This window comes from Enterococcus diestrammenae, from assembly GCF_049384045.1.
Classification (GTDB): Bacteria; Bacillota; Bacilli; order Lactobacillales; family Enterococcaceae; genus Enterococcus_C; species Enterococcus_C diestrammenae.
Genome location: NZ_JBMRGR010000003.1, coordinates 173015 through 221194 on the forward strand (window position 1 = coordinate 173015; position 48180 = coordinate 221194).

At 45.0% G+C, this 48180-nt stretch carries 37 protein-coding genes (1 of these 37 running past the window's edge); 11 read left to right on the plus strand and 26 right to left on the minus strand.

Translation table 11 applies throughout. The features are described 5' to 3' along the window. The 3 genes from ACO03U_RS03790 to ACO03U_RS03800 all read right to left on the minus strand — a co-directional run. Positions 1 to 232 carry the 5' portion of a polyphosphate kinase 2 family protein gene (locus ACO03U_RS03790; protein WP_204685393.1) on the minus strand. The gene continues 647 nt to the left of window position 1, outside the view, so the window shows 232 of its 879 coding nt (coding positions 1-232); it begins with the start codon at positions 230 to 232; its stop codon lies off the left edge, out of view. A gap of 195 nt (positions 233 to 427) precedes the next feature. Next, entirely contained in the window at positions 428 to 2149 is a 1722-nt protein-coding gene (yfcC, locus tag ACO03U_RS03795) for a putative basic amino acid antiporter YfcC (RefSeq protein WP_161870782.1), read from the minus strand. 308 nt (positions 2150 to 2457) lie between these two features. Continuing rightward, on the minus strand, positions 2458 to 3345 hold the full coding sequence (locus ACO03U_RS03800; protein WP_161870781.1) for an ROK family protein: 888 nt from the start codon (positions 3343 to 3345) through the stop codon (positions 2458 to 2460). Between the two features lie 355 nt (positions 3346 to 3700). Between ACO03U_RS03800 and ACO03U_RS03805 the strand changes: the two genes are divergently transcribed. Next, a complete protein-coding gene (locus tag ACO03U_RS03805; protein WP_161870780.1) occupies positions 3701 to 4273 on the plus strand; it encodes a hypothetical protein in 573 nt (190 codons plus the stop codon). Positions 4274 to 4508: 235 nt separating this feature from the next. Here ACO03U_RS03805 and ACO03U_RS03810 read toward each other — a convergent pair whose 3' ends face one another. The 7 genes from ACO03U_RS03810 to ACO03U_RS03840 all read right to left on the minus strand — a co-directional run bounded on the left by ACO03U_RS03810 (position 4509) and on the right by ACO03U_RS03840 (position 11552). Continuing rightward, positions 4509 to 5537 carry a 3-deoxy-7-phosphoheptulonate synthase gene (locus ACO03U_RS03810; RefSeq protein WP_161870779.1) on the minus strand — a complete coding sequence of 343 codons (1029 nt, stop codon included), beginning with the start codon at positions 5535 to 5537 and terminating at the stop codon, positions 4509 to 4511. Between the two features lie 515 nt (positions 5538 to 6052). Then, a complete protein-coding gene (locus ACO03U_RS03815) occupies positions 6053 to 7021 on the minus strand; it encodes a siderophore ABC transporter substrate-binding protein (RefSeq protein ID WP_416336788.1) in 969 nt (322 codons plus the stop codon). A 60-nt stretch (positions 7022 to 7081) separates the two neighbouring features. Next, positions 7082 to 7840: an iron ABC transporter ATP-binding protein gene (locus ACO03U_RS03820; protein WP_161870777.1), complete on the minus strand. Its 759-nt coding sequence runs from the start codon at positions 7838 to 7840 to the stop codon at positions 7082 to 7084. Between the two features lie 147 nt (positions 7841 to 7987). Then, positions 7988 to 8974, minus strand: a complete 987-nt coding sequence (locus ACO03U_RS03825) for an iron chelate uptake ABC transporter family permease subunit (RefSeq protein WP_204685391.1) — start codon at positions 8972 to 8974, stop codon at positions 7988 to 7990. After that, entirely contained in the window at positions 8971 to 9915 is a 945-nt protein-coding gene (locus tag ACO03U_RS03830; RefSeq protein WP_204685389.1) for an ABC transporter permease, read from the minus strand. The genes ACO03U_RS03825 and ACO03U_RS03830 overlap by 4 nt, the downstream gene beginning before the upstream one ends. A 187-nt stretch (positions 9916 to 10102) precedes the next feature. Beyond that, a complete protein-coding gene (locus ACO03U_RS03835; RefSeq protein ID WP_161870774.1) occupies positions 10103 to 10279 on the minus strand; it encodes a hypothetical protein in 177 nt (58 codons plus the stop codon). Between the two features lie 19 nt (positions 10280 to 10298). After that, the gene (locus ACO03U_RS03840; RefSeq protein WP_161870773.1) at positions 10299 to 11552 is read right to left on the minus strand and encodes an MFS transporter; all 1254 of its coding nucleotides are present in this window, start codon (positions 11550 to 11552) and stop codon (positions 10299 to 10301) included. A 353-nt stretch (positions 11553 to 11905) separates the two neighbouring features. On the opposite strand from ACO03U_RS03840, the gene ACO03U_RS03845 reads away from it, so the two are divergent. Continuing rightward, entirely contained in the window at positions 11906 to 12562 is a 657-nt protein-coding gene (locus ACO03U_RS03845; RefSeq protein ID WP_204685387.1) for a Crp/Fnr family transcriptional regulator, read from the plus strand. 160 nt (positions 12563 to 12722) lie between these two features. On the opposite strand, the gene ACO03U_RS03850 is transcribed toward ACO03U_RS03845, so the two are convergent. From ACO03U_RS03850 to ACO03U_RS03860, 3 genes are read right to left on the minus strand one after another with little or no spacing between them, the layout of a single operon-like run. Next, positions 12723 to 15176, minus strand: a complete 2454-nt coding sequence (locus ACO03U_RS03850) for a homocysteine S-methyltransferase family protein (RefSeq protein WP_204685385.1) — start codon at positions 15174 to 15176, stop codon at positions 12723 to 12725. After that, positions 15169 to 15885 (minus strand): methionine synthase, encoded by a 717-nt coding sequence (locus ACO03U_RS03855; RefSeq protein WP_204685382.1) that lies wholly within the window; start codon positions 15883 to 15885, stop codon positions 15169 to 15171. Before ACO03U_RS03855 ends, ACO03U_RS03850 begins: the two co-directional genes overlap by 8 nt. Beyond that, on the minus strand, positions 15882 to 16760 hold the full coding sequence (locus ACO03U_RS03860) for a methylenetetrahydrofolate reductase (RefSeq protein ID WP_204685381.1): 879 nt from the start codon (positions 16758 to 16760) through the stop codon (positions 15882 to 15884). Before ACO03U_RS03860 ends, ACO03U_RS03855 begins: the two co-directional genes overlap by 4 nt. Positions 16761 to 16959: 199 nt before the next feature. Between ACO03U_RS03860 and ACO03U_RS03865 the strand changes: the two genes are divergently transcribed. Next, positions 16960 to 17397 (plus strand): nucleoside triphosphate pyrophosphohydrolase family protein, encoded by a 438-nt coding sequence (locus tag ACO03U_RS03865; RefSeq protein WP_204685657.1) that lies wholly within the window; start codon positions 16960 to 16962, stop codon positions 17395 to 17397. Further along, positions 17387 to 17914 carry an ECF transporter S component gene (locus ACO03U_RS03870; protein WP_204685379.1) on the plus strand — a complete coding sequence of 176 codons (528 nt, stop codon included), beginning with the start codon at positions 17387 to 17389 and terminating at the stop codon, positions 17912 to 17914. The genes ACO03U_RS03865 and ACO03U_RS03870 overlap by 11 nt, the downstream gene beginning before the upstream one ends. Positions 17915 to 17965: 51 nt before the next feature. Here ACO03U_RS03870 and ACO03U_RS03875 read toward each other — a convergent pair whose 3' ends face one another. The 5 genes from ACO03U_RS03875 to ACO03U_RS03895 all read right to left on the minus strand — a co-directional run bounded on the left by ACO03U_RS03875 (position 17966) and on the right by ACO03U_RS03895 (position 30385). Then, positions 17966 to 21139: a DEAD/DEAH box helicase gene (locus tag ACO03U_RS03875; protein ID WP_204685377.1), complete on the minus strand. Its 3174-nt coding sequence runs from the start codon at positions 21137 to 21139 to the stop codon at positions 17966 to 17968. A 348-nt stretch (positions 21140 to 21487) separates the two neighbouring features. Next, positions 21488 to 24658 (minus strand): SbcC/MukB-like Walker B domain-containing protein, encoded by a 3171-nt coding sequence (locus tag ACO03U_RS03880; protein WP_204685375.1) that lies wholly within the window; start codon positions 24656 to 24658, stop codon positions 21488 to 21490. Between the two features lie 88 nt (positions 24659 to 24746). Beyond that, on the minus strand, positions 24747 to 25871 hold the full coding sequence (locus tag ACO03U_RS03885; RefSeq protein ID WP_204685373.1) for an exonuclease SbcCD subunit D: 1125 nt from the start codon (positions 25869 to 25871) through the stop codon (positions 24747 to 24749). 381 nt (positions 25872 to 26252) lie between these two features. Continuing rightward, positions 26253 to 28934, minus strand: a complete 2682-nt coding sequence (locus ACO03U_RS03890) for a calcium-translocating P-type ATPase, PMCA-type (protein ID WP_204685368.1) — start codon at positions 28932 to 28934, stop codon at positions 26253 to 26255. A gap of 1181 nt (positions 28935 to 30115) precedes the next feature. After that, on the minus strand, positions 30116 to 30385 hold the full coding sequence (locus tag ACO03U_RS03895) for a hypothetical protein (protein ID WP_204685361.1): 270 nt from the start codon (positions 30383 to 30385) through the stop codon (positions 30116 to 30118). Between the two features lie 243 nt (positions 30386 to 30628). On the opposite strand from ACO03U_RS03895, the gene ACO03U_RS03900 reads away from it, so the two are divergent. Together ACO03U_RS03900 and ACO03U_RS03905 are read left to right on the plus strand one after the other, a co-directional pair. Next, positions 30629 to 32374 (plus strand): ABC transporter ATP-binding protein, encoded by a 1746-nt coding sequence (locus ACO03U_RS03900; protein ID WP_204685359.1) that lies wholly within the window; start codon positions 30629 to 30631, stop codon positions 32372 to 32374. Beyond that, on the plus strand, positions 32367 to 34115 hold the full coding sequence (locus ACO03U_RS03905; RefSeq protein ID WP_204685357.1) for an ABC transporter ATP-binding protein: 1749 nt from the start codon (positions 32367 to 32369) through the stop codon (positions 34113 to 34115). Before ACO03U_RS03900 ends, ACO03U_RS03905 begins: the two co-directional genes overlap by 8 nt. Positions 34116 to 34444: 329 nt before the next feature. On the opposite strand, the gene ACO03U_RS03910 is transcribed toward ACO03U_RS03905, so the two are convergent. From ACO03U_RS03910 to ACO03U_RS03935, 6 genes are all read right to left on the minus strand, one after another. After that, positions 34445 to 34993 (minus strand): hypothetical protein, encoded by a 549-nt coding sequence (locus tag ACO03U_RS03910; protein WP_204685356.1) that lies wholly within the window; start codon positions 34991 to 34993, stop codon positions 34445 to 34447. A gap of 562 nt (positions 34994 to 35555) precedes the next feature. Further along, positions 35556 to 36095: a hypothetical protein gene (locus ACO03U_RS03915; RefSeq protein ID WP_204685354.1), complete on the minus strand. Its 540-nt coding sequence runs from the start codon at positions 36093 to 36095 to the stop codon at positions 35556 to 35558. An 80-nt stretch (positions 36096 to 36175) separates the two neighbouring features. Then, positions 36176 to 38359 carry a glycoside hydrolase domain-containing protein gene (locus ACO03U_RS03920; protein WP_204685352.1) on the minus strand — a complete coding sequence of 728 codons (2184 nt, stop codon included), beginning with the start codon at positions 38357 to 38359 and terminating at the stop codon, positions 36176 to 36178. Positions 38360 to 38442: 83 nt separating this feature from the next. After that, a complete protein-coding gene (locus tag ACO03U_RS03925; RefSeq protein WP_204685345.1) occupies positions 38443 to 39012 on the minus strand; it encodes a hypothetical protein in 570 nt (189 codons plus the stop codon). A gap of 199 nt (positions 39013 to 39211) precedes the next feature. Further along, positions 39212 to 39622, minus strand: a complete 411-nt coding sequence (locus tag ACO03U_RS03930; protein WP_204685343.1) for a hypothetical protein — start codon at positions 39620 to 39622, stop codon at positions 39212 to 39214. A gap of 27 nt (positions 39623 to 39649) precedes the next feature. Continuing rightward, positions 39650 to 39988 carry a hypothetical protein gene (locus ACO03U_RS03935; protein ID WP_204685341.1) on the minus strand — a complete coding sequence of 113 codons (339 nt, stop codon included), beginning with the start codon at positions 39986 to 39988 and terminating at the stop codon, positions 39650 to 39652. A 201-nt stretch (positions 39989 to 40189) separates the two neighbouring features. On the opposite strand from ACO03U_RS03935, the gene ACO03U_RS03940 reads away from it, so the two are divergent. Then, complete coding sequence (locus ACO03U_RS03940) at positions 40190 to 41026, plus strand: helix-turn-helix domain-containing protein (RefSeq protein WP_204685340.1); 837 nt, start codon at positions 40190 to 40192, stop codon at positions 41024 to 41026. A gap of 140 nt (positions 41027 to 41166) precedes the next feature. Here the strand turns inward: ACO03U_RS03940 and metG are convergent, their stop codons facing one another. Continuing rightward, positions 41167 to 43173, minus strand: coding sequence for a methionine--tRNA ligase (gene metG / locus ACO03U_RS03945; RefSeq protein ID WP_204685339.1), 2007 nt, complete (start codon positions 43171 to 43173; stop codon positions 41167 to 41169). Between the two features lie 331 nt (positions 43174 to 43504). Between metG and ACO03U_RS03950 the strand changes: the two genes are divergently transcribed. The 4 genes from ACO03U_RS03950 to ACO03U_RS03965 all read left to right on the plus strand — a co-directional run bounded on the left by ACO03U_RS03950 (position 43505) and on the right by ACO03U_RS03965 (position 47218). Continuing rightward, on the plus strand, positions 43505 to 43780 hold the full coding sequence (locus tag ACO03U_RS03950) for a hypothetical protein (RefSeq protein ID WP_204685334.1): 276 nt from the start codon (positions 43505 to 43507) through the stop codon (positions 43778 to 43780). 138 nt (positions 43781 to 43918) lie between these two features. Next, positions 43919 to 44749 carry an NUDIX hydrolase gene (locus ACO03U_RS03955; protein ID WP_161870760.1) on the plus strand — a complete coding sequence of 277 codons (831 nt, stop codon included), beginning with the start codon at positions 43919 to 43921 and terminating at the stop codon, positions 44747 to 44749. Between the two features lie 697 nt (positions 44750 to 45446). Beyond that, positions 45447 to 45995 carry an aminoglycoside N-acetyltransferase AAC(6')-Ii gene (gene aac(6') / locus ACO03U_RS03960; protein WP_161870759.1) on the plus strand — a complete coding sequence of 183 codons (549 nt, stop codon included), beginning with the start codon at positions 45447 to 45449 and terminating at the stop codon, positions 45993 to 45995. A 278-nt stretch (positions 45996 to 46273) separates the two neighbouring features. Continuing rightward, on the plus strand, positions 46274 to 47218 hold the full coding sequence (locus tag ACO03U_RS03965) for an RNA-guided endonuclease TnpB family protein (protein ID WP_204685333.1): 945 nt from the start codon (positions 46274 to 46276) through the stop codon (positions 47216 to 47218). 225 nt (positions 47219 to 47443) lie between these two features. Here ACO03U_RS03965 and ACO03U_RS03970 read toward each other — a convergent pair whose 3' ends face one another. Beyond that, entirely contained in the window at positions 47444 to 47878 is a 435-nt protein-coding gene (locus tag ACO03U_RS03970) for a GNAT family N-acetyltransferase (RefSeq protein ID WP_204685331.1), read from the minus strand. Positions 47879 to 48180 lie beyond the last annotated feature (302 nt).

A 48180-nucleotide genomic window follows, 5' to 3' on the forward strand; every position in this document is an offset into this window, starting at 1 on the left:
CGTGTTCAATCATGGAATCTTTCCCCGCCGCATCCATCGCTTGAAATAGTATCAACACACTGCGACGATCTTGGGCATAAAGCATTTCCTGGTTTTCTTTTAAGACTTTGATATCTTTGGCGATTTCTTTTTTGATATCCCCTTTAGCAATGGCTTTTTTCGGCGCGGTGGCCCACTCGTTTAGTTTGATTTTTTCCTTTCCACTGACACGAAACTGTTTTTCAGCTTTCATAAGGCTCCTCCTTGTAAGTAGTGTCGCCGACGGTTTCTGCTCATCCCCGCCGGTTTGGCTCGTTTACTTGAGTATAGCCCCTTCTCCTTTTTTTGGGAAAAGATACGTTCACTAGGCCCTTTAGCCTTGGAGAAAATAAAAACGCAGTCACCGAAACTCTGCCGGCAACCACGTTTTCTGATTGAAAGTACTTGATTATTGCAACCCGATCGCAATCGCAATAAAGATAAAGATAGAACCTAAGACGAAGAAGAATCCTTGCATCTTGATTTGGAATTTCGCCCATTTGGCCCATTCAATACGGGCAACCCCTAAGACCCCAATCAAGCTAGCAGAAACTGGTGTGAAAGCATCCACAAAACCTGCCCCCAGCTGATAAGCAAGGACTGCGATTTGACGAGAAACACCCACCAAATCTGCGAGTGGCGCCATGATTGGCATGGTCAAAGCCGCTTGACCAGAGTTTGAGGTAACCACTAAGTTGAAGAGACTTTGGAAGATATACATCACCCAAGCCCCGATCATTGCTGGTACGCCGTTTAAAAGACCACCGATACTGTGCAAAATCGTGTTCAAAGCAGATGGCATCGTCGGTTCGGATCCACCTAAGACTAGGAGAATCCCTTTGGCCATCCCCACCACGATGGCAGTCCCCGCCAATTCGGCCGCACCGGATTGGAAGGATTTCGCAATATCGTTGATGCCCATATCGTCCAATTTGAAAATCACGGCTAAAATCCCAGCAGCCAGACCCATCACGAAAAATTGAGAGGCAATTTCCGGAATATAATACCCTTTTTGAGTGACACCCCAAACGATCCAAATCAAGACAGCTAGCATTTCCAACAAAATCAGTTTGTGCCCTAAAAGGAAAGGTTTCTTTTCTTCTGCTGTTTTTTGGATATGGTGTCTGAAGTAATCATCTGATTCATAGACTTCCGATTTCAAAGGATTTTTGCGAATTCGTTCCGCATAAATACTCAAGTAAGCCGCCGACAAGCCAGTGATCACAAACCACATGATCAAACGGAACCCGGCCCCAGATAAGACCGGTACCCCGGCAATCCCTTGCGCTACTGCCACGGAAAACGGGCTCATCCAACTGGCGGCGTTCCCTACCTGACTGGCGACATACGTCACTGTCACCGCCACGATGGAGTCATACCCCAGTGCGATGACAAAAGGCACCATCACCATGGAAAAAGGAATCACTTCTTCGGCCATCCCAAACGTTGCCCCACCAAAGGAGAAGGCAAAAAACAGCAACGGAATCGCCAAACGTTCCAATCCTTTTGTCTTGGAGATAAAGGCATAAATCCCGGCATCAATGGCTCCGGTCCGCATGATGATCCCAAATGCGCCCCCGACCACCAAAATCAGTGCGGCAATCCCGACTGCTGAGCCGTATTTGTCCCCGGAAACCAGGCCTTCAAAAATAAAGTTCAAAAAGCCGAAGCCGCCAAAATCATCGGTACCCCAAACTTTGGCTGTTTTATGCAGCTTTTCCGATTTGTCATAGATTTTGTCGCCATACATGTCGTACAAGGTGTCATCGGTGAGGTTGACTTCATCTAGCTGCGCTTGATCCAGCTTTTTCTCCCCTTCATCAAGCACCGCTTCCAGCGCTTCCTGATCAACCCCCAACTCAGCTAATTCCGCTGGTTGTTGTACCAAATCGGTCAATTGATCATAGACAAATTCCTTGTCCAAATTGTAATCATAACGGAAAGTTTCTTGTTTCAAGACCGTCCGTGTTTTTGTATCCCCATTGGCATCTTGGTACTCGACATCTTCTGTCGAGAACTTCCCGGCTGGCACCAGGAAAGTCAATAGCCACGCGAAGACCACTACCACAAAGATGATCACATACGTGTGAGGAGTCTTCATTTTTGTTAAATCTCGTTTTGTTTTCGCCATCTTTTTTCCTTTCTCTGTTCCTACGGCTAGCGTAGTCAATTTAATGAGTCCTTAGCTATTATACATTCAATTTCCTTGTATGAATATACAAAAATAAGAACTTTTTTCATTATTTCAAAATCCACAACTTTCCCTTCAAAATACCCAAACAATCGAGGGTATATTGAAAAAAGGCCGCACAAAAAGGCCGCTAATTCCTCAGCTGATTGTCTTCAGCGAATTCTCGGCCTTTACGTGTTTCATTACGTTTGTCGAGGCGCCTCTCACCAGATGAAACGCCAATAAATGACTGGCACTCCTGTTAGACTTTACCCTCGTAGGTTGCGTTCTTGCATTTCTTGATAATACAATTCGAAGTTCGAAGCCGCGCCAATCAAATTGGCATCATTGTGGAATTGGCAGTTGCGGATTTCCGGCATGATTTCTTCCACTTCTTCTTCTGCTAAAGTTTTGTACAGGCGACTACCCAACTCTTCTGGCAATTCTGGCCGTGCCGAAATCCCGCCGCCAATGATAACCATGTCGGGATCAATGGAAACTTGCAAGTTATATAAGACTGCTGCAATGTTATCGTATAGCTCATTTATCACTAATTCAGCGGTTTTATCACCAGCTTCTTTTAAATCAAACAATTCTTTGCCGTTGACTTCTTTTTTGGTGATTTGGCTGTATTGTTGGGCCGCTTTGACACTGGTACCAGCTTGGCTCAAAGTCCGGTCGCCTTTGGGTTTTACCAGCCCAAACTCGCCACCGAAGAGATGCGAAGCTTTGTAAAGTTTTCGATTGATGAAAATCGCGCCACCAACACCTGTCCCGATAACAACAAAAACAGCATTCACTGCGTCTTGCCCAGCCCCCATTTGGATCTCGGCAATTCCCGCACAGTTGGCATCATTTTCAATCGTAACTGGCAAGCCCAAGTACTCCTCCAACTCATCAAAAATCGGCCGTTTATGAATGTAAGGTACCGCACTGATACCATCGATCCGGCGTTCAGGTACGTTGACTGCACCGGGAGCGCTGATGGCCACACCTTCGACCCCTACACCAAAGCGATCAACGACTTCTTTCATTTGTTCTTTCATTTCTTCAAAAGTGGTCGGGGTAGGAAACTGGCTGGTTTGGCTGAGTTGATGTTGTTCCCACAACCCATATTTTACAGCCGATCCACCAATATCAAAAATCGCTAATTTCATTTTAGCTCCTCCTTATAAAACGTTTACAGGTCTAGACCTTGTTTCTATTGTACCACTTCACCATCAAATTAAAAATCAAAAAAAGTGTGTTTTTTTCTCCTGCTAACCGGCTTCCCTCATCAGTTATACGAAGCGGGAAATTAGTTAGACTGGCAGGCTTTTCTCGTCTTTTGATACTTTTTAATTTTTCCTGATGTTAGTGTAGCCTCTCAAAAAAAGAGCTGTCCCACCGCTTTTTTGATTACGCTTTCATTCTTGTTGTGTTATCATAATTATATAATTTTTTTATCATCTGGAAATTGGTGTTCAATGGTTTTTACTTGTTGCTTTTCGACCTTTTTAAGGAGGATTTTTGATGAAATATCACGTTCAACGGTACCTTGAAACAAACTTACACGTAACGACAGCCACCTTTTATGCCCAAACCCGTTGGCAGGCAGAGGCCATCGCTCAGTGGGATCAGGCCCATTTGCCAGTAAGCGAATTGCCGATTGCCCTCTTGATGGATTTAGCGACTTACAGTCAGCCGGCTGCAGATATCCAGTCTGCCCTGGAAACCCTGCAACGTTACCAAGAAGAGTACTTACACGAAGTTGCCAAACAACGTAACTATTTTTGTCGAATCCCCAACAACAACCAACTCCTCCAAGACCTAAATGCCCATCAGTTCTTTGATGATAGTAACCGGCTGTTACAAACCATCACCCAGACATTGGACGAGTCGGTCTATGAGGACCCTTTTACCGTGGCGGCAGATTGGGATCAGCAAGACATCGCTTATGTCTCTCCCCACGAGGCTAGTCAACCGACGATTTTGTACCACTTCAAGGTCAAACTCTTTCAGCTAGCAACCGGGGAAGCCTACCCCATCTATCACTACCAAGGACCAGAAGTGAAACAGCCAGATTACCAACGCCTGATGCAATAACTACCAAAAGCAATCAGGTAACACCACGATGTCCTTGGTCTCCGTATCAAGTTCACAAAAAATGAAAACTTGTCACTCCTTTACCAAGTAAAAAGACTTCGCAATCACCCTTGCGAAGTCTTTTTGCCGATAGACGTATTTGCCTAACTGGCATCTCGAAAACAAAGTTACCCTCCCCCTCTGCCACATAGCATCCGTTGCGGGCTTCTTCATATTCCAAAATTACCTCAATCCCTTACGCCTGTTGGTAAAGCCAGCGCACCAAAGCTTCCGTCTTTTCCCAGCCTAGGCAAGGATCTGTAATCGATTGGCCGAAGACTTGTCCGTCCGGTTCTTGGCGCCCGTCTTCTAGGAAACTTTCAATCATAAAGCCTCGCACCATCTGATGCAGATCCGGGTGATAAGTCCGGTTTAGCATCGTTTCTTTGACGATTCGGACTTGTTCTTCCCATTTTTTCCCAGAATTGTCATGATTGGTATCCACCACGACGAAAGGATTTTTAAAATTCCCAGCTTTGTACATAGCCACGACGTTCAGCAAATCTTCGTAGTGGTAGTTGGGAATATTTTTACCAGTTTCATCCAATGCCCCCCGCAAGACCACGTGTGCCAAGGGATTGGAGCTGGATTCCACCTCAGCGCCATTGTAAATAAACTCTTGCTTTTGCTGAGCGGCGTAAAGAGAATTAAACATGACCGTCAGATTGCCGCTGGTGGGATTTTTCAGCCCGGTTGGTTGGTCAATACCACTGGCGACAAAGCGGTGTTGTTGGTCTTCCACCGAGCGGGCCCCCACTGCCACATAGCTCACCAAGTCTTCCACCAGTTCCAAGTTTTCTGGATAGAGCATTTCGTCGGCGGTGGTCAAGCCGGTTTCGGTGATCACCCGTTTGTGCAATTTACGAACCGCCATAATCCCCCGAATCAAATTGGAGCCTTCGTCCAGGCGTTGTTGGTGCAACAATCCTTTGTAGCCATCGCCATTGGTTCGAGGCTTGTTGGTATAAATCCGTGGCACCATAAAAATTTTGTCCGCCACTTCCTTTTGCAAGGCGGCCAAGCGCTGGACATACGCCATCACCGCTTCTTCATCATGGGCCGAACAAGGACCGATCACCAATAACAAACGCTGGTCTTCACCGGTCATGATAGCTGCCAACTCTTTGTCCCGTGCGGCTTTTTGCGCGGCTGGTTCCGGATCAAGTTTGGTAATCCCCTTGACGGTATCTGTATTGATTTTTTCACTTAATTGTTTGAAACTCATGCTTTTTCCCCCTTTTTTCCTTCTGGCTGAGATTTGCTAAACAAACCCGCCACCAGCTACGGCCCAGATAACAGCTGCCATTACCCCTCCGACTCTAAAAATAACTACAAAAAAAGCCTCATCCTCTCCCAAATAGGGAAAGGACGAAGCGAACTCTTCGTGGTACCACCTTTGTTTGTGCTGGGTCGCCCCATGCACCTCGACAGGTACGAGCCGTGAAAAATCCTGGCTATACCCCGGCCAAATAACGATGGCCTACCGTCAGGGCTTACTATTTTTCAGCCCGCTGCTCCAAGAGGAATTCCACTGGTGACCTCATGGCGCCTCTCATCAGCCGGCTGCTTTCTGTCATCGGTGCCCAGTGTACTAGTTCTTATCCTAGCATTTCTATGATTGTTTCTGTCAAGTTTACGCACTTTCACAGCGATTGTCAAGAGTTTTCTGATAATTTTTGACAGGTCCCCACGTCCTTGAAAAACGCCATCAAGATTTTTATGACGGCGTTCTTTTATTGATTAGTTTTCAAAAGCTTTCGCGACATTATCCGCCATGATGTCCACTGATTCAATCCCCGACCCGGCCAAATACCACACAGCAGGGTCCAACAAAATGACCTTATCGTTTTTGCCAGCTGTCGTTTCTTTTACCAACTTATTTTCGGCTACGTTATTTTTACTATCGTCACCACCAATGGCTTGGGTCCGATCAATCACAAAGATGACGTCGGGATTTTTTTCTAGCACATACTCATAGGAAACACTTTGTCCATGAGTCGACGCTTCAATCTGCTCATCCGCTTGGGCAAAGCCAAATGTATCATGGACGATGCTAAACCGTGAACCCGCTCCATAAGCAGAAAGGCTGCCTTCATTCACCAACAAGACGAGAGCTTTTTCTTGAGAAGCACTGGCCTGTTTTGCGATAGAATCGATCTTTGTCTGAAGGGTATCGATGGCTGTCTGAGCCACTGCTTCCTTGCCAAAAATCGCTCCGATACTTTGGATTTGGCTTTGCATCGAATGCCAAGTATCCGTATTATCGGTGGAGAGATACAGTGTCGGCGCGATTTTAGCAAGTTGCTCTTTAAAATCTTTTTGACGACCAGAAATCAAAATCAAATCCGGTTGCATGGCGTTAATTTTTTCCAGATCGGGTTCCTTGATACCCCCAGCTGACTCCACCTCTTTGTAAGCTGCCAAAAAGCTTGGCAAGTTATCTGTCGCCGCCCCAACTACGCGATCCCCCACACCTAATTGGTCCATCGTATCCAAGGCGCTGTTATCAAATACCACGACTTTTTCTGGATTTGTCGCCACTTCGACTTTGTTGCCCTCTCCATCTGTCACCGTGACTGTCGGCGGCAACTGAGTCTGACTGCTAGTCGCTGTCGTCGCCGTGTTTTTTCCCGCTCCGGTAGCTTCACCACAAGCTGTCGCCACCAGTAATAGCCCAGTCATCAAAAGCATCATCGTTATTTTTTTCATTCATTTTACTCCTTCACATGTTGTTGGGTGTCGCGCCAATGAGTTTCCTCAAAAAGCCAATTAATCAAAATACATACAAAAGGGTCGTCCTTCATAGGAAACCACTTTGACTTCCATCTCGTATAGCTCGCCTAAAACAGCCGGTGTAATCACTTCATCCACAGTCCCTTGTTTAAACAAACGACCATTTTTCAAAGCGATGATTTCATCGGCAAAACCTGCCGCAAAATTGATATCATGAATCACCAATAAAACCGTCTTGCCAAGTTTGGTTACCAACCGTCGCAAAAGATGCATCATCTGGTTGGCATGATTCATATCTAAGTTATTTAACGGTTCATCTAGCAAGATATATTCTGTATCTTGAGCCAAAATCATCGCAATATAGGCCCGTTGTAGCTGACCTCCTGACAAGGTTTGGATCTCTGCTTCCGCTAAATCGGTTAAGTGCATTTCCGCTAGGGCTTGATGAATCAACTTGTCATCTGCGGCCGTCAAGCGTCCACGACTATATGGAAAACGGCCAAATGCCACCAATTCCGCCACGGTAATCCGAGCCTGCACTTGATTGCTTTGCTTCAAAATCGCCAAACGTTGGGCCAACTCCTTCGAATCCCACGCCCGAATCTCCCCCTGGTCAATATACAACTGACCAGAAAAATCCCCTTGCAGCCGACTCATGATCGACAACAACGTGCTCTTGCCAGCACCATTGGGACCGATAAAGGCGATTAGCTCCCCTTTTGGCAACTGCAAATCAATCTCTGCCAACACCGTTTTATCCAAATACTGCTTCCCCACAGCCTGTGCTTCAATCATCTTCTCACTCCTTCCAACGCTACTTATCTTTGCCGAACTTTCTACGGCGATTCACTGGACTTCTAAAATGTGAAACGCCGTGGCCCTGAAAGTGAGAAATTTGAGCAAAAGACCTTGGTGATGGTTTCTATCACCGAGGGATTTTGACTAATTTCCGAACTTTCTACGGCGATTCACTGGACTAGAACCAGCCACCAGTTTCCCGATAAAGAACAAGCCACCGGCAAACTGGATGATGGTACTGATGGTGGCCTTCAATCCCAAAAACTGTTCCACGATAAACTGGCCACCAATTAAAAACAAAATTCCTAATAATGTACTGCCTAAAAATAACTGACGATAGCGATGGACAGGGAAAATTTGATAACTGACGGTAGCCACCACGAAGCCTAAGAAAATCGTCGGTCCCACTAAAGCCGTGGCGATTCCGGTTGCTGCTGCGATCAAAAATAGCAAGAGTCGTTGCAGAGGACGTACGGAAATACCTAAGTTTACGCCGTGATCGAAGCCTAAAAGTAAGACGTCTAGTTCCGGTCCGAAATACCATAAAACGCCACAAATAACAGCCAATAAAACACCACTAATCACCAATAACTCCACCGAAACATTGCCAAAGCTAGCGTAAAGCTTGCCTTGGAGTAAATCATATTCATTGGGATCCATCAGCACTTGCAAATAGGTACTGATGCTAGAAAAAAGACTAGCGGCCACCATCCCCACCATCAATAGGCGAAAAAAATCATTGCCGGTTTTGCCTAAGAAAAAACCGATAAAAAGCACACTCACCACGGCCATCAACAGCACATTGACTAAAAATTGGGGGACGACTGGCAGGCTCAACCCCACCGAACCACCCGCAATAAAAAACAAGACAGTCTGGACAGTCACATAGAGTTGATCCATCCCCAGAATCCCTGGCGTCAAAAAGCGATTGTGGGTCAAAGTCTGAAAGGCAACAGTCGGTCCGCTACAAGCAAGGGCCACCAAGAAAAAGGCCGCTAATTTTTTCCCACGAATAGCTAGCGCAAAAGACCAATTGCCATACGTGTTGTAAGTGAGATACAAGCCAGTAGTCACCAGGATTAAGAGTCCTAAAACCAACACTTGACGGCGGAAGCGTTGTTCTTTATTCATGCGACACGCCTCCTCATCAATAACACTAAAAACAAGATCCCTCCCAAAATCCCCATCACAACACTTACTGGAACTTCATAAGGTGCAATCACCACCCGAGCCAAAATGTCGCATAATAATAACAAGCCGCTACCGGTAACTCCCGTTAGAAACAGGGTGTTTTTCAGGTGATCCCCAAATTTTAGGGCGATTAGGTTGGGCACGACAATCCCCAAAAAAGGCACACTGCCCACCATGATTAAGACCGCAGTACTGCCTAGGGCCACCAGCGCCAATAGTAAAAATTGCAGCTGATTCACATTGAGACCAAAGTTTTGCGCTAAGTCTGCTCCCAGGCTGAGCACCATGATTTTATGTAGCATGAAAAATAACACGATAAAAATAGGAATCGTCACGTAAATCAGTTGATGATCCGCCTTCATGACCGTAGCGAAATTCCCCTGTAACCACGAAGAAATGTTTTGAACCAATTGAAATTGATAACCAAAAAAGCTAGCCGCGGCTCCCACGACATTACCAAACATCATCCCCGTCAAAGGTAAAATAAACGGATCCCGCTGCGGGAGACGTTTACTCAAGGCCAGAAATAACAGTACGCCCAAATAAGAAAAAACAAAGGCCACCCCACTACGGACCAAGATGGAAGCATTCGGGAAAAACAACATCACCAGCAAAATTCCCAAACGACTAGAATCCACCATTCCGATGGCGTTGGTGGATACGAAGGGATTTTGCATGATTTTTTGCAGGACTACGCCGCAAACGCTCATCATGCCCCCAGCCAAAACCAGGCTGACCGTTCGCGGTAGGCGCGTTTCATATAACAAAAGCCACTGTTGTGAATCCCCAGAAATGAGTCCTTGAAAAGTCAAGGTTCCGGAACCAACAAAGACTGAAATCACCGCCAATCCAAGTGTCGCTAGAACTATTCCCCGCTTCATTCGCCACCTCCTAACTGATAATGATTCTCATTATCACAGATAGAATAACCTATCTTGAAAAAGAATACAATCCTAAATTGCAGCGGTGACGCAAAAATCATTTGTTGCCTTGATGGAAGCAGGGGGGCTTTCAGGCCAACAAAAAAGCTGCCAACCTTCGTCAGCAGCCTTTCTCTTCATTTAGTTGTTACCCAATGATATTGTCATTTTGCACCGCGCGTTTTAGCTGTTGGACAGCCCCTTCTAGATGTTGTTGTTGATCATCTAGGCGGTGGGTGTTGACTTCGATGTCTTCCAATTTGTGAGTGATATCTTCTAATTTAAGCAAGGTTTTTTCCATGATTTGTATCATTTGTTGATCCATTATTTTCACCTCAGAAAAATTATTTGACAGAATCTTCGACAGAATGAACGGAATGCACGATGGTATCAGTGGTGGCCGTAACTTCTTCCACGACTTCTTCAATGACATCGCTCTTCTTGTAAAACAGGCGGTAAACAATAGCACAGGCGATTGGCAAGATGGCTGCCACCAAGTACATGCTTTGGAAGCTGAGGTGACTACGCAAGATACCGAAGATGTAAGGGCCGACCCCCAACCCCAGATCCAAACCAACAAAGTAAGTCGACAAGGCGATCCCGATTCGGTGGCTGTCACAAGTTTTCAGGCAAACCGCTTGCCCATTGGACATGAAGGTACCATAGCCCAGACCTACCAGAGCACCGGAGACTAATAATAACCAGCTGCTAGTGGTAAAGCTCAAAGCTGCTAGACCAGCTGCCAAGAAGAAATAACTTGGATACATGACATAATTTTCCCCTTTGGCATCGAAAATCCGACCAGATAAAGGACGAGTAGCGGTGATTACCAAAGCATAAACAACAAAGAAGAAGCTAGCCGCATCTACCAAATGAATGGCTTGTGCGTATGAAGATAAGAAAGATAACACGCTAGAATAAGCCAAGCCCATCCAAAAGGCGATGAAGGTGATGAACAATGCTTTTTTCTCGATGTAGCTATCCAACGTATGGGCAGCCAATGACGCGCGGTGTTCTGGAGTCAAAACAATATTTTTGACTGGGAAAACCCAGCAAGCTACTGTCGTTGCGGCGATTAAAACGATGGAGAAGATAATAATCGTATAAAAATTGGTTAAGTTTAACAAGATCATGCCGATAAATGGCCCAATCGCTGCTGCCAAACTAGTGGACAAGCCGTAATAGTTAATTCCTTCGCCGTTCTTCGATTGAGGAATGTAGGCTGTCACGATGGCATTTGTCGCTGTGGAAACTGTCCCATAGGCAAACCCGTTCAGCAACCGCACGCCGTACAAGACGCCGATTCCCGGGATAAACAGGTAGGCAATCGTAGTGGCTAAATAAAACAGTGAACCGTAACGCAATACAGCTTTTCGACCAACCAACTCTAACTTTTTACCCATCAACAAGCGGGCCAACAAAGTACCGATGATGTAAATTCCTGAGGCGAGACCGGCTTGACTCAAGGTCGCGTGAAGATTGTCCTGCGCAATCACGGCGATAATCACCATCAACAGGTAATATACCAAATAGACGATAAAATTGATCAAGGTAATACTGATAAAGCCTTTGTTAAATAATTTTTCTTCCTTTTCCATGGAACTCCTCCTAGATAGATAAGCCAATAAGTGCAACAATTGCCGAAACGAATCAGGTTTTGGCAACCAACTGATAAATCTTCCATAGTTTACTGAAAATTTTCATTATAAAAAACCAAATTTGCTAGAAGCAAAAGAAAATAGCATTTTTCATTAACATTTGTTATTGCTTTTTGAGGATAACAGGCGTTTAATAGAAACGGATTTTATTTTCAGAAAACACCGTTGTACTTTCATTAACGAATACAGGGGGTTCCCTTATCGCTAACTGAACGCACCTCATCTCTCAGCACCATCGCTTGACCTTTTATCAGCCACTAACAATTCCGCTAAACCTTGAAGGAGTGCCCCTTATGGACCATCATATTTTGCAAGAATACTTGACTGCCCATCAATTTCCCACCATCAAAAAAACCCGCAAGAAATACCTCACTTACGAGGGCTTGCAGGATAGTTATGTTTACATTTTGAAAAATGGTGTGATTAAGACCAGTGTCATCTCCAAAGATGGCCGGGAGTTCAATCTCCGTTATATCAATCAGTTGGAAATCGTCTCTTTATTGAAGGACGAATACTCCCAGTTTATCGATGCCCCTTTCAATATCCGCATCGAGTCTTCTATGGCTGAGCTGTATCGCATCGACCGGGTCCAATTTTGGCGGGATGTCAACGAAAGTCGCGAACTGCAACAGTACGTCAAAGATTATTACCGGGTGCGGCTTTTGCATAATATGAAAAAACTACAACAAATGTTAATGAACGGCAAATTTGGAGCTGTCTGTACCCAGCTGTTTGATTTGCAAGAAAAATTTGGGGTACCAGTCAAAGGTGGGATTTTGATCGACTTTATCGTCACCAACGAAGAAATCGCCCATTTTTGCGGCATCACCACCGCCTCTTCCGTCAGTCGGATGCTGCAACAACTGCGGGAAATGGAAGCCATCTGCATGCAAGACCGCAAGATTTTGATCAAGGACTTGGAAATGATCAAAGAGAATATTATTTTTTAAGTAAGAAAGCCGGGCAGACTCGCTTCCAGAGCATCCCTCGGGTGGTAGTAAGACCGGACAAAGCCACAGAAAACGACTGTCACCAGCGTTTTCTGTGGCTTTTCAATTACCTGATAAACGGGTCGTCTTTTCCACTTCCCAATTTTGTGCCACAGCTATTTTAAGTCTGTCTGAAAAACTGCTGGGCGATGGTCACTGATGCCAAGGCATCTTTGGCGTAATAATCGGCGCCGACGAATTCTCGATACTCTTCGTTTAACACGGCACCCCCCACCATAAAGGTACAATCTAAGCCCGCCTCCCGCACAGCGGCGATGGTGGCTTTCATATTTTGGACGGTGGTAGTCATCAAGGCTGACAAGCCCACCAGCTGAATCTCTTGTTCCCGAATCGTCGCCACGACTTTTTCAATCGGGACGTCTTTTCCTAGATCAACCACCTGAAAGCCATAGTTTTCCAACATCATCTTGACGATATTTTTACCGATGTCGTGGATATCTCCGGCCACGGTTGCTAGAAGAATCTTGCCTTGATTGGGGCTGGCCTCACTCTGGCTAGCCAGATGGTCTTTGAGGACTGCTTGGGCCCGTTTGACGGCTTCCGCACTTTGCATCAACTGGGGCAAAAAGAGACTGCCGGCTTCAAATTTGGCTCCCACTTCATCGAGGGCTGGGATAAATTCTTGATTGACGATTTCTAAAGGAGTGTACTGGGCTAATAAGGCCTTGGTTTTAGCCGGTGTCTCGTCTTTGCGGCCTTGGAGAATCATGGTTTTTAAGCTGTCATTGGCAGTCGGCGCTGTAGTGGCAGTTGCCGCTGGTTGCTGGCTACCAATAGAACCTGGCAGCTTGCTATCCATCACCGCCAGCTCATCTTTTTTAGCAATGAAAGTCGTCGCATCCTGATCTTGCCCGTTGATGACCCGCATCGTATGAATCGCCGCCATCATGGGTTGGCTCATAGGATTGATAATCGGCGCATCCAGTCCGGAAGCGATGGCGGCAGCCAAGAAGGTGGCATTCAATAACGGTCGATTAGGCAAACCAAAGGATACATTGCTGACGCCGGCGACAGTGCATACCCCAAGCTCTTCCTTCAACAGCCGTAACGTATCCAAAGTGACTTGCACTTGGGCTTGTTGAGCAGAGGCGGTCAGTACCAAGGGATCAATCAAGACATCTTCTTTGGGAATCCCATACCTCGCCGCTGTTTCGATGATGCGGCGGGCAATCGCTACCCGTCCCGCAGCCGTTTCCGGGATGCCTTTTTCATCTAGGGCCAACCCTAGTACCACGGCACCATATTTTTTGACGATAGGGAAAATCGCCGCCATGGTTTCCGGTTTCCCATTGACCGAGTTGATCAAGGGGCGCCCGTTGTAGACCCGGGCACCGGCTTCGATAGCTGCCACCGAGGAACTGTCGATTTGCAGCGGCACATTCACCACCCCTTGCAACTGCCCCACGGCTTGCACCATCATCGCCGCCTCGTCGATTTCCGGCAGGCCCATGTTGACGTCCAAAATTGCCGCCCCTGCATTGACTTGATCGATGGCTTCTTTCAAAATATAGCCGAAATCTTCTTGGCGAATGGCTTCTTTCAAGCGCTTTTTCCCGGTGGGATTCAGCCGTTCACCAATGACCGTCACCTGATTCAGACGTACCGTTTGCGAACCAGAAGTCACCGCTGTCACGCTAGTAGGAGTGGTCGCCACAGGCCCGCTAGCAAACTCGTTATCCAACGTCTGCCGGAGATCGGCAATAAACGCCGGTGTCGTCCCGCAACAACCGCCCACAATCCTCACGCCTTGGCGCAGCATCTCTGTTACATAGATTGTATATTCCGCTACGCTAATAGGATAAACCGTCTGGCCTGCTACCATTTCCGGCAGCCCGGCATTGGCTTGTACCACCACCGGTACTTTGGCCACCGCCAAAATTTCCGTGACTAGCGGCAACAATTCTTTCGGACCCAATGAACAGTTCAAACCTACCGCATCTGCTCCCAGTCCTTGCAAGGTCAAGGTCGCAGTAACCGGGTCCGTCCCCACAAAGGTGCGCCCGTCAGCCTGATAGGTCATGGTGATAAAGACTGGCAGGTCGCTGTTTTCCTTGATGGCCAATAAGGCGGCCTTAGTCTCCAGCAAGTCGCTCATGGTTTCCAAAATCACCAAATCTGCCCCTGCTTCGGCTGCGAGCACCACTTGCTCTTTAAAGATCTCGTAGGCTTCATCAAAAGATAACGTCCCATAAGGCGCCATTAATGCCCCAATCGGTCCCATATCATAAGCGACAAAACGGGCACCACTGGCTTTGGCTAAGTTGATGGCGGCATGGATGATTTCTGGTAATTGGGCTTGCGGTAACTTATGACGATTGGCTTGGAAGGTATTGGCGGTGACGATGTCCGCTCCGGCTTCCACGTAGGATCGATGGATTTTGGTGACAATATTCGGGTGGGTCAAATTGAAATATTCCGGCTGTAAGCCTGTGGGTAAGCCGTTTTGTTGCAGCATCGTCCCCATCGCCCCGTCAATGAGTAAAAAGCCCTGAGCCAAAGCTGCCAAAACGCCGGCTTCTTCATTGGGAGATCTGTAGGAAATTGTGTTAGTCATGATAAGCTCCTCCGATTCGAAAATGATAGGCTCGAAAATCTGCCATCTGGCAAAATTTTCCTTTGCGGCGTGGTTTGGCATCTGCCTCGTTGGCAAATAAACCGATGAGGGCGGTCACGGATTTGCGAGGAATCATCAAGTGTTCTTTGGATAACGTGATTCCCAGCTTGGTATCCGCCGCCACCGTGCGAATAAACGCCGGTTGGATCGCTAGCGGCAAATCCCCATAGCCAGGAGAAAAACGCTGATTCAAGGTGCGGGCGTTGGCTGCCCCCACCTTTTCTTTAGCGACTGTGGCAGCAATCTCGCATTCTGCCAAGTCGCAAATTTTCTCGATATATTCCGTACAAGCACAATCCAACACCAAACCACGGGTCAAGTCGGTGATTTCATAACGGCGAATCACCTGTTCGACTTCCAGTCCCAGCGTACACGCCAAGAGCGCCACTTGCGAAGCCTGATGCAGGTGGCGCCAAATGTCTTTACCGGTGAGCACCAAGTCCGTACCCAGTACCCGAATCACCTGCGCCTTTTCATCGGCTTCGATGTCAAAAAGTTGATAAAGATAACGGGGATTGCTGACTTTTTGCACCTCCACTAACATCTCTTCCACAATGGCCTCAATGTCACCGCTCAAAGCCTGTCCGCGCTTGTAGCCTAAATAACGCAACACTTCTCGTTTTTCCAAAGGTAATAACGGCTTGCTCATGTACGAGACACCTCGTTTCGCAAATACTCGAAGGTCTTGGTGGCAATTTCCGGACGATTCATGGTGTAAAGATGCACCCCATCCACCCCATGGGCCAGCAAATCTGTCATTTGTTCAAGGGCATAGTCAAGACTGGCCTTGCGCAACTCCGTCACATCGTCTCCGTAGCGATAAATCAACTTAATCAGCTTGGAAGGCAGGCTGGAGCCACACATAAAAATCATCTTTTGCACCTGAGCCTGGGACAAAATCGGCATAATCCCTGCCACCAAAGGCTTAGTCACCCCAGCGTGGCGGGCACCTTCCACCATTTTATAAAAGCAGTCGTTATCAAAAAAAAGCTGGGATATAAAAAAATCCGCTCCTGCCTGTTCTTTTTCCAAGAGATGATGGTAGTTTTCTTCATCGCTGGCTTGGCTAATATGCCCTTCTGGATAACAGGCCGACCCGACACAAAAAGCTGGGTCCTTATCGATCTCCGCAATCAAATCCTTGGCATACGCGTATTCTTGCACGAAGGTCTGTGTTGACTCCTCCTGGGGCAAATCCCCTCGCAAAGCCAGGACATTTTCAATATTCGCTTCCTTCAGCTCCGCCAAAATCGTCTGGATTTCCTCCTTAGTGTTATTGACACAAGTCAGGTGATGCAGCGGTTTAATCCCGTAGCGTTCTTTGATGGCAGTGGCCAATGCCAAGGTTTGATTGTTCACGCCGCTCCCCCCTGCCCCATAAGTCACACTGATAAAGTCCGGCTTCACTGCCTGCAACTGGTGTAGCGTGTCATAAATCGTCTCTAAACCACTCTCTTTTTTTGGTGGAAAGACCTCCAAAGATAGCACCGGTTGATTTGCTTTAAATAATGTCGAAATCTTCATCTCAGCCTACTTTCTCCTATTGCGACCCTTCAAAAGTAGTCGCTGGCATTTGTCTTGAACATATTTTATCATCTTTGACTGAGGATTTGAAAAAGATTCGCAAAAATTTTCAGAATATTCCCTAGTGCCGGCAAATATGGTAGAGTGAAGGAAAATACAGATGACTGTTACCTACTTCCAGTCAGTGAAAGGAAAATCCATGACCGACTTTACCATGACCCAACTACAAGGCTACCTCCGCCAAAAATACGTCCATGTCTCTGAAGGTAGTGGCTTATTTATGAAATTAGTGGAAGAGCTGGGAGAAACCGCGGAAGTCCTCAATCTCTTGGCCGGACGGAAAAATACCAATGGAACTGCGGTGTACGACGCTGCCGGGCGCCCAGTTGCTGTGGACCCTACTCAGATAGCGAAAGATAACACCGAAACACAACAATTAAAAATCCAGTTGGCTCGGGAACTAGCCGACCTAATCCACTACACCGTAGCCATTGCAGCGGTAGAAGACTTAGATTTAACCACCACCATCTTAGAAAAAGACCGCAGCGCTTCTTTGCGTTATGAACAAACACCAGATTTACTAGTGTTTTTGGAAAATGACCATCGGAATAATGAGGATCAACAAGATGAATCCTAAGTCCATTACACCTCGCTTCACTGCCCAAAAAATCGCCTATCTCGCCTTGATGACCGCTGCCTGCGTCGTGGGGCGGATGCTATTTACTTTTTTACCCAACGTCCAACCGATGACGGCGATTTTGTTATTGCTGACATTATCTTTGAGTCTGCCAGAAGCCTTATTGGTGGCTACTTTGTCCTTGGTGATTACGAATCTTTTTCTAGGATTTGGCATTTGGACAGTCGGCCAGCTGTTAAGCTATGTTGTCATTTTATTATTGTTCTGGCTAAGTTCTTTTATACCCGTGGTGGGCTCAAAGCTTTGGTTTCAAGCCGGGGTGGCCGGCTTGATGGGCTTTGTCTATGGTTTCATCTACTCCGTCTTTAATTATTTTTTGCTGGGCATGCAAGTCTTTTGGGCTTACTGGATCAGCGGTTTGAGCTTCGATGCCTTACACGCCATCGGAAATCTCGGCTTTTATCTGTTGTTAGCGCCAATCCTGAGACTGTTATTCCAACGTTATCGGAGAAAATAAAAAATGGCTGTTTCCTTGAGATTTTCCTCAAAGAAACAGCTATTTTTATGGTCACTCTACCCCGGCGTTCAAAATCATCCGGATATCTTCTTCCGTCAATTGTTGAATCTGGGTTTCATTACCTGAGATGACTTTTTGGAAGAGTTCCCGTTTTTCGTTTTGTAACAAGTCGATGCGTTCTTCGATGGTGCCTTCTGCTATCAGGCGCCACACTTCCACGACTTTTTTCTGGCCAATCCGGTGGGCACGACCCGCCGCTTGCTCTTCCACCGCTGGATTCCACCAGAGGTCATAGAGGATCACGGTATCCGCTCCCGTCAGGTTCAGCCCGGTGCCCCCTGCTTTCAGGGAAATCAAGAAGACATCTTTGGCCCCTGCGTTAAACTCATCCACCATCTTAATCCGTTCTTTTGGTGGTGTGGAACCCCGCAAGTAAAAGCTGGTCAGCCCCATCGCCGTCAGTTCTGCTTCGATAATGTCCAACATGCCAGTAAACTGGGAGAACAACAAGATGCGACGGCCGTTTTCATTGGCGGCCTGCACCAAATCCTTCACCTGTTCCAACTTGCCAGAAGACCCTTCGTAGTCGTCGATAAATAACTTCGGATCACAACAAATCTGCCGCAAACGGGTCAATCCCGCCAAGATGCCAATCCGATTTTTGCGGAAGGCTTGGGAGTCCATCCCGGTAATCTGCTCTTGCATCTGCCGCAGATAAGCCAAGTAAATGGTCTTTTGTTCGTCGGTCAAGGCACTGTAATAGTTGCGCTCCAGTTTTTCCGGCAAATCCTTCAAGACCGATTTCTTGTCCCGTCGCAGGATAAAGGGCCGAATCATCTTGGCCACTTCCTCAGCGGTAAGCTCTTTAAACTTGCCCCGAGTCGGGAAGAAGCCTGGCATAATCATCTGAAACAAGGACCATAGTTCTTCTAAATTGTTTTCGATTGGTGTCCCGCTCAAAGCAAACCGATGATCGATTTCCAAAGAACGTAAGGCATGTGCCGTCTTGGTGGTACTATTTTTCACCATCTGGGCTTCATCCAAAATCAGATGGGTCAGGGGCCGGTCTTGATACAGCACCACATCTTGACGCAAACTCGCATAAGAGGTGATGAAAACATCCACCGGTTCTGCCAACAGCCGCTCCCGCTCATTGCGATTGCCCCCGATGACCGCGGTGGTCAGCTGCGGGGCAAAGCGTTTCAATTCCTGTTGCCAGTTGTAAGTCAAACTGGCTGGCGCCACGATCAATGCTTGCATCCGCCCACTGTCTTGTTTTTCCGACAAAAGATAGGTAATGGCTTGTAACGTCTTCCCCAGACCCATTTCATCTGCTAAAATCCCACCAAAATGGTAGTGGCTCAACATTTTCAACCAGCGAAAACCAGTGACTTGATAACTCCGCAACTCCGCCTGTAAGCCATCTGGCAATGTCGTCACGAACTCATCTGGCTTCAGCAAATCTTGCACCATGGTGGCAAAAGCGGCGGTAAAGTCGACATTTTCCCCAGTCAGGCGTTCTTGCAAGACCAAGCCTTGATTCAAGGGCAGCTGCAAATGTCCATCTTGACTGGAAAGCTGATCCCGCAACCCTTGCAAGGCTTTGGAAGTCTGTTGAAACTCTTCTGAATCAAAGGTGATAATCTGGCCATTTTCCAGCGTGTAAAAGCGATCATCTCGCAACAAGCTCGCTAGCACCGCATCGATTTCTTGGTCCGCGATGCCAGAAATATCAAAGCGCACATCCAGCCATGAACCTTCCTGATCCACCGTCAGACGAGGGGTATGACTTGCTCCATCCAAGTACAACTCTCGCAATTTCTTCCCCATCAAGACCTCGCCCAGCTGTTGCAAAGCCGGCACTTCTTTGGTGAAGAAATCAAACAGCTGGCTACCAGTGGGAATTTCCTTGGCAAAACCGGTCTCGTTGGCAGTAAAACCAAAACGTTGCAACAGATGCCGAGCCCGTTCTTCTTTTTGGTAATCCCGCATGATTTCCGGATGGTCTTGCGGGATTTGTTGTTGTTTCGGATTGGTAGAAAAAATAGTTTCCCCATATTGGAAATCCAGTTGTACTTGGATTTTGCCTTGTTTTCGCCGCAAGACGAACTTCATTTTCAACGGTTGTTCGCTGATATATTGGTACACTTCCTCAGAAACGGTGACTTCCCCCAGCTCCCGCAACAGGGGCAAAACCTGTTTGAATAACACAGAAAGCTCAGATTTTGGATAAGGAATCACCTGATCTGGCAAGCGTTTTAATAACTGTTCTAACGTTTGATAAATCTCTAGTTGTTTGGCAGACATGGCGTATAAGGACTCACCGGCAATCCCCCAACGGTAATGACTGAACAATTGGCGGAAAAGTTGATCCACACTCAAAAGGAACTCCTCGCCTTTTTTGCGAACTGAAAAAGCCAAGGGTTGCCCTTCTTTGGCAAAGCGTACAGGACTCAATTTTCCCTCTTCAAACTGCAAGGTCGTGGGAACGACAGCCATTTTTTCTAATAAGTCGCGCCCCAATTCCACCGGCAGCAGCAAGTATTTTTTATCCAATTTCCCCTTGCTAGGAAGACCGGTTTGCCCAATTAATTCTTGCGTCTGGGCCAACCCTGCCAACTCTTGTAAGAGACTATTTTCTTCTGGGGTAAAAGCGCCGACCCCCAGCTGGAAGCTGTACTGTTTATTTAATAACAGTTTCTTCTCCTCCAAATAGGCGGCTAAGAAGCGGTAAATATTCTTCACCACATAACTACGAGTCTGCCCCCGATACCCTAACTTCACGGAGATCCCCAAAAGTGACAGCTCCGGATGGAAGGGATTTGTGGGAATACTATCAATCACAAACTGCAAGCTTAAAGGCTGCAGTTTTTTTTCTTCGGGATTGCGCAGTCGGGAAAAACCATTGGAAAACATTTCAGATGGGGAAAAAGCACTAGGCTTGTCCAAATCATCGGCTTTGATACGCCGAGCCTTGCCCGCTTGCCGCAAATAAAGCTCCACCGCCACCGTATGTTTGCAATAGCCATGCTCTTCCCAATAAGGACATTGGCAAAAATCTTCCTCTTTAGCCGTCGCATCCAAATCCACCAAATACAGCTCACTGCCCAACACTTCAGCATGCCAAACATTGTTCGCCACATCCGGCGTCACAGAAAGCACGCGGCCTTCCTTCAAATAATCCCGACCCCGTTCAATCACCTTTTCCGGGATACTCCATTTCATTTAATTTCCTCCTAAAGATAAAACGTGCTGCGAGGCGGTGCTTAGAAAGCGATAAATAAGAACGGGAAGCTGAGGGGACGGTTTGGGTCACCACAGATTCACGGGCTTATTTCTGAGCTTTCTCCGCCTCAAAGCCGAACTACGAAAACGTGCTGCGAGGGCTCGTCCTGATTTCGAGTAATAAGGCTGGGAAGACAGGATGATGCTTTTTATCACCTTGGATTCACAGACTTATTACCGAGGAATCAAGCCCTCAAAGCCAGATTACAAAAGCGTGCTACAAAAACTCACCTCATGTCATCGCACCAGTTTTTACTACCCTTACCATAACACAACCGCGCCTAGGCTTCACTGCTGAAAGGCTAGCTGCATCTCAATTGTGCTTTGGCCGGCGCCGTCAGCATGGACCAACACCTGCCGAGGGATCGTGGTCTTCAGCTCCGCCACGTGACTGATGATCCCGATCAAACGCCCTTCTGTTTCAATCATGCTGAGGGCTTCCATCGCCATTTCCAGCGATTCTTCATCGAGGGAGCCAAAGCCTTCATCGATAAACAGCGCCTCGATGGCAATCCCACCGGAGCGGTTTTGGATCACATCTGCCAAAGAAAGAGCCAAGGCCAGGGCGGCGATAAAGCTCTCGCCACCAGATAACGTCTGCACACGCCGGGTCATGCCGGCATTGTCATCATAAATATCGATGTCCAAGCCTTTCATCCCCCGACCGCCAGTCTCCTTATCCGCAAGCTGGAACTGGTAGCGGCCGCGGGTCAAGCTCAGCAGCCGTTGATTGGCCACCACCAAGATTTCTTGGAGATAGCTTTGTAAAATATAACGCTCCAAGCTGGTTTTATAAGCATTGCGGCCGCCCACCGTATCTGCCAGCTGCACCAATTCCCCTTGTTGCGCCAGCTGTTTTTCATTTTCAGCGATGAGTTTTTTTAGTTCTTTGACACAGTCTTGGTTATTGTTACGCTGGTTGGCTAGAACATTTAGTTGCTGCTGTGCTTTTTCAGAGGCCTCAGTTGCTTGATTGAAATCCAGCTCAAGCGTTGCCAAATCCGGGACAGCCACCTGGGCAAGCTGTTCTTGTAATTTTTTACGACTGCGGCTGACATAATCTTGCTGTTGCTGATACTGCTGCAAACGAGCTGTCAATTCTGGCAGTTTAGGTAATTGCTGCACGAGCTCTTGCAAACCGTCACTATCGAGGCCGGTCGCAAATGGCGTCTCTGCCAAAAGTTGCTGCAACGCCGTGGTTGTCCGGCTGATGCGCGCTGTTGCTTCCTCTTTTTGATTGGTGATTTCTTGATATTTGGTAGTCAACGTTAACTGCGTTTCTTTCAGTTGTTGGCCGCTTGTTTCATAAGCTGTCAGCTCACTTGTTAGCTGCTGAATAGCTGCCTGCAATTGCGCAATCGTCGCTTCCAGCTCAGATAAGCGGGTCTGTCCTAGCTGGCCTTGCAATTCCTGTAATTGCCCACTTTGCTGCTGCAGACGATTCTCCGTCTCCCGCATGGCCTCGTTGATTTGGTGTAATTTTTCCTCAAGGCTCTTCAGCTGGGCTTGTAACTGGGTTTGCGTTTCATGGGCTTTTTCCAGCTGAGCTTCTGCCGTCGCTACTTGCTGCGTGAGGCACTGAACCTGAGCTTCCGGTTGGTTCACTTCCGGCGCGGGTTGCTCTGCCAACTGCCAGACTTTTTGCCACACTTGCGTCACTAACTTCTGGGCGGCGGCGGTGGCATGGTCCACGATTTGTTGATTTTCAGTGACTTCTTCTTGCAGCTCTTTCTGACGGGTTGCCAATTGTGCCAAAGTTGTCTGCAACGCCGCCCTTTGTTGCTCACCTTGTTGCCAAGCCGTCTCCAGCTCCTGCAAACGGGCTTCGTTTTCTTGGATTTCCGTTTCCGAAAAAGCGACTGTACCCTGATGCGTCCCCGGATGATCCAATGACCCGCAGACTGGACACGGGGTGCCCGCTCGCAAATCCAACGCCAATTTGGCAATCATGACACTGGCTTGCCGACTCTTCAAATCCAACAGTTCCTCGTGACAAGTGGCGACTTTTTCTTTGGTCGTCGCTAGTTTGGTCGCCGTCTCGGTTTGCTGCTTTTCTTTGTCCGCCAAACGCGTGCGACTCTCTGCCAGTTTCGCCTCGGCATTCCGCCAGTTGGTCATCAAGGTTGCCAACTGTTGCAGCTGAAGTTTTTGCTCCTGCCAAAGGGCTGCTTGGTCGAGAATTTTTTGGGTGGCAGCCAGTTTTTGTTGCCAGTCCGCTTTTTGCTCCGTTAGCTCATGGAACTGCTGTTGCAAAGCCGCCCACTCGGATTGGGTAGCTGAGACTGTTTGCTCTTGGGTTGCAGCTTTTTGCGCCAGCGGAAGCCGCATTTGGTTAGCAGTTAGCTGTTGTTGCTGGGCCGCTAGCTGTTCTTTAGTATCAGCCATTTTTGCCGCTTCTGCCTGCCAAGCCGTAATTTTTTCAGTGACAGTGTCTAGGTCAAGCTGGGTGCTTGCTAGTCGCTGGAGCAACTGTTGCAACTGGGCTTCTTCTTTTTGTAACTCTTCAGGCAAATGGCGGTGCTCCTTGGCCCAAGTCAAACCGGCCACTTCCTCACTGACTCCTGCCATTTCTTCTGCTTGAGCCGCCAGTTCAGTGGCTTTTTGCTCCACCTGTGCCAACTCATCAAAGCGTCCCTGAACTTCCTTGCCTTGATAAAAGGCGCTCTCTGCTTGCTTTTCCAGCTGTTTGGCCTGCTTCACAGTGTCCGCCTGTTTTTTTTCTGATGCTACCAACTGCGCCAAATCTCCCTGCCAAGCCGTCAACAGCTCCGGCAAACTTGGGTAGTCCTGTTTCGCCGTTAGCAGGTGCCATTGAAAATGTTCCGCGATTGTTTGCCCTTTGATTTCCAAGCGCTTCAACGTCTCACCAGCGGCTGCCACCTGCTCTTTCAGCCACTCGTTTAAGCGGCCATATAGCTGGGTGTCGAACATTTTCTGGAGTACTTGTTCTTTATCCCGGCTGGAAGCCACCAAAAAATTGCGAAACTCCCCTTGTGGCAACATGATGATTTTGAAAAACTGCTCGGCGGTCAAATGCAGTAATTCTGTTATATAATTATCGACATCTTTCGTGATCTGCCGCTGCTCTTGCCCCGTCTCGTCGAAAATCGTCAACGTGGTTTTGGCCCCGCGCTTGGTCATGCCACTGCCTCTTTTTTTGGCCACCTCTTGTTCTGGCCGACGCTCCACTTGATACAAGAACCCCCCGTGTTCAAAAGTGAAGCTGACCGCCGTCTCTTCCGTGGCAGGGGCAAAGGCTGACCGCATTTCTTTTGGCGCCCGCAGCTTACCCGAAGTCTGGCCAAACAACGCATAGGTCATGCCATCAAAAATCGTCGTCTTCCCGGCACCGGTTTTGCCGCTGATCAAAAACAAACCACTACCAGCAAAGGCACCAAAGTCTACCGTTTCATGGATAAACGGGCCAAAATTTTTCATCGTCAATGTTCTTGGTTGCACCAGACTGTCCCCTTTGTCAAATTCGTCGATTGCTTATTTCTTGATCCAAAATAACCGTCTTATTCTACGGTACCCTTCAGAATTCTACTTACTGCTTAGTTATCGCTGTGAAGGCTTTTTGTAACCAATCAAGTTGCGGGGAAGATAGTTCTTCACCAGTCATCTCAATGAAAAAATCCGTCACTAGCTCTTGCGGTTTGCGTTCTTGTGGCAGTTGGCTTTGATTGACCAAAGCTTTGTTGCTGACCCCCACGCCACTGACCCGCTCGACACCGAGAATCCGGGGATAGATGCCCCGCAGCGTATTCATCAAATTCGGGATGACCGCCCGATCGGTGAGCTTAATCTGCCAAAAATCCTCTCGCCGAATCTGATTGTAAAAGGTCGGGTCCAACAATTCCGCATAAGACGCCGTCAGAACGCCTACATCATGAGCAGGGGTCAACGCTACAAACTCCCGCGTCATGGCTTCGGTATCAACAATAAAGACACCCTTTTCCTGTTTCGCCTCCGACAGAGAAAACTTCAAAGGCGAGCCACTGTATTGAATCGTCGGGTGTTTGATGGCATCCTTGCCATGAAGATGCCCCAACGCCACATAATCAAAATCCGCCAACAACTCAGCCGGGACATTGTCCAAGCCACCGACTTCAATCTTCGTCTCCGAATCGGTGCGTAGTGCTCCCGCTACAAAGAAATGGGTCACCAAAATATGGCGTTTTTCCGGATCAAACTGTTCTTTTATTTTGGCAATCACCGGGACCATCGCCTCACTGATGGTCTTCAGCTGCTCGTCTTCAAAAGCTAAGCGGGCCGCAATCGGTTCAAAATAAGGCAGCAAGAAAAACTGGGTATCCCCCAAAACCACCGGCGTAAAGGCCTGATCCAACCGAGTGTGCAAATAAAAGTCCGTATGGGAAAACCACGGCCCCCCTGTCTCCAGGCGCACGCTACTGTCGTGATTACCAGCAATCGCCAGTAACGGGAGCTTATGGGTCAAATTCATGGCCGCCACCTTCTCGTTAAACAAGGCTACCGCTTCGACTGGTGGCACCCCACGATCGTATAAGTCCCCGGCAATCACCACCGCATCCACTGCTTCTCGCTGGGCAATCGCCAGTATCTGATCGATGATTTGCCGCTGATCCGCCAACAGATCATAGCCGTTAAACTTTTTGCCAATATGCCAATCCGCCGTATGTAAAAAACGCATGCCAACCCCTCCTGTCAAAAAACTCCTTCCTGTTATTATACCACTTTTCCGCTAACTTCAAAAAAAGATATGGATTGGTGCAGTGTCTACCTCTAACATTTCCAGTCCTCAAGAAAGCCGGCCGGACTTGCTTACGGAGAATCCCTCGGGTGGTAGTGGGACCGGTAAATGCCAACCAAAAAACAGTTGTCATTTTGCTAGCTCATCTTAGCGATTTCTGCTGAGATGAACTGTATGGGGTATGCTCCTTTAGCCCTCGGACATCCTTGACACTACTACCCGAGGCAGCCTCTTTTTAGTCTTCAGCTTTTTATGAGCATGCAAAAAAACTCCGCCGAAAATCTTTCGACGGAGTTTCATTAATAGAAGCTAGTGGTTGGCTTATTGCGCCCCCAATTTGCGTTGGAAGAATTTCACGATTTCCACGATTGGAATGATGGCAAATGATGCACCGACTACGATGCCCCATTGGTACCAGTCCAAATGCGCAACTTTGAAGATGTCATTCAAGCCAGGAACGATGATGATGACCATCATCAAGAAGAAGGACAACAGGATTGCCCAGTTGAAGGTCTTGTTCTTAAATGGTCCGACTTTGAACAAGGATTGATGGATTGACTTCACGTTGAATGCGTGGAAGAGTTGCATCAAACCTAATGTTGCAAAGGCCATCGTCAAGGCGTCAGCGTGGATTTCAGTGTAGGTTGCATGGACTGGCCATTGGATGGCAGACCAATAAACGAACAAGACAGTTCCAGCTTCCAAAATCCCTTGATAAACGATTGAGCTCATCACCCCACCAGAGAAGAGGTTGGAGTTACGGCCACGAGGTTTGTGGCTCATCAAATCTTTTTCCGCAGGTTCCATCCCCAAGGCAATCGCTGGGAAGGTATCTGTTACTAAGTTGATCCACAACAAGTGAATTGGCAACAAGGTATCCCAGTTTAACATCGTAGCGATAAACAAGGTCAAAACTTCACCCAAGTTGGCTGCCATCAAATATTGAACTGCTTTTTGGATGTTTGAGAAGACTTTACGTCCTTCTTCGACAGCTACGACGATGGTGGCAAAGTTATCATCGGCTAAGACCATGTCAGAAGCCCCTTTGGAAACTTCTGTACCTGTGATCCCCATCCCGATACCGATATCCGCTTGTTTCAATGAAGGTGCATCGTTGACCCCGTCACCGGTCATGGCCACGACTTTACCTTCTGTTTGCCAAGCTTTGACAATCCGTACTTTATGTTCTGGCGAAACCCGAGCATAAACAGAGTAGTCATGGACTTTTTTAGCAAATTCTTCATCAGACATTTGGTTCAATTCCGCACCAGTCAAAACAGCTGAGTCATCCCCAGGTTTGATGATACCAAGACGGCCCGCGATTGCTTCAGCAGTGTCGCGATGGTCACCGGTAATCATGATTGGACGAATGCCGGCTTCTTTCGCCATGCGAACCGCTTCGGATGCTTCAGCCCGTTCTGGGTCGATCATGCCGACTAAACCAGCAAAGATCAAATCGTTTTCGATGATTTCTGATTCCATTTCTTCTGGAATCGCATCGACATATTTGAAGGCCATCCCCAACACCCGCAAAGCTTGTTTCGCCATGTCTTTGTTGTTGGTCAAGACTTTTTGTTCTTCTTCATTGGTCAAAGTTTTTACTTCATCAAAAATTTGGATTTGGTTACAACGACCTAGCAAGACATCCGGTGCACCCTTGACAGCTACCAAGTAACGGCCGTCTGCTTCTTGGTGAATCGTGGACATCAATTTACGATCAGAGTCAAATGGCAATTCTGCCACCCGTGGTTGCTCTTTAATCTTTTCAGAAACGTTGAAGCCTTGGTCGTTACCAAAAGCCACCAACGCAGTTTCCGTTGGGTCACCAATCAATTCACCATTTTCGCTCACTTTGGTGTCGTTGGCATAGTTCATGATTTTCAAAGCCATGTTGCCATCAGGAATGTGTTGGCTCGATGGGTATTGGCGATCGTTGGTATACAGTTTTTCAACAGTCATTTGGTTCATGGTCAATGTCCCGGTTTTATCAGAACAGATGATGTCAGTCGAACCCAATGTTTCTACCGCTGGCAATTTACGGATCATGGCGTTACGTTTGGCCATGACTTGCGTACCCAAGGCCAAGATAATCGTTACAATCGCTGGCAACCCTTCTGGAATCGCCGCAACCGCCAAGGAAATCGAAGTCAAGAGCATTTCGGACCAGTCGCGACCATTGATGACTGTCCCGAAGAAGAACATCACGATGGCAATGATGATGATGGCCGCAGTCAAGAATTTACCTAAATGGTTCAAGTTGGTCTTCAGCGGTGTTTCGGTTTCGTCTGCTTCTGCCAACATCCCAGCGATTTTACCAACTTCGGTATTCATCCCTGTGCCGACGACGATCCCTTTCCCACGACCATAAGTGACGTTGGAATTGGAGAAGGCCATATTGATGCGGTCACCGATCCCGATATCCCCATCATTTAACACAGCCAATTCTTTTTCAACTGGCACGGATTCCCCAGTCAAAGCCGCTTCTTCAATCTTCAAGGAGCTCGCATCGATCAAGCGCAAGTCAGCAGGGACCACATCACCGGCCTCCAAGAGAACCAAGTCCCCAGGAACCAATTCTGTACTTTTGACTTTTGCCACGTGACCATTACGCATAACATTGGCATCTGGTGTGGACATATCCCGCAGCGCTTCGATGGCTTCTTCGGCTTTCGCTTCTTGGATAACCCCCATCACCGCATTGATGATTACCACCGCCAAGATAATGATGGCATCCACAACTTCATGACTGACTACCGCTGAAATGACAGCTGCCACCAACAAGACAAGAATCATCAAATCTTTGAACTGTTCAAAGAATTTTTGCAACATGGATTTTTTCTTGCCCTCATCTAACTCGTTTGGACCGTATTCAGACAAGCGTTTTTTCGCTTCGTCATTGGAGATGCCATCTCCATCGGTGTCCATTTTCTGCATCACTTCTTCAGGCGTTAGCGCATAGAAGCGTTCTTGCAGCTGTTGTTTCTTTGTACTTTCTTCTGCCAATTTTGTTCCTCCTTTATAATAGTGCTGAAACGACTCGCCCTGAATTTGAAGGATAAGAACGAAAAGACACAGTGGTGTTTTTTACCACTTTGGCTTTTTGGGCTTATCCTTGAAACTTCAAGTCGTGTAAGCCGGATCAACTGTGGTGCTGAAACGACTCGCCCTGAAAGCGAGTGATAAGGCGGGAAGCGGGTCGTGATGCATTTTATCACGAAACGATTCACGATTTATCACCGAGCTTTCAAGTCGTGTAAGCCGGATCAACTGTGGTGCTGAAACGACAGAGGTCATTTCAACTTTTTGTTGCCGCTGAGTAAGTCTATTTTATACGATATGGTAGTCAGAACATAAAAAAATAGACTTGTGTATGCGACAACATACATAAGTCTCACTAATTAAGGCAACACCAGAAAAGTTTCTTTCGGTTGGTGATGTTGCCACAGCTTATTATGCTGCCAGTTACTCCCCTATGAAAAACAATATAAGTACAAGACACATTATATAGGAGAGCGTTATTGATAGCAAACATTTCTCACAACTTTTTTCTGTAACTCATCATCAAAATCAGAAATTTGCAATGAAAGCGACTAGTAAGAAAGCTGATTGGCCTTATTTTCGGTAAATCCCTCGGGTTGTAGAGGGACCGGCAAATGCCAATCAAGGAACGGTTGTCATTTTGCTAGCTCACCTTAGCCATTTTTACTTAGGTGAACTATATGTTCTGCCCTCAAACAACCTCAACACTACTACTCGAGGAAATCCCCTCCAACATGACCAATCGGTTTTGTTGATAAACTTTTTTATCCTTCATTCATTTTAAGTTATTCCATTATTTCCAAACATACTGTCTATCGTAAAAATGGTGAAATTTAGCGTAGTAAAATTTGAATGGCAGTAGCTCACAGGATGTGAGATGGCTATAAAATCATTGCGCATACAGTCATTTCTAAGCAAAGACCGCTAAGAAAGACTAGCAAATGTACTTAGAGTTGGTGGCACTTGTGACACTTACTCTAAGTTTGAAGCTCCAAGGGAAATGACAAACCCGGTTTACGTTTGGCATTTTCCGGTCCAGCTACAGCTATTTCAATTTCTACAGAGCTAAATTTCACTATTTTTGTACCATCGAAAAATAGTATGAAACTCTCTATAAACCTTAGTAAAATAGGATTTTACATGATTTAAAACTGACAAGACCTTAGTGTATCAAAAAACGACCAGTCACCTATTTCCCAAGTCCGGTTCAAGGGAGCTTTCATGAGCACTCTTACCACCGCCCAACTTTTGGCCACAATCAGCTGGCTGCACTTTTTTTCAAAAAAATGCAAAAATTCTTGTTTTTCATCGGCAATACAGGTATACTCAAAAAAGAAAATGAAAGCGTTACGTTGACTTGGCCGAATCTTCGGCAAACATTCAGGAAAGGAGGAAGCGACGATGATCAATTTCATTCACCAACCGGCGGGCATCCGTCTTGATCAGCAATCATTTACAATTCCATCTGCTTCCGACACCTTTCAAACTGAATGGGTTCACAAGTTGCGCTTATTGTAGGCCGTAATAGGTCCCTTTTTCGCATACTTGTCTTTGAATACAGTGGCATTTTTGCGCCGTTTTCGACTCTACTCAGTGATGGGTAGAGTCTTTTTTTGCTTCCCCTTCCCACCACATCAACAAGAAATTGAGGAAAAAACATGAAAAATATTATCGCTTATCTATTGAATTATTTTAAACAACACAAAGGGCGCTACACGGTGGTGGTTAGCTTTATGCTGATTGCCAGCGCCATGTATGTAGCTCCCACTTACCTCTTGCGCCTCTTTATCGATGCGATTTTGCAAGACGATTTCAACCGCCAGACCCTGCTACGCTATACCGCCTTGTTTGTCGGGGCGATTGTGACGGCTTATGTGACGGAGTTTGTTTGGAATTATTTTCTTTTTATCGGCTCTTATGACATGCAGCGAAAACTGCGGGGACAGCTGATGCAACACTTTCTTAAGATGAGTCCCCCATTTTACCACCGGTTTCGCACTGGGGATTTGATGACCCGGGCCAATGATGACGTGCAGGTGATGGGGATGACGATTGGCTATGGCTTGATGGTCTTTTTGAACACCAGCGTCTACCTCGCCTTTATCGTGGGGATGATGGCCATCACCGTCTCTTGGAAACTCACGCTGATTGCCCTGGTGCCGATGCCATTTTTAGCTTACTTCATTTTCAAATGGGGATCGTTGGTGGATGCAAAATTTACCGAAGCCCAAAATGCGGTGTCAGAAATGAACAGCGAAGTCTTGGAAATCATCGACGGCATCCGCGTCGTGCGGGCTTTTGGTTTAGAAACTGCTACCACCAAACAATTCAACACCAAAACCCAAGAAACCTTAGCCAAAAACAATGAAGTGTCGGAAATCGACTCCCGCTTTGGTCCATTGATTACGATTTTACTGGCGATTAGCTTTGTCATGAGTTTCGGTGCCGGGGCTTTTCTGGTGGCACGACAAGAAATCTCCGTGGGGGCGATGGTCTCCTTCCAAGTCTACCTAGGCATGGTGGTTTGGCCGATGATTTCGGCTGGGGATTTGGTCAATGTGATGCAACAAGGAGCGGCTTCTTGGCGGCGGATCAGTGAAGTGTTGGAGGCCGGTGACGGTTTGGAAAAAGATGGCAGCCAAGCCTTGACGACCATCGATACCTTTGCCTTCCGTCATTTCAGTTTCCGTTACCCTGAAACGACTCGGCTCGTCCTAAAGGATATCCAATTGGAAATTAACCGGGGAGAAGCTGTGGGAATTGTCGGCAAAACTGGTAGTGGGAAAACCACCCTTTTGCGTCAATTTGGTCACCACTATCCCTATTCTCATGGGGCGCCTTTCATCAATGACGTTTCCTTGACCGCTTACGACACCCAAGATTTACGGCAAAAATTTGCGGAAGTTCCCCAAGAGCACACCTTGTTTTCCCGAAGCATTCGTGAAAACCTGTTATTCGGGAATCCTCAAGCCACTGACGAGCAACTGTGGCAAGCACTGGCAACAGCCTGTTTTGCTGAAGAAGTCCGTCAGATGAAAGACGACTTGGAGACGTTAGTCGGCGAAAAAGGCGTTTCCTTATCCGGTGGGCAAAAACAACGGCTCTCCTTAGCTCGGGCCTTCTTACGCAATGCTGAGTTTCTGCTCCTCGATGATGCCCTCTCGGCCGTGGATGCCAAAACTGAACAAGCCATTATCGAAAACTTGCGCAATCTCCAACAAGCACCGACACTGATCATCATCACCCACCGCCTGTCAGCCGTCACCCAAACCAATAAGATTATCGTATTGGAAGACGGGCAGATCATCCAGCAAGGGCAACACCAAGACTTGATTGCCCAACCAGGCTGGTACCAAGAACAGTATTACCATCAACAAATTAAAGGAGGTGGCGAGGATGTTTAAGACGATTCTCCGTCTATTCAGCTACCTGAAATATCATAAAAAAACCTTCATCACCGGCACGGCCCTCTTGATCGCTGCCGCCGGACTAGAGCTGTGTTCCCCATTACTGGCCAAGCGCTCCATCGATGACGTCATGACACCGGCTTTCAAGGACGGCAACTTAAATCTCAGCCTACTGTTGCTATTACTATCCGGCTACTTGCTGATCAATCTACTGGGCTCATTGTTTCGCTATATCAGTATCCTTCACTTACGGAAAATGGCCAACGCAATCGTCAAACGCATGCGCGATGATCTCTTCGCCCATATGCACCAACTGCCGATTTCTTACTTCGATCGCATCCCCGCCGGTAAAATCGTCGCTCGGATCACTAATGATACCGAAGTTTTGCGCTCCAATTTTTATGTCAATGTCCTCAGCAACATGCTCAGCAATAGCATCTCCATCATTGGCGTCTTTATTGCCATCACGTTGTTGAACCATTGGCTAGGGCTGGCCGTGCTGATTTTACTGCCAATTTTGTTTATTTGGCAGAAGTTTTACACCAAATACGCCACCCGCTACAACTTAGACATCCGGGAATACACCAGTCAAATCAGTGGACAGCTAAATGAATTTGTCCAAGGCATGCCCGTGATTCAAGCCTTTCAACGAGAAAAACAACTGCTGACAGAGTTTAAAGCCACCGTCGGCAAATGGCACGCCGCTGGGAAAAAATACCTACGCTTGGATTCAGCTGTGGCCTGGGGATTTGCCAATTTCCTCCGTAATGCCACCATCCTCGGCGTCATCTACACGTTGTCGGCCCTCTTTCTCAACGGCAAAATGGCCCTGACAGCCGGCTTGCTTTATGTCTTTATCGACTACATCAACCGCCTGTTTGATCCAATCGATGGCATGATCCAAATTTTTGCCAATATCCAACAATCTTTGGCAGCTGGCATGCGGATTTTTGACTTTGCTGACGAACCGATTGAAGACCAATCGGGGGCTGAGTTGGCCATCGGTGCTGGAGCCGTGCGTTTCCAGCAAGTCTCCTTTGGCTATCTGGCAGATACGCCGGTGCTCCACGACATCACCTTTACCGCCGCAGCAGGCGAGACCGTCGCACTCGTGGGCCATACCGGTTCGGGTAAATCCAGTATTTTGAACTTACTTTTTCGTTTTTACGATCCTCAAGCTGGGAAAATCCTCATTGACGAACAAGTCATCAAAGACTGCAACCGCCAAAGTCTACGACGCCACATGGCTATTGTCTTGCAAGATCCTTACCTTTTTACCGGCACCATCGCTTCCAATATCAGCATGGGGGATCCCACCATCACCGATGAGATGGTGATGGCTGCCCTAGACAAAGTCGGTGCCAGTTACTTGTTGGGGCGTTACCAACAAGGCATCCACCATCCCGTCGTGGAAAAAGGCAATGAATTTTCCAGTGGCGAACGACAGTTAATCAGTTTCGCCCGCGCCCTCGTCTTTGATCCTAAGATACTGATTTTGGACGAAGCCACCAGTCACGTCGACACCGAGACTGAAGCAATCATCCAAAAAGCCATGGAAGTCTTACAAAAAGGCCGCACCACCTTTATGATCGCCCATCGCCTGTCCACGATTAAAGAAGCCAACCAAATTTTAGTCTTGGACAAAGGACGGATTGTCGAACGGGGCACCCATCAAACCTTACTGCAACACGCTGGCATCTATCAACAAATGTACCAAATGCAGGCAGAGCAGTTGTAAGAGGGTTTGGCTATTAGAAAGGCTGAAGGAACTCCTTCAGCTCTCGAGAATCAAGGAGGAACCGTCACATGATAAAGAACATTATGTGTCGGTTCCCCTTCATTCCGAAGAGAGCTAGTTCGTGAAGCCAGACATTATAATACCTTAGTCTATAAGAAGACCACCTAGTAATCAGTCACACGAGATGATTACTAGGTGGTCTTTTGATTTTTTTTAACAACTGTCCATTTTCAAACTATCATTAATCGACATAACAGCTGAATACCATTTTTTACCGCTTACTTATCTTCTATTACTTTCAGTTGATAGTGTCTCAAAACAAACATAGTCTAAATTAAACCAAAAGTATTAAGTGCTTGATATATTCCTACAATACCACTGATTAAAACTAAAAAGCCGGTTATAAGAAGCATCCGATAAAAAAATAATACTTTGGCTTTCCTTTTTTGATCATGGGATAGGGAAACTTTATACGGTTTATTTTTCTTGTCAATTAGGATTAGATGATTATTTTTCAATTCATTCATAACATAAAAAAGGCGTGGAAACTCAAGTAAACTTGTACCAGCTATTAATAGACTAAGTAAAAAAACAATCTTCCCCTCGGATTGAACAAAATAATAATACGCACACCCTACTAAGCTAAACATAATTACAATACCAATTACAGCAAGAATAGTATATATGCGAAATTTTGATTTTTCTTGTGAATTCAATTCAACCGAGTAAAGTTGTGAGTTATTATCTGTCACTGAATTCAACGCTTCTTTAAATTTTCGTTCAAAAAGAGTAATTCGTAGTCTGGAATATCCCATCATCAATAGAAAAATGAATACTGAAATAAGCATAGGATAATCATTTAATATTTGTTCAAGCATTTTATTTCCCCTACCTACATATTTAACATAAGAAAAGCGCCGCGAGACATGATAGTTTAGTTTAAGTACCGAAAACCAATAGCAAAGCAAACAGTTCTAAATTACTGTCATTTTTCAAAATATTATTTGTAAATTTACTTTGACATTCTCCCGGCTGTATAAGAGTAAACGAATTAAATTAACCAAACTTAGCTAGTCTTAACAATGAAGTCAGCATATTTCTTCCATAAGTATAGCATAGGTCTAAATAGTCAAATACACTACTTCTAAATTTCCATAGAAGTCGTTTTGATACTCCCTTTATTTTAGATTAGGATTGCTATCGGAAGTTCTAAAAATCTCTCCAGTCTTTAAGAAGAATCCAATTGTAGAAAATGCAGGGTTTGGCATTCCAAAGTTTAAAAATGAAGATAGGTTCCTCTATCCATCCCAGCAACGAGATAAATAGCTAGCTTTAGAAGCCAATCAAAAGACAATATACAAAATCTAAATTGTGAACTAGATAGTTAATATAAGTCAACGGCGACGATAAAAGTAGTTGAGAAAAGTACCTCAACATATTTCAAAAGACCAATAGCCTGTATATAAATAAACATATTCGAATGAAGATAGTCGTTCCAATTAAATATTTTATCGCTAGAATATCAATGGGAAGGTCTTTAGAAACCATTTTTGTAATGATTTCATCAATTTCCTCATCATGAGTTGGCAGTAATTTTTGTAATTTCGACTTTTCACGATAAATCATAAATTGTAGGAAAATCTGCGGAATAGAACATAAGCTAATAAAATTCAAAGAAATTAATAATGCCTTACTAGAATCCTCCGCAAGAAAATACGCCTTAAATTGGGAATAAGCAAATAAGACAAGTCCAAAAATATATACAGTATGTAAAATTACTCTAAGTTTTTGTAAGGGAAAAAAAGATTTTGGAAGATAGGTATGTAAATAAGAATTGATTTTCTTCCTATTTGACTTTGGTAATTTCTTAATCTCAATCTGTCGATTACGATATGTAAGAAAAGCCCTTCCCCACTTCTTTAATACAAAAAAAGTTGCGATAGTCCAGATTGATCCCACTAAAGACAAGTATGTGTCCATTTTATCACCTCAAAAAAATATGGAAGACGTTTACATCCTCCATAAGTATATCATAGATCTAGTAACCCACTAAATTACTTTTAAATATTACTATTTTTAAGAGTTTCAAAAAACATGAGGGCTATTGCTGCAACTCCACCAGTTAAAGCATATGCAGGACCTGCAACCGCTAGCCCTACCAAAACACCTAGGAAAATCAGTAACCAAATAAGTCCCTCAGCTTCTTTATTTGCCTCCATCAATGCGTCAAAAATCTTCTTGAACTTGTCACCATAATAGTTTGGTTCGATTTTAATATCATACTTCACTGATGTAGTAATTTGTTCCCCATCTAGATTAAAATCGATCATATTGATCACAACTGATATATTAATTTTATCCTCTACATATTCAACGCTAATCTCAAGTCCACCAGTTTCCACGCCTTGAGTCAATTTAATTAAATTATCTTCAACTTTCTCTGCCGTGATTGAGCCTACAACACTTTCAAACTCTGCAGAGATATCTTTATCTAGTTTTCCATTTTTAATACCCGCACTAGCGTGAAGGAGATTGGCATTTGGATTTGCTGCTTGTAGAGCTGCATCAAGTGTCATATCTACTTCTACCGGACCAAATTTCCAGATTGGGAATGTAAAACCAAACTCGAAGGATTCACTCTCCAATAATTCATTAATAGCTTTTGAACCTAATCGCTTAAACATTGCATAATCAAAGCTTAAATATTTTACACTAGTAACACCTGTATCAAAGCCTGATGAGTTAACTTTATCAATCGAAACGGCTCCAGATCCAGTCCCAATCCCTCCACTCGGTTCATTGAACTGATCAAACATCCAATCTGTAGGCTGTGAGAAACCTAGGTTCCCTGACCATCCAGTTGACATATTAGACACATAACTTCCTGCTGTGTTTGTGGTATCTTTCACCTGAATGCAAACGTTTCTGGTCCCATAGACACCGGCACGGTATTTACCATCTAATCGCGTAAACTCATTTTGAATTCCTTGGAAATAAGGAATAATATTAGTTATAATGTCCCCATCTAAGGCATCTACATCAACCGCAAAGTAGATAATAGTTCCTTGTTCGAACCCAAGTACTTCAGCAGCATCAAAAGCTGCCATGGCATCTGACATACCTTGTTCCAGAGTATAATACTCAACGAGAGGGTTATTGTCTTGATATAAAGGAATAATCGCCATACCTGATTGAATAATATTGTTTGCTTCTTCTAAAGTAAGGTTTTTGGGAACAAATTCGTTCCCAACTGTCCCTGTCAAATACCGTCCAACATACTTTACTCCACTATCTGCTAGAGTTTTGATTTGTTCTGGAGTTAATTGTTCTGCGGTATCAACGGCAGGAAAACTTCGATCTGCCGAGCCCGATGAAAGCATTAATGACATCATAGTAGTTAAATCGGGATAACCAATTTCTACATCATCATAAATATTGAGGAATGACTGAAAAACAACAATTGAAGTTTGAGTAGCATCATCATATTCACTTGAAAAAGTTACAATACCATTCATTAATGTTCTCAGATTTTGATAGAGCGCATATTGAATTAGTTTCATCAAATTTGGATATACTTCAACTTGATGACTTGAGGCTAATGTGCCATAAACTTCTTGAGTTGTTGGTCCAAAGTTACCATTTGCGATTTCCCATAAGCCAATTTCTTTTTGCACGCCATAAATCAAAGCTGTATTAGTTGCCCGTTGATAAATACCATCGCACGGTAAAATACCTGTTTTTTCAGAATACTTTAAATTTAAGTCTTTCTGCATTTCCTGAGTTTTTAAATCACCACCTGGAACCAGTGAAAAAGCACTCATATCAAACAAAGCTTTTGCCCACATTGAGTTTAATTGGCCTGCAGTTTCAAAACCTGCAGCAGTCATAAATGATGCAATTGTCTCATCATTTTCACTTGTGTATTCATCAGTGAACTTACCAAGACCAAACCCTTTACAGCGAAATGCACCATCAATTAACTGAACAATATTTGACTTATAACCATTTTCTAGTTTTCCCGTCACCTGTTCATCCCATAATCGTTGAGTTGTTGCACCAAAATTATTCACTAAATCAGTAATGCCAAGCTCATGTTGTACTGCTCGGATAAGTCCATAAACGGTTCCCCATCCAGTATAGCCATCTTCAATAATATTACCGAAACCCTCGACACTACCGTAAGTCTTATTCAGCCACTGCTGAACCTCTAAGACCCAAATATCTCTTTCTTGTTTTTCAGTCATTCTTAACGCCTCCATTTGGTATTAACTCAGGTCGTATTATAGACATTATTCAATTTGCTATAGATTTTTAATACATCATTCTACTATCTTAACACCTGTTCTAAATTAGCAGCGTATTTAGCTTCAAATATACACTTTTGATAACTAATAGCTGTTGGATCCTGATTCAAAGAAATTTTAACAATTGATTCATCGTCAGATACTTTCATAACATCACTAAAAGTTACTATCTGTTCTTTTGATAATCCCAGTTCTCCAAATTTTGTTCCCATCCATTGTCCATCACTATTTTTTCCATAGGCTTCTTCTAGTTTCTCCAAAGTTTCGTCGGCAGCTTCTTCCATTGGTAAGTACCAGAGTACAACTCCAACTAAACCAAATCCAGATTCAAATACGAAATCAGGAGAGGCCATGCCAACTTTGGTATTCATAACTCTCGAAAAAGATAGAACTTCTTGTTTATCATTAGTAACGCTCCATTGCCCCGCAGATTCCTCTAAACCAACAGCTTCTAAGACCTCTTTTTCACCCATCCCCCAACGAATATCTTCCAATGGAGGCGCCCAATCATAGGTCACACTTTTCAGTTTTTTCTTGGTTGAGCATCCTCCCAAAATGCAAATCAGCAACAAACAGATTAATATTTTTTTCACAGTATTTCCTCCAGAAAACTAATCTCAAAAATAAGAATCATTCACCTTAGGATACTATAAGGTGCCATCAACTAGCACTTCCCATTGTTAAACGTATAGAGACCTCTCACTGCCACACAAAATAGCTAGCCATAGAGGACGTGAGTTAAGAACCAGAGAAGTGCACCTTCTCTGGTTCAAAAAGAAAAATATGATTAGATTAGTATCCAGTATATTTATAGGTTCTTCTTTCAATTCTCAGTACAGTTGGTCCACTACCAGTTTCTCCGGCAGGTACTTCTTGCACTTTGTCAATTCGATATTCTGTTTTCCATCCAGTATTGTATCTTACTTCTGTTGTTGACTTTATATCTTCATACTGAAGTACCCAAGGTGAACTACCATTTGGACGAGTAAAAATCGCCTCAGTTTGATATTTTAGAGTCGCTACTTTTATCCTAGGTTGAATTCCAGTCTTTGTAACCTCAGGAGTATCCTTTAGTAAACTCTTATATAGAATTTCAGATGGTTTTTGGTTATCTTTTCTCATCTCTGCTGCATTACCTGTCATTGGATAAGACATGGCTAAAGAGCAAAACACTATAAATATAGGAAATACAATTTTTTTCATACAACTCTCACCTCATAATTGTAGAGATCAATACGTAGTATATCCGTATTGTACATAGTAACTTCTCGTAGTTGGAACGCCATTTTCGTTGTACCAGACTTCCTCACCATAAGGATATTTTTGTATTGTAAAAGACGTTTGATACCTTATTGTTGTCATTTTAAGTGTTTGTGATGTCCAATGAACCCATTTACCATTAACATATTTTTCACGTAAAAATCTTAAACTCGGAACTTCTGCAATCTTTATTCGTGGCGATATTCCTTCAATCTTTGAGACTGAGGCTGCATCTACTTCATTTGCTTCCCCTATGGAAAATGAAGTTAAGGAAAATAAAACACCCGCTAAAAGAAAAATTTTTTTCATAATCAAACCTCCAATAAAAAAGCCTATGCTCCCCAACCAATTACATCTTTGTTCCAACAATTTCCCAAATTTGATAAATCCAATTAAGAATCATGTTCATCATTTCCCCCCCCTTTACTCTCTGATATGACTACTATACAATGAAACAAAACTTTCTATAAAACTTGCCCAATATTTCGGCACAAAAAAGGATTGATTTTATTGACACCAAATACCTTATTAAGAAAATTAAGAATCGAAAGAGGAATTACTCAAAAAGAACTAGCTGACGGGATTTCTGCTAGAAATACTCTAGGAAGCTATGAACTGGGCGGAACAGCAATCAACTATCATTTATTGCGTCAGTATTTAGAAAAATTAAATGTTTCAATGGAAGAATTTGATTTTTTACTAACAAGTAATTCAGAAGTACATAAAAAAAATTTTGCAGCAATGCTTGAGTCGCTTTATTATCATCATGATTTTGAAAGACTAAAATCATTACTTAAAAAAATCGAGATAGAATATACGAAAACTGGTGATTTTTATTATTTTCACTTATTTGCACAATACCGTATGGCTATGAGTAAATTAAATATTTATCCACTAAGCCAGATTGAGATGAACACCTATGCTGAAAAAATACAAAAATATCTTTCACAAATAGAAACTTGGGGTAAATTCGAAGCAGCTCTTTTTATCAATTTTATGTATATTTTCGAAACTGATTATTTGTTATTTTCGTTAAAATATATAAACAAAAAGCAAGAATTTTATGGCCCCTTATACAAAAAGTATCAGCTTCTTGAGAAAATGCATCTCAACGCATTGTATCTATTAGCAGAGCGTGGTGAAACCCAGGCTTTATCACTGATCATTAAGTCTTTAAAGAAAATAATTGACGTTGACGATTTGAAGTATAAAGTAATCCTTTCTTTTTTTGAGGCTTACATAATTAATGATATCGAAAACATGCAAATTGTTCTTCAAACATTACGATATTTTGATATGCATGACTATGCCGACTATTTAGAAAAACTTTCAAATGTAACTTTTTAGGGTAATTATTCTATGAAATATTGATTGTCAAAACAACATTGAATTTCTCCAATTCTATTAGTTAAAACGATTTTCTCAAAAAATCTGCATATAGAAAAAGCTATCCATCCCAGCAACGAGATGAATAGCTTTTTTATCAATTATGCAATTCCGGCGCCGTTTGGCATACCTTTTGGTGCTTCGACGACTTTCAAGTTGCCTTTGTCGTCTTCAGCGGATAAGACCATTCCTTGGCTGATTAAGCCCCGCAGTTTTCGCGGTTTTAAGTTGGCGACGATCACGACTTTTTTGCCAATCAAGGACGCTGGATCTGGATAAAACTCAGCGATACCGGAAAGGATTTGGCGATCTTGGTCGTCTCCTGCGGCTAGTCGCAGTTGCAACAGCTTGTCGGCTCCTTTGACTTTTTTACAGTCGATGACTTCGGCAACTCGCAAGTCCAACTTTTCAAAATCGTCAAACTTGATTTCAGCTTTTTCTGAGGTGAGGGTCGTTTCTTCTGGGTCCCATTTCACAGACTCAGAGGAGATGCCGGTGCCTTCTGCCATTTTCTTTTGGATGTAGGCAATTTCGGTTTCCATCTCCAAGCGTGGGAAGATTGGGGTGCCTTTTGCGACGACTTTGGTATCAGTAGGGAATTCCCCGAAATGCAAATCTTCCAAGTTCATGGTATCTGGATCTAAGCCCAATTGTTTGAAGATTTTCTTCGGTGTTTCCGTCATGATTGGTTGCAATAAAATGGCAACGATTCGCAAGGTTTCAGCCAGATGCACCATCACAGAGTTCAATTCGGCGCGACGTTCTTCATCTTTAGCCAAGACCCATGGCTCGGTTTCATCGATGTATTTATTGGCCCGTGAAACCAAGGTCCAGACTTCACTTAAAGCAGTGGAGAAGGCCATTTTGTCCATAGCTTGATGGTAGCGTCCCACCACATTGGCAGCGGTAGTCGACAATTCGCTATCGAAGGCGGTGACTTTTGATTTGTAATCTGGGACTAGACCTTCGCAGTATTTATTGATCATGGCTACGGTCCGGTTCAATAAGTTCCCTAGATCGTTGGCTAAGTCGTAATTTACCCGCGCGACGAAATCTTCAGGAGTGAAGACGCCATCTGAGCCAAATGGTACCGAGCGTAACAAGTAATAACGCAAAGCATCCAAACCGTAGCGTTCCACTAACATTTCAGGGTATACGACATTACCTTTGGATTTACTCATCTTGCCGTCTTTCATCAGCAACCAACCATGAGCGAAGACTTTCTTCGGCAACGGCAAGTCCAATGCCATCAACATGATCGGCCAGTAAATCGTATGGAAGCGGACGATTTCTTTCCCTACCATATGGATGTCTGCTGGCCAGAATTTGTCAAACAAGCTCGTATCCTCTGAACCATAACCCAGAGCAGTGATGTAGTTTGCCAAAGCATCAATCCAGACGTACACCACGTGTTTAGGATCAGAATTCACCGGGATCCCCCACTTGAAGGTAGTCCGGGATACTGCCAAGTCTTCCAAACCAGGTTTGATGAAGTTGTTGATCATTTCGTTTTTACGAGACTCTGGTTGGATAAAATCTGGATGGGCATCGTAGTATTCCAATAAGCGGTCCGCATATTTGCTCATCTTAAAGAAGTAAGATTCTTCTTTGACTAGTTCCACTTCATGACCACTTGGTGCTTTCCCGCCGATGACCTTGCCCGCATCATCCCGATAGACTTCCGCCAGTTGGGTTTCAGTGAAATATTCTTCATCAGAGACAGAGTACCAACCTTCGTATTCCCCTAGATAGATGTCTCCTTGGTCTACGAGTTGTTGGAAGATTTTTTGCACAGCCGCATAGTGGTAATCGTCAGTGGTACGGATAAACTTGTCGTAGCTGATATCTAAGGTTTTCCACAATTTTTGAATATCCGCCGCCATCCGATCCACGTATTCTTTCGGCGCGACCCCAAGTTCTTCAGCTTTTTTCTCGATTTTTTGGCCGTGTTCATCCACGCCGGTCAAATAAAAGACATCAAAGCCCATCAAGCGTTTGTAACGCGCCACCGCGTCACAAGCAATAGTCGTATAAGAATTGCCGATATGCAGTTTCCCACTTGGATAATAAATTGGTGTCGTGATATAAAAAGTTTGCTTTTCAGTCACGGTAATTCCTCCTTGATATTGAATCTCAGTTTCTTGGTGCGCCAATGGTAAGAGCTAAGAAGTAAGTCCTTCCTGCCCCTGGTTTTCGCAGTGAGCAGTCGCTAGCTTTTTTTAAAGAAAAAGCCCCTCAATCAAGGTGGACTGGTCATTCCTAGCTAGTATACCACAATTCATAAGATGTTTAACGGCTTTTTTCCCGTTGCCATGGATTCTCCTTCGCCACACCAAGGATTCAATGCTATAATGTTTTATTAGAACTGGCTTGTCGAAAAGCCTGCGAACTTATGATAAAAGGATGTGGAAGTTGTTGCCGCTTTCCGGTGACCTTGTTATGGAAAAAAAACATCGCTACCTGATTACCGTGATTACGATTTTGACCTTGGTCCACATGGTCTTTTGTACCTTTTACCCACGGATTTACGGCTATTTTAATACCCAAGACCTATTGCCGAGTTTTCTCACCGTCTTACTAGTGATTCGCATACTCTTTTTTGCCGGTGTCGCTTTTTGTGGCTTTTTAGCCATCAAAGATCGCAGCAACAAGGTCCTGCCTTTTTACCTCATTTTATTTTTCTTCAACCTGATTATTCCCGCGATTTTCCGCTAAATTTGTTAGCAAAACTGGTGGAAAAACATGCTACAATTAAAAAGAAACAGTTGCCTGACCGCCAGCCTTTTCTTGGTGACGGTGCTTTTCTAGTTCGTTGCCTAGCTAGAACCTATTTACTGATTATTGGAGGTCCCCATGAAAGAATTTGCCAACAAAGCCGATGAAAAGCAGTATTTTGAGCAAGCCGCCACGGAAGCGGAATTTCTTGACTGGTATCACCGGCAAGAACATCCGGAATATATCAAACCTTCCTTGACCGTCGATATGGTTTTGATGTGTTACAACAAGGAAGAAGACCAATTAAAAACCCTCTTGATTCAACGGAAAAGCCACCCCTACCGCAATTCTTGGGCCTTACCTGGGGGCTTTGTGGAACAAGGAGAATCCACCGACGACAGTGTCATCCGGGAAACCAAAGAAGAAACTGGCGTCACCATCAGTCAACACAATATCGAGCAGCTCCACACTTTCAGCACCCCAGACCGGGATCCCCGCGGCTGGGTGGTGACCGTCAGCTATTTGGCCTTTATCGGTGAAGAACCTTTGATTGCCGGCGATGATGCCAATGAAGTGCGCTGGTTCAACATGGAACGCCAAGGTCACCAGCTCCATCTGACTTCCGGTGGTGTAGCAATCACACTAGATCTCAATACTGGCGCCTCCACCGGCCATGATACCCTCGCTTTTGACCACAGCCAAATCATTTTGAAAGCCTTCAAACGAGTGGCTAACAAGATGGAACACGAACCTTTAGTCTTACAAGTCTTAGGGGATAGCTTCACCATCACAGAAGCCCGCAAAGTCTTTGCCAAATTCTGGGGAGTGGATTTCCGCTCCATCGATCACTCCAATTACAAAAAAGCCATGTTGCAATACTTTGATGAAATCGGTGAACGCCCGCTAGGCATCGGGCGGCCTTCAAAGATTTACCAATTGAAACAAGAAGTCCTCAAAGGTGGCTTGTAACCAACGATACTCACGAAACCGTCCGACAATCGGGCGGTTTTTTATAAAGAACTTATAAAAAAATACGCTTCAAAAAGGCTAATGTATCAGGAATTAAGTGGCGTATCATACCGTCATTTTGATGCTTCGAAAAAGATGAAATTTAGCTCCGTAGAAATTGGGTTGACGGTAGCTAGACCGACAAAAGCCAAACAAAAAATCTGTTTGTCTTTTGTCTTGCACATTCAAACTTAGAGTAAGTGGTGCAAGCACCACAACTCTAAGTAATTCATTACGCATCTTTAGAGCTACTGTCAATCCAATTCTACTACGCTAAATCTCACCTTTTTCACGGTACTCATGCTATCCTACAAGAAAATAACTTGCTGGATTTACGAAGCAAAGGGAATAAATTGATTATCGATAAAACAGGGCTGACTTGTTACAGAAGAACTTCTCGGGTAGTGGTGTCAAGGATCTCCGAGGGTTAAAGCAACAAATCGGGTACAGTTCATCTAAATGTAAATCGCTAAGATGAACTATCAAAATGACAACTGATCTTTGGTTGACATTTACCGCTCCCACTACCACCCGAGAGATTCGCCGGGAGCAAGTCCACCCTATTTTTTATGTCCTACCAGCTCCACGCCAAACCAAACATTACCCGCTTTTGCTGGTAACTGGTACAATAGCCCTAACACAAAAAGTAGGTGACAAAATGATAGTGACAGAATTCGATCGTGAAGACACACTTTTAAAAGTAGAGTTAGCTGATATGTTAGCGGCGACTTGGCCCCAAAGCTATGGGCAAACTGCCACAACCGAGGTGGATCACTTGATGGCGCCAGACCGTTTGGCGATTGCCGCCATTGATGATGATGAGTTAGTCGGCTTTGTAGGAGCGATTCCCCAATATGGCGTCACTGGTTGGGAATTGCATCCCTTGATCGTCCGGGACAGTCATCGCAAACGCCGGATTGGTGCCCGCCTCATGACCTTTATCGAAAATGAGATCGCCTCTCGCGGTGGGCTCACCGTGTATCTTGGCACCGATGATGAAAAATTTGAAACCAGTTTAAGCGAAGGGGACCTTTTTCAAAATCCCCTCCAAGCAATCCAAGAAATTGAAAACCGCAACCACCACCCTTATGAATTTTATCAAAAACTTGGCTACCAGATCGTCGGCGTCATTCCCGATGCCAATGGTTGGCACAAGCCAGATATCCTGATGGCTAAACGCGTCGCTTCCTTGCCAAACGAGGAATAGGAAACAGAGTCTGCCTACCGTTTCAGTGGGTAGACTCTTTTTTACTTTTACTCCCTGATGAAAGGCGAACTATTCTGATCAGCGTATATCCTTTCCCCTACCAAAAACCGCTTAACCTCAGCCTTTTTCTACCGCTTTCCATCAAAAGACAGCCTTTGATTTTATTTTTTAATATAAAATATCCACTTTTGGCTTGATTTTTTTATAAATATTCATTACACTTTTACACAATTCAATGTATGAATTTTCAGATTTTTTATCAGAAAGGATGTGACCAATTGAACGTATTGAAGGCCTATAAATTTCGCATCTATCCCACGCTTGAGCAGCAACAATTTTTCATCGAGACTTTTGGGTGCGTCCGTTTCACCTACAATGTCTTGCTAAAAAATCGAGAGCATCAAGAATTGCGGGAGTATCCTGAAGAAGCATTGACACCAGCGAAGTTGAAACAGGACTATCCTTTTCTCAAAAAAACCGATAGCCTCGCCTTAGCCAACGCTCAGCGAAATCTGGAGCGGGCGTTTCGCAATTATTATGCCGGCCGTTGCAGTCATCCCAAATTGAAAACCAAAAAAGCCATGTGGCAGTCTTACACTACCAACAATCAACAAGGGACGATCCGCATCGAAAATGGCCAGCTGAAACTGCCGAAAATCAAAAGCTTGGTCCCCCTTCATCAACATCGTGAAATCAAGGGAACCATCAAGTCCGCCACCATTTCTGCCAAAAATCTGGAAGAGTTCTACGTGTCTCTCCTTTGCGAAGAGCAAGTGCGCCACTTACCCAAAACCAAACAAAAGCTGACGATTCGCTATTCTCCTGGCCAGCTCTTGGCTACCGATCAGCAGCTGGATTTAACGGCTTTCGATCAGGAGCAATTGAAGCAAAAAATCGCCAAGGAAGAACGTCGCTTAGAAGTTCGGGGTATCAGTGCTCGCCGACGCTTGGTCAAGCTTAAGGATGCAAAAAATTATCAAAAACAAAAAAAGCGGGTCCTGGCTTTGCATCGCCACAAACGCGCTCGTCAAGAAGCCTATATGGATGAACTCTCTTTGCTTTTGGTGAAGGAATTTGACACGATTCACATCCTCGCCACTCCGCCACAGTCCATTGGCAATTTTAGCTACTCTGACTGGCAAAAATTCTTACAAAAACTGACCTATAAAGCCCATTGGTATGGCAAAACACTCCACCATGAAGCCGCCGCCAAGCAAGGCTGACACCTATGAACTGGAAGGGACTCCAGGGATCGCCTAGGGTATAGAAAAAATCACGCATTTTTGTTTCTAGGAAGCAGTTGTCCACTAATTATAACAAACCATTTATTAAGTAAGTCGCGATCCCCTCGCGACTTTCTTTGGGTGGGAAAGGGGTGCCCGTCTTACTGACAACATCCTTCTGAAAAAATCAGACTTCCCCTCCAAATCACTTACCAAACTATTTGGCTACCACGTTTTTCGAAAATTCACTTGTCCCTTCTTTCTTTGGTACCCACAGCCTTCGTAAAAAGCATGAGCCGCGAGTCGCTCTGCTCCCGACACCAAACGAACCCCCGCAGCTCCTGTCTCCTTGCCCCACGCTTCAATCCCTGCTAACAAAGCTCTCCCGAGACCACGATGTTGATAGGCTTCGGCCACCGCTAGTCCCATAATATCTTTATAAGAGGGGGCATAAAGCACGTCGTACTGAGTGCCATGAATATAGCCCACCACCTGCTGATGGACTTCCGCCACTAGAATCCGATGCTGGGGGTCTTGAGCCAAGGTTGCCAACTTCGCCACCGTATCCTCATAGGGAAAAGCATAGCCTAGCACCTTAGTATTCAGCTGCCAAATTCCCTGTTCATCCCCAGCTTGATACGGTCGAATCACTTGTCCCATCGTCATTGCCTCCCAGTTTAAGTCGTTATGTAACCGATACCACTATTTATTCTAGAAGTCTGGCTATCCCTTGTCAATCGCTAATGCAAATCGATGATATTAAACAGTGAAAGGAATGAGCAACATGAAAAACGACGTATAATACACCACTTAATTCCTGATACATCAACCCTTTTGGAGCTTAATTTTTTATAAGTTCTTTATAAAAAGACATCTCAATATTCTGAGGCTGCTGAAAAACTATCACTTTTCAGCTAAATTGATATTCTAAAAACTATCTACTGTAAAGAAAGAGCCAATTC

Coding starts and splice junctions, on each gene's coding strand:
- ACO03U_RS03900 (WP_204685359.1), top strand. CDS start 30,629: ATGAAAAATATTATCGCTTATCTATTGAATTATTTTAAACAACACAAA.
- ACO03U_RS03835 (WP_161870774.1), bottom strand. CDS start 10,279: ATGGATCAACAAATGATACAAATCATGGAAAAAACCTTGCTTAAATTA.
- ACO03U_RS03830 (WP_204685389.1), bottom strand. CDS start 9,915: ATGAAGCGGGGAATAGTTCTAGCGACACTTGGATTGGCGGTGATTTCA.
- ACO03U_RS03805 (WP_161870780.1), top strand. CDS start 3,701: ATGAAATATCACGTTCAACGGTACCTTGAAACAAACTTACACGTAACG.
- yfcC (WP_161870782.1), bottom strand. CDS start 2,149: ATGGCGAAAACAAAACGAGATTTAACAAAAATGAAGACTCCTCACACG.
- ACO03U_RS03970 (WP_204685331.1), bottom strand. CDS start 47,878: ATGGGACAAGTGATTCGACCGTATCAAGCTGGGGATGAACAGGGAATT.
- ACO03U_RS03955 (WP_161870760.1), top strand. CDS start 43,919: ATGAAAGAATTTGCCAACAAAGCCGATGAAAAGCAGTATTTTGAGCAA.
- ACO03U_RS03910 (WP_204685356.1), bottom strand. CDS start 34,993: ATGCTTGAACAAATATTAAATGATTATCCTATGCTTATTTCAGTATTC.
- ACO03U_RS03850 (WP_204685385.1), bottom strand. CDS start 15,176: ATGACTAACACAATTTCCTACAGATCTCCCAATGAAGAAGCCGGCGTT.
- ACO03U_RS03815 (WP_416336788.1), bottom strand. CDS start 7,021: ATGAAAAAAATAACGATGATGCTTTTGATGACTGGGCTATTACTGGTG.
- ACO03U_RS03825 (WP_204685391.1), bottom strand. CDS start 8,974: ATGAATAAAGAACAACGCTTCCGCCGTCAAGTGTTGGTTTTAGGACTC.
- ACO03U_RS03885 (WP_204685373.1), bottom strand. CDS start 25,871: ATGCGTTTTTTACATACGGCGGATTGGCATATTGGCAAAAAGTTTAAC.
- ACO03U_RS03855 (WP_204685382.1), bottom strand. CDS start 15,885: ATGAGCAAGCCGTTATTACCTTTGGAAAAACGAGAAGTGTTGCGTTAT.
- ACO03U_RS03920 (WP_204685352.1), bottom strand. CDS start 38,359: ATGACTGAAAAACAAGAAAGAGATATTTGGGTCTTAGAGGTTCAGCAG.
- ACO03U_RS03915 (WP_204685354.1), bottom strand. CDS start 36,095: ATGGACACATACTTGTCTTTAGTGGGATCAATCTGGACTATCGCAACT.
- ACO03U_RS03860 (WP_204685381.1), bottom strand. CDS start 16,760: ATGAAGATTTCGACATTATTTAAAGCAAATCAACCGGTGCTATCTTTG.
- ACO03U_RS03800 (WP_161870781.1), bottom strand. CDS start 3,345: ATGAAATTAGCGATTTTTGATATTGGTGGATCGGCTGTAAAATATGGG.
- ACO03U_RS03935 (WP_204685341.1), bottom strand. CDS start 39,988: ATGAAAAAAATTTTTCTTTTAGCGGGTGTTTTATTTTCCTTAACTTCA.
- ACO03U_RS03875 (WP_204685377.1), bottom strand. CDS start 21,139: ATGAAATGGAGTATCCCGGAAAAGGTGATTGAACGGGGTCGGGATTAT.
- ACO03U_RS03840 (WP_161870773.1), bottom strand. CDS start 11,552: ATGGAAAAGGAAGAAAAATTATTTAACAAAGGCTTTATCAGTATTACC.
- ACO03U_RS03865 (WP_204685657.1), top strand. CDS start 16,960: ATGACCGACTTTACCATGACCCAACTACAAGGCTACCTCCGCCAAAAA.
- ACO03U_RS03870 (WP_204685379.1), top strand. CDS start 17,387: ATGAATCCTAAGTCCATTACACCTCGCTTCACTGCCCAAAAAATCGCC.
- ACO03U_RS03845 (WP_204685387.1), top strand. CDS start 11,906: ATGGACCATCATATTTTGCAAGAATACTTGACTGCCCATCAATTTCCC.
- ACO03U_RS03820 (WP_161870777.1), bottom strand. CDS start 7,840: ATGATTGAAGCACAGGCTGTGGGGAAGCAGTATTTGGATAAAACGGTG.
- ACO03U_RS03895 (WP_204685361.1), bottom strand. CDS start 30,385: ATGAAATTGATCATCGTCGCTTCCTCCTTTCCTGAATGTTTGCCGAAG.
- ACO03U_RS03905 (WP_204685357.1), top strand. CDS start 32,367: ATGTTTAAGACGATTCTCCGTCTATTCAGCTACCTGAAATATCATAAA.
- ACO03U_RS03950 (WP_204685334.1), top strand. CDS start 43,505: ATGGAAAAAAAACATCGCTACCTGATTACCGTGATTACGATTTTGACC.
- ACO03U_RS03930 (WP_204685343.1), bottom strand. CDS start 39,622: ATGAAAAAAATTGTATTTCCTATATTTATAGTGTTTTGCTCTTTAGCC.
- ACO03U_RS03810 (WP_161870779.1), bottom strand. CDS start 5,537: ATGAGTTTCAAACAATTAAGTGAAAAAATCAATACAGATACCGTCAAG.